Origin of the sequence: Pseudomonas sp. FR229a (genome assembly GCF_030209115.1) — a bacterium.
In the GTDB taxonomy this organism is placed as follows: domain Bacteria; phylum Pseudomonadota; class Gammaproteobacteria; order Pseudomonadales; family Pseudomonadaceae; genus Aquipseudomonas; species Aquipseudomonas moraviensis_A.
In genome coordinates this window covers 115,084-172,754 of the sequence record NZ_JARVSP010000032.1, presented here as the reverse complement: position 1 = coordinate 172,754, position 57,671 = coordinate 115,084, and the positions used below count along the sequence as shown (strand labels likewise).

Sequence of the window (57,671 nt, the reverse complement as noted above, 5' to 3'; positions counted from 1 at the left end):
CGCCTGCCCAACCAGCCCGCAACTGATTTGCCAGTTGTACAGCGTATTGCTGTTGCAGATCGTCGTGGCGCTTGGCCTCAATCAGCAGCGTACGCTCCGAGCCGTACAGCACCACATCCGGTTCGACACGTCGGTCATCCAGCCACCATGATGGCCAGAACTCGAAATTCTCCAAGGTGCCAATTGGTCTGTCTGGCCCTAATAATTGGACAAAGAAGCTATCACGAACAGATTCGGGAAGATAAATCAGGCGTTCGAATATGGTGGCGGTAAGGATGTCTTCCGCCCCAGTGGCATCTCCCAGGTTTGAATGCTTACCTTCAACGCCGCTACCTCGGCGCTTGCCGTTCAATATTGCAGCGAGCATGGTGCCAGTGTCATGCCGTGGAGTGCAGGTCAGACCGCGCAGTTTTTGGGAAAGGCATGGGACGTCACTCCTGCGGACGCCATGCATGTTCTGGAGTCGAATTCTCGTCGGCTTCTTGGCCTGATTCGGGGACAGGGCCGACCCGAGCCTTAAAGCCCGTACAGGTTAGCCAGGTGGGCGGTGAATTGAGGATGGATGCATGGAGCAACTGAACCGAGCCAAACGTTACCTCAAAAGGATCGAGAGGCTGTATGCAGGGGTATTTTCATCGATGGCACATGATGAGGAAGAATACTTCGATGATGTCCTATCGTTTTTCATCCACTGTTATCACGTCAGGGACTGGGCACTCCACCAAGCAGGGGCAGTCTTGCGAGCTCGGGAGATCGACGCGTTCATCGACCTGAACGAGCCCCTCAGAATTTGTACAGATCTCGCAAACGGTTCCAAGCACTGCAAGCTCATGCGCACACCGCGCTCCGGCCACCAGCCAACCATCTCACAACCACAGAAACTTTACTCCACGTGGTTTATAGGCGATGGCGGTGGAGAGGTACTCCAATGCAGCTACCGCGTCGAGAGCAATGGCAAGTCATTCGACGTTCGAGAGCTTGCCTGCGAATGCATCACCTTATGGGAAATGTTCCTGAATTGCCCAAGACTGACGGATTAATCCAAACCGCTCGTTGGCCGAGAAGGTGTGAGTCGGGGATGTAGGCGAGGACGAACAAAGCTCTAGAAACTGTCCACAACGCGCCGCTCTCGTTGATCAATCACGACCACTCCGAGCTCGATGGTTTCCATCTCTTCTGGGATAACAACCAGCCCTCGCGAGGGCTCGCCCGGCGTCAGGTCATCGCAGGTCGCTTCAAGGTCAAATAGAGATAACGGTACTGGCTGAGACTGAGCTGAATATTCTGAGGCTGGTGGTTGGACATGGCACGGTGCTCGGGCGGTCGGTTGTCTTCAGGCTATCGAGTTACTGGCCCCTGTGGCAATTCCAGCGCTCATGGGCAGGCGGGCTCAGAGCCTCAGCAGGGTTGATCGTCGCAGACTTACAGTGACGACAGCAGCCTCTGGAGCTGACCGTGCTCCCAGGTGCTGAGCAACTCCAGAGGATCGGTACCGAAACGCTGAGAGGAGTCGAAGGTGTATTCGCGACCATCCGGGCTGTAGCAGCTATTGCAGTAGTCCAGCTTGTTACTGTCGTTGGAGAAGGTCAGAACCCAGCCATTGGCCTCGACCGTCATGAGCCCGGTCTGCGTTTGAGTCCAGCCCAGATTACCCAAACGCTGCATCACTTGCTGTCCCAGCGCAATATCACGCAGAACCTGATACACCTCTCTCGGTGTGAGTGGCTGTGAATGCACGCGCGTTCTCCCTGAATAGGGCGTTAATTGTCCCTCATTCCTTACATCCAAGCCACTCATACGTTTCTACATAGAGGCCACGTTCTATGAGGAAGATAACTGGGCCTTTGGATTCAATGTCAGCCAACTCGACTGGTGATGAGGTCTTCCAGGCAGATCACCAACGAGCTGGTGCTCGGCCGGAGCAAAGCGATTGAAATAAGGAGGCGAGCTGTTCCCCCGCATCTTGGTATCCGTACGCACGCGGCGCAGCAAAACTGCTCCGACTGTAACGGAAAAGCGCAGTCGTCAGCGTTTTAACGAGCATTTAACCGACTGCATGTCGGCGCGCAGGTCTGACCGCCGCACTGAACCGGCGCCCGATCCATGACACGCCTTCAGACGGCCAGTGCCGGGCAGGGGGCTTTAGAGACAGAGGGTAGGGCGGCTGCCCTGCAAGGCACCGACATCAACCGGTTTCAGGACACCATTGAGAAAGTGCACGAAGTTGAGTTGAAATCAAAAAAGCTTAAGGGCATTGATACATCACCGTTCATCAGTGAGGTACAACAATGCGTGGAAGTTACAGCAGCAGCTCGTCTGCCGGGATCTTGATCTTTTTGGCCGTGGTTTTGTGTTTCTGTGCCGTGGTCACCTTGGCTGCCCAGGTACATCCAGACATCGCCACGACCGGCGCTGTCGTGGGGAGGGTGGGTCTGGCCTGGTTCTTAGGATACTGCCTCGGCCAAGGGCTACTGGGCGTCGGCCTCAGCTACAGCTGGCCAGTGTGCCTGGGGCTCTCCTGGATCGCACTCATGCCTGCGTTCAGCGTTTGGCTTGACGAGGATACCTACGCCTGGCTCGAGCCTTTTTGGTCTCAATGTGCAAGTGTAGTAGCAGTAGCGCTTCTCGCGTTTCGCATCAGATCATTCGTAGCGTAAGTCGGATCGGGGCGTGACCATGAAGACCTCAGACTGAGGTCGAGGCGCGCCCTGCGATCGATGGCATCATTCATTCTTCTGGTGCACTCGACAGGTTCGAGAAGTACTAAATGAACCTTCTGACAAACCAATGCTCTTTTATCCTTCTCAGCAACCCCTAGCGCCGGATTTACTTGATTCACCCCCATATTCTGCATGATATCGCTGCACCGCCGCCTCCATTTCTCCAACGTACCTTTTAAAATCGGCGACGGCATACTCCAAAAAACGTTCGTCCATCAGGACGTCGTCAATAAAGTTGACCGACACCCCCTCAGTTCTTCGAATAGCTGACAATACCCTTTTTTCCGAAGGGCTCTTTTTACCAATGCGCGTGCTTATCTCCCTGTAGCCCTTAGCAGTGCCGTCGCTGTGAGCCATTACGTTCCTGATAACAGTCAGATGATCCAGGTCTGTGATGTCTTTGCCACCAATGACTTTTTTGAGCATAGAGTGGGCCTTTTCTAGTGGCCCCATACCCTTGAGCTCCCCCTCAAACCCAGTGAGTTCAAGCATAAACTCTAGGCATTGACTCATACGGTGTTCGAACAACCCAAACATCGTAAGAAATGCTGAGCGTCGCGTGAGTTGGGTGATCACAAACTTGTGCGTCGATAGCACTTCTTCATGGTCATAACCGATAGAAGAGCCGCATGAGTAGAACGTCCGTTGCCGCATGTAGCTTTCACCGTACTGATCGTACGTTTCTTCTTCGTGCTCATGCTCCTTTATCGAATCGTCGGCTTCCTTGAGTGCAAGCGCTACATTTTTTTCTGCCTGCTCTGCGAGCATTCGCATGACAGAGATGGACTCGCTGAGGGCCCACATTTGAACACTGAAATTAAAGTCGAGCTTGGCCAAATTGCCTCCCTGCAGGCTCATTTTGAAGACACACGATTTCTCGGCAGATCTGATATCTGCTCAGCGTACATAATCCCTCCACGTCTCGATATCCCAGCTGGCGCCCACATAGACATCTGCGCATCAAGTGCACGCCATGGATCTCGGAGGGCAGGGCTCTTAGCTTCAGCTGTCAGGGGACTGATCTGACCCCCGCATGGCTTCCAACAGCGCTTCAAGCGCATCGAACAAGCGTTGATCTTCACGGGCATCCCCGGTTTCCGGCCTGTACGTTTGGCAATGCCGCATCAAAGCATCAAAATCGTTGCGGTTGAGGTCAAACTCAATAAACATCTAAACCCTCCAGGTGCTCGCTTCAGCGATCGCCGGTATAAGTATTTACCGCGACTTCCTTTCAGGCGAAATCTCGCGGGTGACGGTTAGGGAAGGGCAGTAGTTGGATACATGCTTGGAAATGGCTGTGTGGGCGCGGGCTACTGAGCACTATGGTGCTGATCTGGAACACATACTGGACTCAGCCCTTTCGAGCTACAAAAGAGCCCCGGGGCTTGAGTCGCCATCGCGCCTTTATACGCAAGACCTCGGTATCGAGGGACTGGAGGCGCTGCACAGAGCGTTGATTCGAGGCCGGGCTAGCCGCTTTCACGTGCTCAACCCTGGCATTGAAATTCGCCAATCCCTGCGATTACATCTGGTTCATAGCTTGCGTCGCCGTCTTCTCGATGATGGCCAGGCTTCAGAAGAAATGCGCGATCAGCACTTTGCTATCGACTTAGGCCTGTAGCTTGATGCGCACCAGTTAGTTGATCCGATACCCACCATTGCCGATCTATGCGCGGAAATTCGTGCGCACCGTATCAGCTGTCATGCCGATGCGGTGACTGCAGCAGCACGCCCCGACGATCGACTGCACACGACATCGACCGTAAGCAGTGAAACCAGGAGATAAGCTTGGATATCCCAGTTCCGTTCAACCTCGTCGTCAAGGCTGCAGAGTGGATTTGGCAGCGAGTTACCAAAGCCTTGCTGTACAAAACCTATGCTGCGTCACATGAAAAATGGGCTATTCGCCACCGGCTAGGGGCGCGATGGGATCCCTTGGGCAAGCACTTGGAGTATTCGGTGCGCCTTGCACTGCCTACAGATCCAGAGCCACGGATCTCGCGTTTGGCGCTGCGCGCAACTGGAGAAAGCCTTGCGAAAGTTGACTTGTATTTCGAAGCAATTGGGGCAGGCATTCGATATCAGGAGAAAGTATCGGTATGCGATGTGGACACTCGCCCAATCGTCTGGAACCTCACGAATGTCCCCGTCCAGGCATTCGTGGGCGGTGAGGAGTATGGCATTGCATTTTCGGTAGAGGAGATCCAGCTGCGGCAGTGTGTCATCCAGCGATCAACTGGTGCTGAATTACCTGCCCAGGACTCCGTAACGTCTTGCATGACCCAGAGCTGGCTCCTGAGCGATGAGTGGAGACTTCGCTGGGGAAATCGCTGGAATTGCAATGCGATCAAATTTGCCAAGAGCGAGATCGCGCTTTATTGGCGATTCAGGTTTGGCCTACCTGCGTACCGCGTTTACACACCCTGCGCTTCCTCAGAACGGAAATTGAGTATTCGCCCTGTATTGCAGGCGCTGGGACGGCTCATGGCCCTGCCAACCTTTGTGAGGGCCCAATTCTGGCTAGCTATTTGGTCTGGGCTCTGGGTAATGGACGAGGATGACAGAATTTGCTTCCGGTGGCGTGACAGTAGGATAGAGAGCGAGGCGCAGGACGGTTGAGTCTGCCTTTTGAAGCCGCTGTTCGCACACAGCAAGGCAATCAGGTTCTTCGGGAAATTGGTCGCGCCTCGCCAGACTATCGTCTGCTGATGCTGATCATGATGGAAAAACTCACTGCGACTCGAAAACAGCTAGAGGTGGCGCTAGGGTGATCACGCCTAGTGTTCTTTTGATGGGCCGGATAGCATCTCATCATTGGAGGCTGGAACGCTCTAGGCTGACCTCGCCAACCGTGATGACTCGCGCTGAAGTGTTGTGTCAGTGCTCTGCACGCCCGCTCTGGGTGATTTTTGAGGAAGATGGGTAAGATGGATCCCTACAAGCGCGCTCATTATGTCAGCAGGCTAGCCAGTGAAATTGGCGCGATAGGCCAATCCTTCGAGGCTTTCGGGGGGCTAGTGCTGACATTGGCATTGAATGTGCCGGTCAACACTCAAGGAATCAATCCCAGAGGCTTCCCCGTTGCAGGCGTGGTTGATGGAGTATCACCAGATGGCTTACAAGCTGCTGAGTACTCCGCGCTCGAAAAGTACTTCTCGCCGCCCATGGTCAAAGCTCAGTCGGACGTGCGCCATGCATTGAGCAAAGCACCACATGCTAGAGAAATCTACTTGCTCGCTGGCGCCAACAAAGCACCTCAAATCTCGCAGTCTTTTGAAATCAGTGTGCTGGGCTGGCCTGAGATGGCCGGCCGCTCCCTCAAGGTACTTGGTGCGGGCGAGATCGCCGCTGTGATCATCGATCACGCCCTGGACAATGAGGAGGCCGTACTCAAGCTAAGTCATTACCTTCCGTCTCTAGCGAGGCTCTCCGAAGAAGAGGCCGCGCAGGCTCTGGTGCCTCAGCCAGACCCACTGCGCATCCTCAGGCCAGAGGTTGACGGCTTGCTAGATGGCCTCTTTGTTGCGTGCAAGTGTGTGGTTTTAGCTGGCTTGGGAGGCAGTGGTAAATCCGATGCCGCCGCCGCTTATGCTCACCGTAACAGGCACCAATACCAGACCGTGCTTTGGCTTTCGGGAGGCGATATCAGAAAGGTTGAGGATCTCCATGCTGTGTCAATCACACGAATGGGAGAAGCGCGCAACGTGGCTGGCCTACTCAAAAGCCGTCCATGCTTGGTGATCATAGATGATGCAAACGATGCGCTTGATCCAAAATCCCTTTCACCATTGTGCGGCCCCGATTCCCGCGTGCTGTTGACACGCAGGGCGGTTACAGCCGATGCACACGAAATACCGCTGATGTCCAAATCCAATGCGCACCAATTGTTTAGCCGCGACGTGACAGGATGTCCCTCACGGACATGGGACAAGATATGGCAGTCAGTAGGAGGACATCCTCTTACCATCAGCCTGCTCAACGCAGCGGTTCGCGAAGGTACGACCTGGGACGAGATCGAGCAGGACTGCCAAATGCCTGGCGCGCTCGAATCCGATGGTCTTGCCTTGGCAGAACGGCTTCTAGGTCGGCTACGGAGTGCCTCTGAACAGGGGCTTGCGATCTTTGAGTGGGCAGGCGCTTCACAAGTGGACGCCAAGCTTGTGATGGCACTTTCATCTCCCGCGCTGGTGAGGACATTACGTAAGTATGGCCTCACTGCTCCGAGCCGACCGGGGCTTCTGAGGCTGCACGATATTGTGTATGCAAGCCTCTCAGGTCAACAGTGGTGGACACAGTCCAATCGAGACCTGATCACCAATAAGTTCGACGACTACATGAGTGCGGCGGCACTTCGCACCGATCTTGCGTTTTGGTCAGCAGCACTCAGCCTCAGCGCCAAGATCGAGCGACTGGTTGAGGGAGGCGACTGCCGACCTGCTTTCATCTACACCATGCTCTCTGTATGGGCACCTTCGAAGGTGCGACCAGAACTATTGGGTGATCCGTTGGTAGATGCAGAACTACTCAGTAACGGCGCCAAGCAACCGTCACCCATAGCCACGATGGCCTTGATCGAAACTGTCGAGAAGCTCTATCTTCACGATAAGAACACTTCGCTGAGCCATGCGCAGCAGATGCTTGATCAGCGGTTCAAGGTCTTTGACAGGCTGGCCATGGCGAAAGGGCTGACCCTCAAGCAACAATCCGAAATCCAGCATCACAAGGCAAAAGCGCTGGTTCGGCTGAACCGCGTTACTGAAGCACTGGCCATTTTCGATGTAGTGAGGGCTGGGCCTCATCCTCTGCCGGAAACTGAAATCCAGATCATGCGCCTTCTCAAAAGAGGTGATGTTGCTGATCAGGAGCGCGCGGCCGATATCGCCAAGAAGATTTTGACTGCTGCAGGAGCCAGTGAACTGGTCTCACATTCAGTATTTTTTGCAGCGGTTGAGTTGGCTACCTGGTTGCGCCGGTCTGACTTGATCATGCCGCTTGAGTCTCTCATCACAACGATGCTCGTTGAAGCTGCAGAGCTGGGCATCTCCCAGGCTCTTCAGACGATGTCTTCTGTATCCAGATTCCTCTCCCGGGAAGCCCCGGAATTCCTAAGCAGGCTGGTGACAGCGATGCCTGCCCACGTGATCGATGATCTGCCCCTACCGCAGGACAGATTTGCCTGGGCCGATATTCTGTTTGAGGTATCACGCATCGCTGCCGCATCTGCGGAATCAAAAAGGACAGAATCGCTGCGCCTGTTCGAGTCACTCCCGCCTCAGAGCTTCCACAGCCAACGCCATGCTGAACTGCTGCTTCTGATGCGAAAGCCTGGCGAAGCCAAAGCTATGCTAACGCTGCGTCACGATCTGGCTACCGGCCCCTTTGCCCAACGACTCATGGCGCTCGCCGAATACCAATTGGAAAATTTCAACGCTGCTCTGGAGTGGATTGATCGAGCATTCAGTAATCTGGCACCTAACCAATCGAAGTACCTCTACGAGTTCCATGAGCATCGCTTCGATATTTTGGTCAGCACGCCTGGTGCGTCTCCGGTGCCCGAAATGGAAGCAGCGATCGCGTCATGTGCCACTGGGAAAGAGCGTGAGCGCTTGAACAAGCGTTTGGCCGATTACCTGAACAGCACCGGTTGATTCCGGACGTCCCCCAGACCGCACCGATGCACCTTGTTGGCCTGTCTGTGCTCTGAAACTTTCAGTTTTAGAGCCAGCCAATGGCTCATCCACTGCCCTCCCGAACAGCCGTAATCAAAAACGGCCTTTCCTCAGCTTCTATGTCATGGTTGCTATCACCGTCTCACGGCTTCCGACCGATGGGTGACAGCCGGAGTCACGCATCGTGAATTGCGCTGAAGCCAACCGCAATGCCATTTTGGGGTCAGGTCTGAGGAAGACATGGTCGCCGTAGGATCAATCCGACGCCGATTGATCAGCCATACAAGGTCGCCGTGACGCCAGACAGACTGCCCGCGCTTCACACTCACGAAGAATATAGGGGCATGATGCGAGATCTCGACACTGCAGGCCATTGGATGCGGGGACAGTTTGCGCTGAAGCGTGCAAGCCCGAGCGCTGCCGCTCTGAAGCAGTCCACCGCCGGTGCTTCCCAAATGGCAGCAGACGCTTGCCAAGCAATCGACGATAATCTCAGCTCGACCCAGCCACATGGCCGGCGTGAGGCATAGCTAAAGCGGAGCGCACTTTCTCATGAGCACTTTGTCCCCTGATCAACACGAGCGTTACCTGGAAGTGCTCGAAGCAGCAGAGAGCCTGTATGGCGGCGATATTGATGCGGCAATGCGCTGGATGTCTCACCCAGTCAAGGCCTTTGATGGCAAAGCTCCTGCCGACATGGTCACAACCAGGCTCGAGACCGACACGGTGATTGAGTTCATCAGGCGTTTAGAGCATGGGATTGTCGCCTGAACGCTTTGGGCACCTTGATTGCGGCGGCATCTTAGAAGAACTCGATATTTCAGGTAGCATGATGGGGCCTCTGCGGGCCCGGCCGGGACTGCCCCTGAACTGTTTAGGACTTACATATGAACGGGCATTCGGACGCCTTCATTCAGCTCGATCGTACATTCTCCAAAATCCTACTCGCTTCTGATGCCACTGATGACACCGACCTAGGTGGCCGCCATGGCGGCCAAGGTAAGCTCTCCTGGCCTGACCTCCTCATCCACAATCGAGTGATTCTGTTGTCTGAGGCCGGTTCAGGAAAAAGTGCTGAAATCCGAAATGTCGCATCTGAGCTCCGCAGCCAGGGCAAATTTGCATTCTTTCTTCGCATTGAGAACGTGATCCCGGACTTTGAGGACGCTTTTGAGGTGGGGACGCATGAAGAGTTCGAGACCTGGATCGAGTCAAGATCTGAGGGCTGGCTGCTCATGGATTCGGTCGACGAGGCTCGGCTGAATGATCCGAAAGATTTTGAGCGGGCGGTTAAAAAGCTTGGTCGCCTGACCCGCAACATTGCATCCCAAATGCACGTGCTCATCACCGGACGAAGTACAGCATGGCGCGCAAGAACGGATCTAGCGCTTTGCGAGACGGCTTTTGCATTCGAAACAGCCGCTCGGCAAGAAATTTCCACAACTGATGACGGCTCTGGAAACGTTGCGCAGACGGTACCAAGCCAGGAGCAACCGGATACGGCGTTCCTCCTAGTGACGCTAGATGATATTCATGGGGAGCAGGTTGATCGCTTCCTCACAGCTGTTGGCGTCCAAGACATCAAAGCATTTCGCGCAGCAGTAGAGCGCAAGGACGCATGGTCGCTGACCACACGCCCTCTGGACTTCCTGGAACTCGTCGACTTCTGGCTTGAGCACAACCAAATAGGCTCCCGCCTGGAGCTGATGCAAAGCAGCATTGATCGCCGCCTCGAAGAGCGAGACCAAGATCGGGCGGAACAAAAGCCCATTGCCCCCGATAGACTCAGGGAGGGTGTTCGTCTGATAGCAGCAGCCAGTACCTTGGGGCAGACTTCAGCAATCCGCGTTCCAGATGGTGACGCCAATAAATCTGGAATTCCAATTCGCGCCGTCCTCACGGGTTGGAACGACACAGAATCAGCGGCATTGCTGAGCCGGCCAATCTTCGAGCCTGGCATCTACGGAACGGTTCGTTTTCACCATCGAACAGTCCGCGAATACCTAACAGCCGAATGGCTCCACGCGCTGATCCGTAGTGCAGCCTCGCGGGTCAAGATTGAAAACTTGTTCTTCCGAACGCAATACGGGCTGGAGGTCATCAATCCGTCCATGCGGCCCGTTCTCCCATGGCTGGCATTATTAGACACGCGGATCTGTACACGTCTGGAGAATCTCGCGCCAGAGGTATTTTTTGAGGGGGGCGATCCAGGAAAACTACCCCTGAGCACGCGCCGTAGAGTGCTGCGCAAAGCGTGCGAGCACTTGGCCGAGCCGGCCCATAGCTGGACGGTGACCGACTATTCGGCCGTGCAGCGGTTTGCGCACCACGATCTCACTAATGACATTAAAGAACTGCTCGCAGACTACGGTGCCAACGATGACATCGCTTGGTTCCTGTTGAGAATGGTCTGGCAGGGCGAGGTGATCGGTGCGCTTCCAGAGACCAAGCATTTTGCCCTCAACTCTGTGCATAAACACACCCGGGTGGCGGCGATACGTGCCGTGATCGACCTCGGTACGATGCAGGATCTCGCCGACATCCGCGCAGGGCTGTTGGCAGGAGATTCGCTGGTGAGCCGGGATTGCTTAGCTGAGGTGCTTGATGACTTACCGCTGGACGATATCTGGCTTCCATGGCTGCTGAAAGCGCTTGAGCGATCCGAGGATAAAGAGCGTTACAGTGGAAGGGACAATCTAACTACCAAGCTCGCATCATTGGCAGCCGAATCGCCACTGGAAAGTCTTCCCAGCTTCATTCGCGGTATCAATGCACTGTTGAACACGCCTCCCGTTGAGTCGCAGGGTTTCGGCACTATTTCCATACGGTACGGCTGGCTTGCAGAGATCGCAGGTATAGCGGTTCTCCGTCTGCTTCAGGTATGCGAGCCGTCTGCGTTCGACGAGTCAGTTCTCGCGGTTCTGAGCATACTCGCCCAGGTGCATAGTCACGACGAGCGATCCGGTCGTGAGATTGGCGAAGAGTTGAGAAAGCTCGTGCCCACGTGGCCTGAACTCGATTACCGGCTTTTCTGGTTCGACGTTGCCTTGGCTCGGAATGGGCGGGTGCATGTCGAACCGGTTGTAAACGTTTGGCAGCTGATTGGCTTCCAGCCGTTTTGGTCGCTGAATAGGGAAAACTTTGACGTCGCCTGTGACCAGATCTTCAGTTTGACTGAACCTAACGACCGCCAGATGGCACTCAGCATGGCGTTCGACATCTATGTGGCGCATGGCGCCCCAGCTCCTTGGGCGGATCGCCTCCAACAGGCAACGGAGACCAATGTCGAACTCCGCGAGAAGCTTGAATTGTTGCTGCATCCACCGGAGCGACAAGTGGAAGAATGGGAATTAAAACACGCTCAGTGGAAGCACGAGGCAGCCCAGCGAAAAATTGAGGAGGAAGATAACAGGCAAGCTGCGCGAGACTGGTTTGCGGCGAATGGGGCGCTGATTAACAGTCCTCAGGCCGGCGTCATGAACCATAACCAGGGATATCTGATGGATCGGATGCGCGAAGCCTCTATGTCTACGAACACTTGGAGCAACGGGGACTGGCAGGCACTTATTCCCGAATTTGGCACGACCGTGGCGCAAACATTTCGTGAAGGTGCTGTGGGGTTCTGGCGGGGATATCAACCGATTATGCCTTCCGAGGGGGCTCCCCCAAATTCAACGCCGTATCAGGTGATATTTGGACTGATCGGTCTCGCCATTGAGGCTCAAGAAGAGCCTGCTAGTTTCCTACAAATGTCTAGTGCCGAGGCACAACTCGCATTCCGGTACGGTCTGCTTGAGCTAAATGGATTCCCGGACTGGCTTATCAAGCTTGCCAACGTTCATCCGTTGCCATTTCAAGAAATTATCTTACGCGAAGTCGAGTTTGAGTTGTCTGCGGAGGATACGAATTCGAGCGCGAACAACATTCTGCGAAAAGCCCGCTCGGGTGATGAGTTGATACGTACGCTAGTGGCAGGCCCGCTTGTAACTCGGATGCAGAAACCCATCAAAACGCTTGCAGCACTGCAGTGTGCATTGGGCGTCGTCCAGGATTCCTCGGTAGATGATCAGACCTTGGCCGGTCTCGCAGCTAAACGTGCCGTAGAAGAACACAACCTGGACATGGCACCTAGCTGGTATGCCGTGTGGGTTGGAACCGAGCCGGGGATAGCCATTCCAGCGCTAACGGCGCGCATCAACTCGCTGCCATCTGATGAAGAACAGGCGGAGTTTGCCATGCGCTGCCTGACGTCCATTGTGGGAAGCCACAGCGTGAGCCGGAGCCGGCAGAACTATAAAACGGTACAGCATACAAAGTCTCTGTACCTGTTGACTCACACTCATGTACGACTCGAAGATGATATCGACCGCGCAGGCAAAGGGGTGTACTCACCAGGCTTAAGGGACGACGCCCAAAGCGCGCGTGATGGACTTCTCGCGTTCATTCGCGAGACGCCGGGAAAGGAAGCGTTTCTCGCCCTGGAGGAAATCGCTCGCTCACATCCCGCCGAGCGTTTACGCCCATGGACAGCATACTTTGCTCAGCAAAAGGCTACCGCTGATTCGCAGACGCTACCTTGGGAGCCAGCCAAGGTCATCGAATTCCACGAGTCGCTGGAAAGCACTCCGTCCACCCATCGTGAACTTTGGAATCTGGCGATAGATCGTCTGCTCGACCTGAAGCACGATTTAGAGGATAGCGACTCGAGCATTGCGGAGCTTTTGCTGCCTATTAGCCAGGAAACGTCTATCCGCAAATTCATAGGTGACTGGTTGCGGGCGCGCGCGGCAGGACGCTACGTTATCCCGCAGGAGGAACAGCTGGCCGACGACAAACGCCCTGATTATCGGTTCGAAAACAGTCAGGTTTATGCACCGGTACCTGTTGAGCTGAAGCTGTCGCAAAACTGGAGTGGTACAGAGCACTTCGAGCGGTTCGAGAGCCAGCTTTGTGGGGACTATCTGCGCGACATCAGCTCAAGCTGCGGCATTTTTTTGCTTGTGAGCAATGGTGCCCAGGCCACCTGGGTGACACCTAACAAGGGCCGACAACGGTTTGAGGGTCTGGTCACAGCACTGCAAGAGTACTGGCTGACTATTGCTCCGAAATTCCCCAACGTAGAGGACATCAAGGTTATCGGTATTGACCTCACCAAGAGAGGGGGGACGGCAGCGTTGAAAGCCATAGAGGCCAACCGAGCTCAAGTGGAAGCTAGCCGTGTGGGCGGTGGACTAAAGCCTTGAGCTAAACGGGCCTTCAAAGTCCCTCTAGAGGAAGGAGGGCGGTTGGCTCATGTGCTTGGAACCGCATCAGTTGGTGAATTCTGGTCGTGTAGCTCTTACTCATCATCTCGCGCTTCATAGCCAACGCGGCATCGATCGGCATCCCGAAGCGCTTGGTCAGGCCCACGAGGCCATCGAGTGTTATCACCAGGCTGTGCTTTTGAATCCAACGATTAGGTTAGAGCGGATGTGCGATACGCTGGCGGTGCATGACCCATCGGTGATGGCCGGATATAATCGAATGTCGGCCCCTTAGCGCCATCGTCCTGTCACTCGGTGTCCAGTATGCCTCGACTGAGCAAAGTAGGGATGCTCAGCGTCGGGGTGCGATAGGAGCGCCAGACTGACCTGTCGCCTTGTACGGGCCTGGTGCAGATTAACGCTAGCCCCGCTGAGACTGTTCGAGTAGGTCAAGCAAGGTGATCGGGATACCCGCCGAAGGCGCGCGCAGCCTAATTCCCTGCTTTCTGTCGACCTGGGCTTCTGCACACCGGAAGTATACGGTCGGGCTGTTCAACTCACCTTCCAGGGATTGATTCCTTGCCGCGTCAGGCCGTCAAAGAACCAGAGATCCAACGCTGCATCTTTGCCTCATACCCACCATCGCAAAAGTCCAGGTTAGGCCAATAGTTCTGGTACACCTCATAATCGAGCGCCACTGCGTCCTCGCGGTTCTGGGCATTTAAAACGCTCCAGGCTCGATACATCCGATGCGTCCAATCAGTCTCCATCACCAATTGACGTGACGTGTCCCATGACCAGCCGTCTTTCATCAGCACTGTCACGAAGAATTCCGTCGCTGCATTCGCACAGCTGGCATCGTGGGCAATCATCCTGTCCAGGATCGAATAGGAGATCCCGATCGCCTGGAAGATGGATTCTCCTTGGCTGTCCAGTTTCTTACCGTATGGCGCAGAATCCAAGTCTTGAGACTGCGGTGGAGTGAAGGCGAAAACTGTTGCGGTTGGGAAGCTCATGGGTACTGCCTTTATAGTTGTTGTTTTATTTCATGATGCCTATGGAGCAAGCGTCGCTGCAACATACTGAAAATATCTGCCTTCGCGCTCGACATGTGTCCGGCTGTCCCAATCAGCTTCCACAGTGCGACGCTCGCGCGAGTAGGGCGATCAACCACCTTGTGAGTCGAGCGTCGCTGTGAGGGCCCTCAGGAAGACTCGAACGTCCTTGTCGTTTAGCTCGTTGTAGGCTGTCTTGCAGTTCGCATCGCTGTGCTCTATGTCGACGTAACTGTCAGGTCGGCTTGGCATAGCAAAGATGGCGGTTTTGTCCGCGCTCTCTCCTCGAGCAGCTTGCGTACGAATCCTCAAGTTGAACGCTTCAAGCAGATCCGTTCTCTCCCGACCCGCGCCTCCTGCTGGGCTGAGCGCTCGAAACAGAGCAGAGACGTAGCTCAGATAGATTTCTGCGTGGCCGTTAACGAATATTGAATCGGGCCTCTCACCCCATCGAGTATTTTCGAAAGCATGGCCTACGAACTCGCCGTAAGCGTGAAGCTGCCCATTTTTCGAGTAGACATGAGCATAGCTATCACCCAGAGCGTGAATTAGAAACCCAGTCTGCCAATCAGGCTGCCCAGAGGTGAACGATTGATGCACGAGTGCCTCAAGCTTTTTTCTTCGAATGGCAACGGCCTGAGCATTGCCGCCATTTGTCAGCGTCCTTATTGGCGCCAACGCGGGTGCCACGGACGGTGACTGCGGCGCGTGCGAGTCTGAGCCTTGGCGTTTGCGAATCATCCTGGCAGGTTGAAGTGCCAAGCGGTCAGCCGTTCCATGACGAGAAGCGTAGACTGGATATGCGCGTGTGGCGAACGTTCGGCGGTCTACTAGAGTGGTTGTTGTTGGCGTGAACGCAGTGACAGAACTGGCGGGCTGGAGAGATTGGGATTCTGGTATTCAGGTCTGCAGGATTCGGACGCTGGAACCCCTGAAAGCTCGAAAGGTGCGAAGGAAGGGAATGCAAGGCCTTGATTTGGGTTGATTCTGGTAATTCAAGGCAAATCCCGGTTTTCAGCCACAGGTGACACTGAAGCCTGAGGCTATACGCATACATGATTTAACATAATATACATTACACGTAACAAGATGTTACGAGGTTGTCGTGGTTGCCACGGGGAATTGAAATCCACCGCCACGTTAACACCCGCTAAACCTCTACCTCCGATATTGCCGTAGATTCCCCATCCGATCATTCGACTGAAAAATCCCGCTACGCACCGTAACGGGATTTCTGATCTGGTTTGAAATGCCCCGATTCGACTTCTGGAGAATTTACTCACCACTTGTCGACTTCGTAGGCTTGATCGTTTTCTCAATAATTGTATGTTTCGCGATAACACGCTGATCCGCTGGTTTGTTGATCAAATCATTTCGTCGGGCCACTTGCGCGGGTGTCAATTGTTTCAACTGCTCTGGAGTCAGGCTCAAGAGTTGGTCATCGCTGAACGTTGTCATGGCGTTTTTCTCCTTGGTGGAATGTGCTCATTACGCAGCGACTATCCTTTGCCCCTCAGAACAATTTTAAAACTGTAAGAAATAACAGTTTTTTAGGCCCGTTTGCGTTATCGCTCATAACGAAAGGACCTGATGATGTGCGACAGGTTGCGCTGGATTCATTATCTTCTACGTTATCGGGAGGCTTTTTTGATAGCTCAACTAAACGGTCATTTAGTGTAGTTAACGTATTATCGGCGAAGTTCGATGCATTTCCCCTGCTCCACTAGAAATCCACGGTTGCCGACAGCAGATACGTCCTCGGCGTCGACAGCGTCAATCCCGGCTCACTGTCATCCGAGGCTCCCGCCGAGCTCCAGTAGCGTTTATCCAGCACGTTTTCGACATTGGCGCGCAAGGTAACGGTCTTCTCGTCGAGCTTGAAAGCATAGCGTGTGCCTACGTCGAACCGTTCCCACGAGTCGATTTCCTTGTCGTTGGATTGGTCCAGGTACTGCGAACTCGAATAGATTCCGCGACTGGTCAACGTCAAGCCCTGCACCGTTGGCACGTCCCACTCCGCGCCAAGGTTGACGTTGTATTTCGGTGTCGCCGGTGCGCGGTTGCCGTCGAATGTGCCGTTGGTGGTGTGAGTCAATTCGCTATCGATGTACATCACTCCACCGAGCAATCTGAAGCCTTTGAGCGGTTCGCCGAATACGCTGAGTTCCACGCCATTGTTCTCGCGCTTGCCGTTCGGGCCGAAGACACGCGTGGTGGCGTTGGTTTCGTAGGCGGGTTGTTTGATGCGGAACACTGCTGCGGTCAGCGCATATGAGCCCGCGTCGTATTTGGCGCCGACTTCGATCTGGCGGCTGATGAATGGCGGGAAGATTTCGTCCTCGTTGATCGATGTCGATGGTGCGATCTTGCCCTGGCTGAGGCCTTCCATGTAGTTGGCGTACAGCGAGAGTTTGTCGGTTGCCTTGAACAGAATGCCGCCCGATGGCGATACCTTTTCTTCATCGTAAGCCGTGTCGCCCTTGAGGCTGTCGCTCCAGTCATCGACTTTGACCCGCTGCCAACGCGCCCCCAGGGTCAGCAACAGGCGATCGTCGAGGAAACCGAGAGTGTCGGACAACGCCACGCCGCTGAAGCGGTTCTCGGTGTAGACCTTGGCGTCATTGCGGGTCGGCGTGCCGGGTCTGGCGATTTCCACCGGGTCGTAGAGGTTGCTGCGCCCGGCCGCGTAACGGGCGCCGCCGTTTTCGAAGTCCATATAAAAGTAGTTGGCCGCCAGATTCACTTCATGGCTGACCGGCCCGGTCTGGAACCAGTTACGAACGCCAGCGGTCGCCGTGCGGACGTTTTCGTCGCGAGTGAAATCTCGCGGCTGGACGCTGAAATCACCGGCGTCGTTAGTCACCGAGACGGCATGGCGCAAGAAGTCGTGATTGCTTTTGCGCGCGCCGACGCCGCCATACAGCATGACCGAATCACTGACATCGAACTCCCCATTCACCGTACCGAAGGTGTCTTTGGTGCGCGCCTTGCTCCAGGGTTGCGCATAGTTGTCGCGCACATCATTGGCGTTCGGCACCTTGGCATTGGCGGCGACTTGCACGCGTTCCTGCGGTGCGTCGGTGTCGCGTTCGGTGTGGCCGATATCGGTGGAAAGCCGCAAGCGTTCGCCACGGTAATCCAGGCCGAATACCACCATGTCGCGATCGACACTCTGGTGATCCCATTCCGTATCGCCGGACTGTTTGACGCCGTTGAAGCGCACGCCGAACTGATTGTCTTCGCCAAAGCGCCGCCCGACATCTACCGCGCCACCGATCTGGTTGTTCGAGGCGTAGTTGGCCGTCAGCGAGGTTATCGGCTTGTCGGTGGCGCGTTTCGGCACGACGTTGATCCCCCCTCCTACACTGCCCCGTGGCGAAATCCCGTTGATCAATTGGCTCGGGCCCTTGAGGATGTCGACGCGATCGGCCATTTCCATGTCGATGGTGTACGTCGGCAAGATTCCGTAGAGGCCGTTATAGGAAACGTCGCTGTTGAACAGGCTGAAGCCACGAATGGTGAATTGCTCGTAGCGTCCCCCGGCCGGGTTGGTCGCGCGTACCGAAGGGTCGCTGCCGATCAGGTCGCCGAGCGTGCGCGCCTGCTGGTTCTTCACCGTTTCGCTGGTGTAGGTGGTCATGCTGAACGGGGTTTCCATGAAATCCCTGGAGCCCAACAGCCCTTGCGAGCCTCGCCGTGCAACCTGGCCGCCGGCAAACACGTCGGCCTCGGTTGACCCGCTCGCGCCGAGAATAGATGTAGGCGCAAGCTGCAAGGTGCTGCCTTCTGCCGCGGGAACCAGCGTATAAGCCTGATCGCCGACCGGTTGCAGTTGCAGCCCCGAGCCCTGCAACAATCGGCTGAACCCCTCCTCCACGCAATATTCACCGGCCAAACCATTGCTGTTGCGGCCGCTGACCAGCGCCGGGTCCACCGATAGATTGACTCCGGCCAGACCGGCGAACCGCGTCAGCGCCGCACTCAGACTACCGGCCGGGACCTGATAACTGCGGCGGCTGCCGTCGTCGGCCCAGCTCGATTGGATCAACACAGGGCTGGCACTCAGGCTCAGCAACAGACTCAACTGCAACAACGGACGCAAACGACCTGGGAATACTGCGGGCATTGGAAGAAGCTCTCGATTTGGTTCACTTGCCTGGAATGACCAGCGAGGCGAAAAAAAGGGACAGGCTTCAGCCAGTTTTTTCTGCACGCGGCACCAGCGACACCCAGAATCGCGTTCGCGTGTGCACGTCGACGGGCAAACTTGCCGCCAGCAGTGACAGCACTTGATCAGTGTCATCGAGGCGGAAACTGCCGGTGATGCGCAGCGATTCCAGCGCCGGATCCCAGCGCAGTACGCCCGGGCGGTAGCGGCTCAACTCGCGCAGGAAATCACCCAGCGGCTGGTTTTGCGCCATCATCACGCCGTCGCGCCACCCGGGCATCAACGTATCGAATGCCGTCACCGCGCCGGCACCAGACGCTTGCAGGCTGACTTGTTGGCCCTGCTTCAATACCATCGTCGGGCCGTGCAACGGCTGCAATTGCATCGAGCCGCGCAGCACGCAGACCTGGCAGTCGCGAGCATTCAGGCGCACCGAGATGTCGCCGTGACTGACGATCATTCGCCCGTAAGGTGCGTTGACGATAAAGGCTGAATCTCCCGCCACGTTGAGCGCCATCTCGCCACGCATCAGCGTCAACTGACGGGCAGGCAAATCGACGTTTACCGCACTGTCGGTGTTGAGCTGCAATGACGAATCCTGCGCCAACTGCACTGTGCGCCGCTCACCGGTGCTGGTGTGCAGATCGGCGCGCCAGACCTCCAGCGGCAGCTCGCGGCCGATCAACCACGCCGCCGGCACCAGTGCCGCCACGCCCAAGGCACGCTTGAGCGCCGCGCGCCGCGCCGGATCCGGCCGATCCAGCGTGGCCATGGCCAGCGCCGGCGGTAAGCCTGCAAAGCGCTGACGCAATTGTTGAATTTTCTGCCACGCGTTTTCGTGGCGACTGTCGCTGCTGCGCCAATGCTGCAACCGGGCGTGATCTTCATCGCTGGCTCCGCCGGATTCGAGCAATGCCAACCACTGCGCCGCCGCCCGCGCCACTTCGCGCGCTTCATCGCTGGGGGCAACGCGCGTCACAGTTCCACCAGCAAGCAATGCTCATAAGCCTGGGCCATGTAACGTTTCACCGTACGTTCCGAGACGTGCAAGCGCTCGGCAATCTCGCGGTAGCCGAGCCCCTCGAGCTGGCTCCACAAAAAAGCCCGACGCACCGCACGCGGCAAGCCGTCGAGCAGTTCATCCAGTGCCTGCAAGGTTTCCAGCAGTAACCAGCGCTGTTCCGGCGACGGCGCGCACGCTTCCGGCAATTGCGCCAAGGCGTCGAGGTAGGCTTTTTCCAGATGGCGTCGCGTGTAGAAATTGCTCAGCAGTCGTTTGCCGACGGTGAGCAAATACGCGCGGGGCTCGCGCAATTCGGCCAGTGGCGGCGCGTTGCACAAGACGCGCACAAAGGTGTCCTGACTGAGATCCGCCGCATCCCACGCATTGCCCATGCGCCGGCGCAGCCAGGTTTCCAGCCAGCCGCGATGTTCACGGTACAACTGCTGCAGGCTCTGCTCCGCCGGTGACGTGGCTTCAATCATCTCAAGAGACCCTGCGCGAAGGTAAATTCAAATGAGACTGATTCTATTTAACTTCGCCAAGGACACAAAGCCTTTTTCTGCTCAGCGCTTGAGCGTCTCGCTCGGCAGCTCTTTGAACAGCGCGCGGTAACTACTGGAAAACCGCCCCAGATGCCAGAACGACCAGCGCATTGCCACTTCGGCAACCGTGGTTTCCGCGGGCCGACGTTTGAGCAGTTCCCGGTGCGCGCTGTTCAACCGCCGCAGGCGCAACCAGTGACTCGGGGTCATTCCGGTGTAGGCCTTGAACGCCTGTTGCAACTGGCGCAGCGGTACGCCGGCAACGTGAGAAAGTTCGAGCAGATTGACCGTGTCTTCCGGCGAATCAGCCGCCCACTCCCCTACTCGCTGCATGATCTTGCGTTCCTCGTTGCGCCGCTGCAATCCGCCACGATCGAGACTGGTTTGAGCGTTGTCGAGGATGAACAGGCAGTCTTCCAGAAGCTGTTCAGTCAGGCGATCTTTATCAAGTGGATCAGCGGCTTGCGCCAACTTCGTGAGAATCGAGCTTAACCAGCTGCTGAACAGAGCGTTCTGTCCGCTGTTAAGCGGCGCCATGAACAAGCCTTCGAGTTTTGCCACCTGCAAACCGTGCTCTTGAACGAAATCCGGCCCAAATACCACGGCAATTTCCCGGTAGTTCTCAGGGGTGATCCAGATGTTGCGGCTCTCTTCGTTGAGCAGATACAGCGCGTTATCGCTGCGATCGAAACAGAACGCCAAGGCACCGGATGGCGCACTGAAATTCTGCTCGACCCGAGTGTTCATCTGCTCTTCGTAGACCTCGACGCCTTGCAGATCCAGATAGCGAATCTGCCCGGCGAAATGCCCCGGCGACATCTGCTGGTAATGCTGGACCCAGCCCGGTGTGGCGCGGATTTGTTCGGCCACGTCGGCGGTGTTGAACGCTTGTACCTGGAGCGGATTGCACATTGTCATGGGGTGACCTTGCGCACTCTTTTGGTGCGCTTTGGTGCTGCTGAAAGTGGATAGATGGAATCGCAAGCCGCGCCCAAGATAGTCGTCAACGCGCCACAGGGGAAGGGGCGGAAGATGAAACCCGCCCTCCCCGGCGTCTACAAAACCAATAACGAGGTCTTTATGAACGCCCCTTTCGATCAGCTGTTCACCTGGCTGAAAGATCACAAGATTACCGAAGTCGAATGCGTGGTCAGCGACCTGACCGGCATCGCCCGCGGCAAGATTGCACCGACCAACAAGTTCCTGCATGAGCGCGGCATGCGCCTGCCGGAGAGCGTGCTGCTGCAAACGGTAACCGGGGATTTTGTCGACGACGACATCTACTACGACCTGCTCGATCCGGCTGATATCGACATGGTCTGCAAGCCCGTGGCTGACGCGGTCTACGTGATTCCTTGGGCGATCGAGCCGACCGCTATCGTCATCCACGATACCTTCGACAAGTTCGGCAACCCGATCGAACTGTCGCCGCGCAACGTGCTGAAGAAAGTCCTGCAGCTCTACACCGACAAGGGCTGGAAGCCGATCGTTGCGCCGGAAATGGAGTTCTACCTGACCCAGCGCTGCGAAGATCCGGACCTGCCGCTCAAGGCACCGCTGGGCCGTTCGGGCCGCGCTGAAAGTGGCCGGCAGTCGTTCTCCATCGACGCCGCCAACGAATTCGATCCGCTGTTCGAAGACGTCTACGACTGGTGCGAACTGCAAGGCCTGGACCTCGACACGCTAATCCATGAAGACGGCCCGGCGCAGATGGAAATCAACTTCCGCCATGGCGATGCCCTGGATCTGGCTGACCAGATCACCGTGTTCAAACGCACCCTGCGTGAAGCGGCGCTCAAGCACAACGTCACCGCGACGTTCATGGCCAAACCGATCGGCGACGAGCCCGGCAGCGCCATGCACCTGCATCAGAGCGTGGTCGAGATCGCCACCGGCAAGCCGATCTTTGCCGATGCCGAGGGCAACATGAGCGAGCTGTTCCGTCATCACATCGGTGGCCTGCAGAAGTACATCCCGAAAGTCCTGCCGATGTTCGCGCCGAACGTCAATTCGTTCCGGCGCTTCCTGCCGGACACCTCGGCGCCGGTCAACGTCGAATGGGGTGAAGAGAACCGCACGGTGGGCCTGCGTGTGCCTACGTCGGGGCCAGAGTCGATGCGCGTGGAGAACCGCTTGCCCGGCGCCGACGCCAACCCGTATCTGGCGATTGCCGCAAGCCTGCTGTGCGGCTACATCGGCATGGTCGAAAAGATCGAGCCGAGCGCGGCGGTCGAGGGCCGCGCCTACGAACGGCGCAATCTGCGTCTGCCGATCACCATCGAAGAAGCCCTGACGCAAATGGAAGAGAGTCCGAAGGTGGCCGAATACCTGGGCAGCAAATTCGTCCGCGGATATGTCGCGGTGAAGCGCGCCGAGCACGAAAACTTCAAGCGCGTGATCAGCTCGTGGGAGCGCGAGTTCCTGTTGCTGAGCGTCTGAAATCCTCGCTGTCTGTCCTAACGCCATCGCGAGCAGGCTCACTCCCGCATTTGAAATGCGTTCCCATGTAGGAGTGAGTCTGCTCGCGAGAGCGGTTATCCAGGCAATAGAGAACCACCTGAAAAAACCAACAACTGAAAAGGTGTCGATATGCGTCCATTGAAATCCCTATTCCCGGTAGCGCTGAGCGTGCTGTTCAGCGCCACAGCCCACGCCGAGCCTCAGGTCAGCGTCTACAACTGGACCGACTACATAGGCGAAACCACCCTCGCCGACTTCCAGAGCAAAACCGGGATCAAGGTGATCTACGACGTCTTCGACTCCAACGAAACCCTCGAAGGCAAACTCCTCGCCGGGCGTACCGGATACGACGTGGTAGTGCCGTCCAATCATTTTCTCGCTCGGCAGGTAAAGGCCGGCGCGTTCATGAAGCTCGATCGCTCTCAGTTGCCAAACTGGAACAACCTTGACCCGAAACTGCTTGAATTGCTTGAAAAAAACGATCCAGGCAATGAGCATTCCGTTCCCTATCTGTGGGGCACCAACGGCATCGGTTACAACGTCGACAAGGTCAAGCAAGTGCTCGGCATTGACCACATCGATTCCTGGGCCGTGCTGTTCGAACCCGAGAATCTGAAGAAGCTCAGCCAGTGCGGCGTGTCGATGATGGACTCCGCCGACGAAGTGTTCCCCGCCATTCTCAATTACATGGGCATGGACCCACGCAGCGAAAATCCCGAGGACTATAAAAAGGCCGAAGCCAAGCTGCTGAGCATCCGCCCGTACATCACCTATTTCCATTCTTCCAAATACGTCTCGGACCTGGCCAATGGCGACATCTGCGTCGCCTTCGGTTATTCCGGCGATGTGTTCCAGGCCGCCAACCGCGCCAAGGAAGCGAAGAACGGCGTCAATATCGCCTACGCCATTCCCAAGGAAGGCGCCAACCTCTGGTTCGATCTGCTGGCGATTCCCGCCGATGCGAGCAACGCCAAAGAGGCCCACGCCTTCATCAATTACCTGCTCGATCCGCAAGTGATCGCCAAGGTAAGCGCCACCGTCGGCTACGCCAACCCGAACCCGGCGGCCAAGCCCTTCATGGATCAGGAACTGGTCAACAATCCCGAGGTTTATCCGCCGCAATCGGTGCTCGATAAACTTTACATTTCCTCGACCCCGCCCCAAGCGATCATGCGCCTGATGACCCGGTCGTGGAGCAAAGTGAAGTCGAACAAATGAATCAGCACAGCCCACAACACGCTCGTTCCTGGTACGCCGCATCTGCTCGGGCGACCGAGCCCTACCCTGCGCTCGACGGTGATCTGCTTGCCGATGTCTGCGTCATCGGCGGCGGCTTCACGGGCGTCAACACGGCGATTGAACTGGCGCAGCGCGGTCTGTCGGTAGTGTTGCTCGAGGCGCGGCGGATCGGCTGGGGCGCCAGCGGGCGCAATGGCGGTCAATTGATTCGCGGGATCGGCCATGAAGTCGAGGGGTTCGCCCGCTACGTAGGCCAGGACGGCGTGCGTTATCTGCAGCGCGCCGGCATCGATTCGGTGGAGTTGGTGCGCCAGCGCGTCACTGCAAACGCCATCGACTGCGATTTGCGCTGGGGTTTTTGCGAACTGGCCAACACTGCTGCGCAATTCGCTGCGTTCAGGCAGGAACAGGCCAGCCTCGACGAGCTCGGCTACGCCCACGAGACCAGGCTGGTCGGCCCTGAGCAGATCCGTCAGCAAGTGGTTGACGCTGGTGTGTACGCCGGTGGATTGATCGACATGGGCTCGGGCCATTTGCATCCGCTGGATCTGGTGCAAGGCGAAGCGCGTCTCGCCGCGTCGCTGGGCGTGCGCATTTTCGAGCAGAGTCCGGTGCTGGAAATTCTCCATGGCCCGACCGTCGAGGTGCGTTGCGCCACGGGTTCAGTGCGCGCCGGCAGCCTGGTGCTGGGTTGCAACGCGCATCTGGATGAACTGGAACCGAAACTCAGCGGCAAAGTGCTGCCCGCCGGCAGTTACATCATCGCCACCGAGCCGTTGGGCGAAACCCGCGCCGCGCGGTTGATTCCGCAGAACCTGGCGCTGTGTGACCAGAAGGTCGGACTGGATTATTACCGACTCTCGGCTGATCGACGCTTGCTGTTCGGCGGCGCTTGCCATTATTCCGGCCGCGATCCGGCGGACATCGCCGCGTATATGCGACCGAAAATGCTCAAGGTGTTCCCGCAACTGGCCGACGCACGCATCGACTACCAATGGGGCGGCAAGATTGGCATCACCGCCAACCGCTTCCCCCAGGTTGGCCGGCTCAAACAGCATCCGAACGTGTTCTATGCGCAGGGCTACTCCGGTCATGGCCTCAACGTCACGCACTGGTGCGCGAAACTGTTGGGCGAAGCCATTCACGCCGGACACAGCCAAGGCATGGACGTCTTCAGCAGCGTGCCGCACATGACCTTTCCCGGCGGCCCGGCCCTGCGCTCACCGTTGCTGGCATTGGGCATGTTCTGGTATCGCCTGCGCGAAATGCTCGGTTAACAGGCGCTTACATATTCCTGAAGTTAAAACGGCTGGGGATTTGCTCTATCGCAAGGCACTTCTATATTGATGAAGTGCTTTTGCGTTCCTGACGCTCAGTGCCCGATCAATTAAGGAGGACATGGATGAAGTCGTCAGCCAGCGACGAGCCGCGAGCACCCGGTCAGGCGCCGATCAAGACCCGCCGTTTCGGCATTTCGCTGGTATGGATCGTGCCGATCGTGGCGGTGCTGGTGGGCATTTCGCTGGTGATCCACAACATCCTCCAGGAAGGCCCGACGATTACCGTCACCTTCAAGACCGGCGATGGCCTGACCGCCAACAAGACCGAAGTCAGGTACCGCAACGTGGTCATCGGCCACGTCTCCGAGGTCGAACTGGCCGACGATCATAGAAACGTCAACGCCACGATCAAACTGGCCAAGCAGGCCGAAGCCTTCACCCGCGAGGATTCGCAATTCTGGGTGGTGCGCCCGCGCATCGGCGCTGGCGGTGTCTCGGGCATCGATACGCTGCTGTCGGGCGATTACATCGGCGCCGACATCGGCCAGGCCAACACTCGGGCAAAAACCTTCAAAGGCCTGGAGAACCCACCGCCGATCACCTACGGCGAACCGGGCAAGCGCTTTACCCTGCACACCGCTGACCTTGGCTCGCTGGACATCGGCTCCCCGGTCTACTACCGCAAGATTCCTGTTGGCCAAGTCGTTTCCTACGCACTGGACCCGGACGGCAAAGGCGTCAATATCGAAGTCTTCGTGCATTCGCCCAACGATGCCTACGTCACCGAAAACACCCGGTTCTGGAACGCCAGCGGCATCGACATCAATGTCGGTGCCAACGGTTTTGCGGTGAAAACCGAGTCGCTGTCGACCCTGCTGGTCGGCGGCATCGCTTTCCGCGCCCCGGACTACAGCCCCAACGACACGCCGGCGGGCGAAGACAAGAATTTCGAACTGTTCGCCAACCAGGCCGCCGCCCTCGCCCCGCCCGACGGCAAGGCGCAGTATCTGGCGCTGCGCTTTGATCAGGCCTTGCGCGGGCTCAAGGTCGATGCGCCAGTGGAGTTCCTTGGCATCGAAATCGGTCGGGTGGTGGCAGTCAATCTCGACTTCGACGAGGTCAAGCGCACCTTTCCGGTGAATGTCGGCATCGTCATTTATCCGCAGCGACTGGGCCGCGCCCACGCGAAAATTCTCAAGACCTACCATGGCGACGAAAACGACGAGGCCACCGGCGCGCGTCTGATCGCCACTTTCGTCGAAAATGGTCTGCGCGCCCAGGCCCGCAACGGCAACCTGCTCACCGGTCAGTTGTATATTTCCCTGGATTTCTACCCCAAGGCACCCAAAGTCGCATTCGACCCTGCGGCGCGGCCAGTGACCATTCCAACAGTCCCGGGTAGCCTTGAACAGTTACAGGAAAAACTCGAAGCGATGGTCAACAAGATCAACGCGCTGCCGGTCGAGCGCATCGCCAGCAACCTCGACGGCAATCTGGTCGAGCTGCGCAAAAGCCTGAAGCAGTTCAACGCCAAGACCCTGCCGGGCGTGCAGAGCACCCTCGCCGATGTCAGCAAAACCCTGCAGTCCGCCAGTTCGACCCTGGCCGAGGATTCACCGCAGCGCGAGCAACTCACCGAGACCCTCGACGAACTCGGGCGCATGTCACGTTCGTTGCGTGAGCTGTCGGATTACCTTGGCCGCCATCCTGAGTCGCTGATTCGTGGACGTCCCGACAACGCCGCGCCGCTGGACCTCAAAGGACCGCCACGCAATTGAGCACAGGAGCTGCATCCATGGCTTTACCGTTGAAGATCACCCTGCTCGCTGCGTTCGCCTTGCTGACCGCGTGCCGTAGCGACCCGATCAGCTTTCACACGCTGACCCCGGCGCAACCGGGCGTCAGTCGCAACGGCGCCGACATCGCCATCGAAAGCATCAGCGTGCCGCCGCAGGTCGATCGCGCGCAGATTGTCATCCGCCAAGGCAACAGCGGCGTCGCTATCCTGGATACAGATTGGTGGAGCGCCACCCTTGCCGATGAGTTACGCGGTGCGCTGGCCGATCAATTGAGCAGTGCCGTCGGCCAGCAACGAGCTTCCGTGCGCGTCGACGTGCAGCGCTTCGATTCGATTCCTGGTCAGTACGCCCTGATTGACGTGAAATGGCGAGTGCGCCCGCTCGGTGCGACGGATGCCGCGCTGCTGACCTGTCGCTCGGTCTTGCAGACGTCTTCAGGGCCGAGCATCGAAGAACTGGTGACCGCGCAACAGAACAACGTCAAACGCCTCGCTGGGCAAATCACGCAGGCGGCCACCGGCTCGCGCTGCCCGCCGCAAAACTGACTCGGCTTACAAATCGAAGCGATCGACCGCCCGCCGCCGCTCGTTGTCATCGCGTACGTCGTAGTTGGCGGTCGTCTGGATATTGCTGTGATGCGCCAGTTTCTGCGCGATCGACAGGTCGTGCTCCTCGATCACCCGAGTAATGAACGAGCGCCGGAAATCGTGGGGCATGATCTTCACCCCGACCTGCGTTCCCCGCTGGCGGGCAATGTAGTAAATCGCGTGTTTGGTGATGCGCTCGCGGGTGATGTGGCTGCCCCGACGAATGCGGTTGAACAGAAACGCATCGTCGCTCTCGCCTTCCTTGAGCTGTGAGCGACGCAGTTCCAGCCAGGCGTCGAGCTTGGCAAACGCCCAGGCTGGCGCGTACTTGATCAGCTGTTTGTTGCCTTTGCCGGTCACGGTCAGGCTGCGTTCGTGGAAGTCGACCTGACTCAGATCCAGATCCACCGATTCCGACTTGCGCATGCCGGTGCCGTACAGCAGCGCAATCACCGCCGCATCACGCAGGCCCTGCGGGCGCGGGTCGGCAGCGCAGACTTCCATCAGTTCGTGAATCAACGTGCGCTTGAGATTGCGGCCCTGGGACAACCGCGTGCCGGCAATGCCTTTGACCGAACGCATTTTCAGCAGGTGATCCTGGCTGATCAGGCTCATGCGCCAGGCTTCGTTCATCACCCCGCGCACGGCGTTCACATACAGGGACGAAGTGTTCGGTGCGTAACCGTCGGCACGCAACGCGGCGACCAGCGCCACCACGTCCTCCGGTTGCAAACCGTGCCACGGGATCTCTTCGATATCGACGTCTTCGAAACCGAGGCGGTCGGCGGCGTCTTGCAGTACATAACGCATGGTCAACTGGCTGGAAGGCGCCAGTCGCGCCAGGTAAACGGTCAGTGGATTACTGGTGGACGGTGCGGGTTGGGTACTCGACAAATCACTCAAACGAAACGGCCTTGAAATAAAAAACGATTCAACAAAAACAATAAATGCATGAAATGAAACGCAAAAAACGGCATGACTCAATCAAAGGGGTTGCCGCGAAAGGCCGACAACCTGCCGTTCGAGGCCGCAAAAGTCAATCGGGCATTCCCCGAACGGTCCGTTTGCGGGCTCATCCGCACGGTAGGCGAACTGAAACATCGCGCTCTTATCTTCAATGCATGGAACTGCAGGCAGGAGTGCGGCATGAAGATCACGGTGTTTGGCAGTGGTTATGTCGGTCTGGTGCAAGCGGCGGTGCTGGCCGAGGTGGGGCACGAGGTCGTGTGCATGGATGTCGACGCGCAGAAAATCGAGCAGCTGCGCGAGGGGCACGTCAGTATTTTCGAGCCGGGCCTGGCAAACCTGGTGCGTGAAGGGCTGGATGCCAATCGCCTGCAATTCACCACCGATGAACGACGCGCCGTGTTGCATGGGCGGGTAGCGTTTATCGCGGTGGGGACGCCGTCACGCGAGGACGGTTCGGCGGACCTGCGCTATGTGCTGTCGGTCGGCGACGCGATTGCCCGGCATCGTGAGCAGCCATTGATCGTGGTGGAGAAATCCACGGTGCCGGTGGGCACGGGCGATGCCTTGCGCAGCCACATCGAGAAGGCGCTGATCAAGATCGGCCGTTTGCTGCAGTTCGATATCGTCTCCAACCCGGAGTTTCTCAAGGAAGGCTCTGCCGTCGCCGATTGCCGGCGGCCGGACCGTATCGTCATCGGCTGCGAAGGCGCTGAGGTGCGCGACGTGATGCGCGATCTGTACGCGCCGTTCAATCGCAACCATGAGCGCATCCTGTTCATGGATCTGCGCAGCGCCGAGCTGACCAAATACGCCGCCAATTGCATGCTGGCGACCAAGATCAGCTTCATCAACCAGATCGCCGAACTCGCCGAGCATCTGGGTGCGGACATTGAAGCGGTGCGCCAGGGCATCGGTGCCGATATGCGGATCGGCTATCACTTCATTTACCCGGGTTGCGGCTACGGCGGATCGTGTTTTCCCAAGGACATGCGCGCGCTGATTCACAGTGCCGAGCAGGCGCACTGCTCCAGTGATCTGCTGCAAGCGGTCGAGGCGATCAACCAGCGCCAGAAGCACAAGCTGTTCGAGCGCATCAATGCCTTCTACCGGGGCGATTTGCGCGGCAAGATCTTTGCCCTGTGGGGCCTGGCGTTCAAGCCCAACACTGATGACATGCGTGACGCGCCGAGTCGGGTGCTGCTCGAGGGCTTATGGGCTGCCGGTGCCAGCGTGCGTGCGTTCGATCCGGAGGCCATGCTGGAAACGCAGAAGCTCTATCCGAACGAGTCAAAACTGATGTTGATGGGCACGCCGGAATCGGTACTGGCCGGCGCCGATGCGTTGATCATCTGCACCGAATGGCAACAGTTCAAAGCCCCGGATTTCGAGCTGATCAAACAGCGTCTGCACAGCCCGGTGATTTTCGACGGCCGCAACCTGTACGACGCCGAACGCCTGGCGCGCAACGGGTTTCAGTATTTCCCGATGGGGCGCGGCGAATCGTGCAGGTTGCCGATCACGTTGCGGCAGAGAGCGGCGGCTTCGGATGTGGCTTGAGCTGCCCCGGTGGGAGTCAGTGGTAATTGTGAGGTGCACAGACCCTGTGGGAGCGAGCCTGCTCGTCAGCGACATCGGAGGTGACTGATCCGCCGCCTTCGCGAGCAGGCTCGCTCCCACATTGGATTAGCGGTGGTCAGTGATAATCGTGTGTACACACCCCCTTTAGGAGTGAGCCTGCTCGCGATAGCGGTGTACCATTCGACACATTCAGAGGCTGACCCACCGCCATCGCGAGCAGGCTCACTCCTACAAGGGGGCGATGGTGGATCAGCTTTTTGCCCCAGGCTTCCCGAATAAGGACATTCCCCTTCCGTGGCCATCTATTCGCCGTTCATTCGCCGGCTGATGATCAGCTCGCTGACCGTGGTGGTCAGTCGTGCTCTGGTCAGTCCGCTGCTGACGCTGTTCCTCAGCAACAAGCTCGGGCTCAACCCGCAGGATGTCGGCCTGCTGCTGGGCATTGCCGTGTTCAGCGCCACGCTGCTGTCGCTGTACGGCGGCTACATCATCGACAAGCTGGACAAGCGCCAGTTGCTGATCCTGAGCATGCTCTCCAGCGGAATCGGCCTGATCCTGTTGACCTTCGCGCAGAACCTGTATCTGGTGACCGTGGTGCTGATCATCAGCGAAACCGCGTCGGCGCTGTTCCTCATCGGTAGCAAGGCGATCCTCAGCGAACAGCTGCCGGTGGGCCAGCGGGTCAAGGCTTTTTCCCTCAATTACACGCTGACCAACATCGGCTACGCCGTCGGCCCGATGCTCGGCGTGGTGATTGCCGGAGTGCAGCCGTCCGCGCCTTTCATCGTTGCCGGCGCAATTGCCATTGGCAGTATTTTTCTCCTGCTCGGCGCGACCAGGGATGCCCGTCCGATCGCTGCTGGCAGCGCGCCGCAAAGTTTCCTCAACACCCTGGTGATCCTGAAAAACGACCGCACGATGGTGTTGTCCACCCTCGGCTGTCTGCTCAGCACATTGGTGCACGGGCGCTTCACCCTTTACCTGTCGCAATACCTGCTGGTCACCCATAACCAGCAACAGATGCTCGACACCATGGCCGCCCTGCTCGCGTGCAACGCAATCACGGTGATCCTGCTGCAGTACCAGGTCGGTCGCTGGCTCAGCCGCGAACACCTGCGTCACTGGATTGCCGGTGGCACCGCGCTGTTCATCGCCGGGTTGATCGGTTTCAGCATGGCGGACAGCCTGCTCGGCTGGTGCGTGGCAATGTTCATCTTCACCTTGGGCGAGATGATCATTTACCCGGCCGACTTCCTGTTCGTCGACACCCTCGCCCCGGAGGCGCTGCGTGGCAGCTACTACGGCGCGCAGAACCTCGCCGCCCTTGGTGGCGGCGCGAGCCCGGTCATCTGCGGGTTTCTGCTGATGCACACACCTGCGCCGAGCATGTTCTATGCGCTGAGCGGATTGGCGGCACTGGGCGGTTATCTATGCTTCATCAGCGCGCGTCGCACTGCTTCAATGCAAAAATAGTGCACTAAAAGTGCATTTATATGAATTTGTCAGCATCGAGTTTGATCGGCAAACTACGCGCGTTCCTCCCCCAATGTTGGAACCTTCGAGGGCTTTCCGGATATGCCGGACAAGTCCTTTTTTTTGTCCCGGTTTTTGCAAAGGATCAGTTCTACATGCTTGCTCGCTGGTTGCCCGCCGCCATCAACACCCGCCCCACAGAATGGAGCCGTGCCGCCATCGGCATGAGCCTGGGCACGCTGGTCAGCGTGTGGATGTGCGCGCAGGTTTTCGGGCATGACGTCGCGTTTCATCTGATCGGCCCGCTCGGCGCTTCGGCGGTGTTGCTGTTCGCGGTGTCCTCCGGCGCCCTCGCCCAGCCGTGGTCGATTCTCGGCGGCTACCTGTGTGCCGGCGTGGTCGCCTTGCTGGTGGCCCACGTGCTCGGCCGAACGCTGGGCAGCGCCTGCCTCGCCGCCGGCATGGCGGTGATCCTGATGTGCTGGCTGCGTTGCCTGCATCCACCGGCGGGCGCCTTGGCACTGACGCTGGTGCTGGCCGATCCGGCGACCATCGCCATGGACTGGAAAGCCATGGAGCCGGTGATGCTCGGTGCCCTGTGCATGCTCGCCAGCGCCTTGGCCTATAACAACCTGACCCGCATCCGCTACCCGAAACGCCCCGCCGATCCGGCCCCACCAGTGGTCCCGGTCGACAGCCAGGCGATCACCGCCGAAGACCTGAAACGGGCGCTGGCGGACATGGAAGCTTTCATCGACGTCACCCCCGAAGACCTCGAACGCCTGATCCACGCCAGCGAACTGCACGCCAAACGCCGCAGCATCAGCGAAACCTTCAGATAACCGCGCAATTTCGAGGCATGTAAAAACGCAGATTCCCCCTGCAGATATCCCCGTTGTACACGGCAAATTTGCACTGTTACGATCCGCTAACGCCCGCGCGCGGGCTTTTCGAATAAAGACAATAAAAGCAGGGAGTTACTGATGACAGCTCAGGCTTCATCCCGGCGGACCCCGTCCATGGATGCCATGCAAAACGATGTGCTGGCCGAGGTGCGCAACCACATCGGCCACCTGACCCTCAACCGCCCTGCGGGCCTCAATGCAATCACCCTCGACATGGTGCGTCTGCTGCAACAGCAGCTCGATGCCTGGGCGTCTGACGCTGAAGTGCACGCCGTGGTATTGCGCGGTGCCGGTGAAAAGGCCTTCTGCGCCGGCGGTGATATTCGTTCGCTGTACGACAGTTACAAGAGCGGCGACACGCTGCACGAAGATTTCTTCGTCGAGGAATACGCCCTCGACCTGACGATTCATCACTACCGCAAACCGGTGCTGGCCTTGATGGACGGTTTTGTCCTCGGCGGCGGCATGGGCCTGGTGCAAGGCGCCGATCTGCGCGTAGTCACCGAGAAGAGCCGTCTGGCGATGCCGGAAGTGGCCATCGGTTATTTCCCTGACGTCGGCGGCAGTTACTTCCTGCCGCGCATTCCCGGTGAGCTGGGGATTTATCTGGGCGTCAGCGGCGTGCAGATTCGCGCTGCCGACGCGCTGTACTGCGGCCTCGCCGACTGGTATCTGGACAGCAGCAAATTGGCCCTGCTCGATGAAAAGCTCGACCAGATGGAATGGCAGGACACGCCGCTCAAGTCGCTGCAGAACCTGCTCGCCAGACACGCCGTGCAAACCCTGCCCGATGCGCCGCTCGAAGCCTTGCGCCCGGCCATCGACCACTTCTTTGCGCTGCCCGACGTGCCGAGCATGATCGAGCAATTGCGCGCCGTCACCGTCGCCGACAGCCATGAATGGGCGCTGACCACGGCAGATCTGCTGGAAACCCGCTCGCCGCTGGCCATGGCCGTGACCCTGGAAATGCTCCGTCGTGGCAGGCACTTGAGCCTGGAGCACTGCTTTGCTCTGGAACTGCACCTGGACCGCCAGTGGTTTGCCCGGGGCGACCTGATCGAGGGCGTGCGCGCCCTGCTGATCGACAAGGACAAGTCACCGCGCTGGAACCCGCCGACCGTCGCCGGACTGGACGCTGCGCAGGTGGCGAGTTTCTTCCATGGTTTTGATGAGAGCGGGAGCTGAGCCATGCACGATCTCGAACTGACTGAAGAACAAGTGATGATCCGCGACATGGCCCGGGATTTTGCCCGCGGCGAGATTGCGCCCCATGCCCAGGCCTGGGAAAAGGCCGGCTGGATCGACGACGCCCTGGTGGCGAAAATGGGCGAGCTGGGCTTGCTCGGCATGGTCGTGCCTGAGGAATGGGGCGGTACTTACGTCGATTACGTCGCCTATGCACTGGCCGTCGAGGAAATCTCCGCCGGTGACGGCGCGACCGGCGCGTTCATGAGCATTCACAACTCGGTCGGCTGCGGCCCGGTGCTCAACTACGGCAGTGACGAACAGAAGCAGACCTGGCTGGCCGATCTGGCCAGCGGGCAAACCATCGGTTGCTTCTGCCTGACCGAACCCCAGGCCGGCTCCGAAGCGCACAACCTGCGTACCCGCGCCGAACTGCGCGACGGCCAATGGGTGATCAACGGCGCCAAGCAATTTGTCAGCAACGGCAAACGGGCGAAACTGGCGATCGTGTTTGCGGTGACTGATCCGGATCTCGGCAAAAAAGGCCTTTCGGCGTTTCTGGTACCGACCGATACGCCGGGTTTCATCGTCGATCGCACCGAACACAAAATGGGCATTCGCGCTTCCGACACCTGCGCGGTGACGCTGAACAACTGCAGCATCCCCGAGGCCAACCTGCTCGGCGAGCGTGGCAAAGGCCTGGCCATTGCCCTGTCCAACCTTGAAGGCGGACGCATCGGCATCGCGGCACAGGCATTGGGCATTGCCCGGGCGGCCTTTGAAGCGGCGCTGGCCTATTCGAAGGATCGCGTGCAATTCGACAAGCCAATCATCGAGCACCAGAGCATTGCCAATCTGCTCGCTGACATGCACATGCAGATCAATGCCGCGCGGTTGCTGATCCTGCATGCAGCGCGGCTGCGCACGGCGGGCAAACCGTGCTTGTCCGAGGCATCACAGGCCAAGCTGTTTGCCTCGGAAATGGCTGAGAAAGTGTGTTCTTCGGCGATTCAGATTCATGGCGGTTACGGCTATCTCGAGGATTATCCGGTCGAGAAGTATTACCGCGATGCGCGGATTACCCAGATTTATGAAGGGTCGAGCGAGATACAGCGGATGGTGATTGCGCGGGATCTGAAGAACTACCAGTTGTGATGGTGTCGCCCCCCTTCCCCTCACCCCAGCCCTCTCCCCAGGGAGAGGGAGCAGACCGAGTCGGTTACGGATTCAGCGACAACCTTTCAGGTCGGCATAATTCGCCAATATCGCCCGTTCAGTCCCCTCTCCCCAGGGAGAGGGAGCAGACCGAGTCGGTTACGGATTCAGCGACAACCTTTCAGGTCGGCGTAATTCGCCAATATCGCCCGTTCAGTCCCCTCTCCCCAGGGAGAGGGAGCAGACCGAGTCGGTTACGGATTCAGCGTCAACCTTTCAGGTCGGCGTAATTCGCCAATATCGCGCGGTCAGTCCCCTCTCCCTCCGGGAGAGGGCTAGGGTGAGGGGCTTTTGAAGGTTTCACACATTATTCCTGCCCCGAACGCCGAATCGCCCTGACCCCCAACGCCGCCAGATCACTTTCCCCCTCGCCCAACGCCACCGCATCCAGCAAGTTATCGCGCAACACGCTGGCCACCGGCAACGGCACATGATTCGGCTCGCCGGCCTTCAGCGCCAGGCCAACATCCTTCAAACCCAGACGCAAGGTAAACCCAGCCCCCTCAGTCTCCCGCGCGGCAATCTTCGGTCCGTAGACCTTATAGGCCGGTGCCGCGAACAGCGTGTTGGTAATGAACTCGACGAAATCGCTATTGCCCACGCCATAACTCTGGGTCAACGCCATTGCTTCGCCGGTGGCTTCGATGGCGCTGATCAGCATCATGTTGGTGGCGATCTTGAGGATGGCGGCGTTGACCGGGTCTTCACCCATCGGCCAGGTTTTCTGCCCCATCACATCCAGCAGTGGCTGAACCCGGGCAAGCGCGGTGGCCGGACCGCCGACGGCGATGTTGAGCTTGCCGGCCTCGGCCAGATCGTTGCGTCCAAATACCGGGGCGGCAATCAGTTGGGCGCCGACGCTGTCATGCAGCGCTGCCAGCTCCTTGATGAACTCGACCGACAGCGTGGCCATGCTCAGGTGAATCAGCCCCGGCTTGCTTGAGGCCAATGCGCCGCTGTCGATCAGCACCGAGCGCGTCACCGCGTCGTCGGCGAGCATGCTGATCACCACTTCAGCATCGAAGGCTTCGCCGGGATCGCCTGCGGCCGTTGCGCCCTGGCTGACCAGTTGTTCGACGGCAGGATGGCTGCGGTTCCACACCCGCACTTCATGGCCGGCCTTGAGCAGGTTGGCAGCCATGCCCTTGCCCATGGAACCCAGCCCGATAAATCCGATACGCATGTTGACCTCCGCTCTTGATGTGCAAGAAGGTCAACAGACTAGCGCTAGTGAGTGGGCCTTTAAAAGCTTCGCGAGCAGGCTCGCTCCCACAGGAGTCTCCATAGTCCAATGTGGGAGCGAGCCTGCTCGCGAAAGCACCAGCCCGGACAGCCAATCACTTGCCCTGGAATGCAGCCTCACGCTTGGCAATAAACGCCGCCATCCCTTCCTTCTGATCCTGCGTCGCAAACGCCGCATGGAACACCCGGCGCTCGAAACGCACGCCCTCCGTCAGGTTGACCTCGAACGCACGGTTGACGCTCTCCTTGATCATCATCGCAATCGGCAGCGATTTGCCGGCGATCACTGCTGCGACTTTCAGCGCCTCATCAAGCAGTTCATCACTCGGCACGATTCGCGCGACGATGCCGCAGCGCTCGGCTTCCACCGCGTCGATCATGCGCCCGCTCAGGCACATTTCCATGGCCTTGGCCTTGCCCACCGCGCGGGTCAGGCGCTGGGTGCCGCCCATGCCTGGCAGCACGCCGAGGTTGATCTCCGGCTGGCCGAATCTGGCATTGTCGCCAGCCAGAATGAAGTCGCACATCAGCGCCAGTTCGCAGCCACCGCCGAGGGCAAAACCGTTGACCGCGGCGATGATTGGCTTGCGCCGGTTGGCGACGCGATCGCTGTCGCTGAACAGATCGTCCATGTAGATCTGCGGATAGGTCAGCTCGGCCATTTCCTTGATGTCGGCGCCGGCGGCAAAGGCTTTTTTCGAGCCGGTGAGGACGATGCAGCCGATGTGCGCATCGGCTTCGAGCGCATCGAGGGCGTGGTTCACTTCGCTGACCAGTTGCGCGTTCAGCGCGTTCAGCGCCTGCGGCCGGTTGAGGGTGATCAGGCCGACGCGGTCGCGGGTTTCCAGCAGAATCGTTTCGTAAGTCATGAAGAAAATTCCTTGTCAGAGATTGCGCGAAATAACCATGCGCTGAATGTCGCTGGTGCCTTCGTAGATCTGGCAGACGCGCACGTCGCGGTAGATGCGTTCCAGCGGGAAGTCGTTGAGGTAACCGTAACCGCCGAGGGTTTGCAAGGCCATGGAGCAGACCTTCTCGGCCATTTCCGAGGCGAACAGCTTGGCCATCGACGCCTCGACCAGCGCCGGCTGGCCGCTGTCACGCAAGGCCGCTGCGTAATGCACCATTTGCCGGGCGACGGCAATTTGCGTGGCCATGTCCGCCAGGCGAAACGCCACGGCCTGATGCTCGATGATCGGCTTGCCGAAGGTGTCACGCTCGCGGGCGTAATCACGGGCGGCCTCGAAGGCGGCACGGGCCATGCCGACGGCTTGCGAGGCGATGCCGACGCGGCCGCCTTCGAGGTTGGCCAGGGCGATCCTGTAGCCCTCGCCCTCCTCGCCGAGGCGGTTGGCGACCGGCACTTTCACATCTTCGAAGAGGATCTGGCAGGTGTCGGAGGCGTGTTGGCCGAGCTTGTCTTCGACCCGCGCAACCTTGTAGCCAGGCGAGTCGGTCGGCACGATAAACGCGCTGATCCCACGTTTGCCGGCGCTCGGGTCGGTCACGGCAAACACGATCACGACACCGGCGTTCTGCCCGGAGGTGATGAATTGTTTGCAGCCATTCAACACGTAGTGATCGCCTTCCAGCCGCGCACGGGTCTTCAGGCTGCTGGCGTCGGAACCGGCCTGCGGTTCGGTCAATGCAAAGGCACCGAGCATGGCGCCGCTGGCCAGCGGTTTGAGGAAGCGCTCGCGCTGGTCGTCATTGCCGAACTTGAGAATCGGCACGCAGCCGACCGAGTTGTGCACGCTCATGATCGTTGAGCAGGCACCGTCGCCGGCGGCGATTTCCTCCAGGGCCATGGCGTAGGCCAGATAGCCTGTGTCACAACCGCCCCACTGCTCCGGTACGAGCATGCCGAAGAAGCCCAGGCCGGCCATCTCGGCGATGGCTTCCCTGGGAAAACGGTGCTCGCGATCCCACTCGGCAGCGAACGGTTTGAGCCGCTCCTCGGCAAACTGCCGGGCCATGTCGCGGATCTGATGTTGGTCTTCGTTGGGGATCATGGTGATTCCTTCAAATCTGGGTACGACATAGAACTCTGTGGGAGCGAGCCTGCTCGCGAAAGCGGTGTGTCAGTCACGCATGTGCCGGCTGAAACGACGTTTTCGCGAGCAGGCTCGCTCCCACAGTTGATCGGGGATGCCTTCAGTAAACGCATTCCACAGCCATGGCCGTGGCTTCGCCGCCGCCAATGCAGATGGCTGCAATCCCGCGTTTGAGCTGTTTCTGCCGCAGTGCCGCCAGCAGCGTCACCAGAATCCGCGCGCCCGAGGCGCCGATCGGGTGGCCCAGCGCACAGGCGCCGCCATGCACGTTGAGCTTGTCGTGGGGGATCTCCAGATGCGTCATCGCCGCCATGCCGACCACCGCGAACGCTTCATTGACTTCAAACAGATCCACCTGATCCAGTGCCCAGCCGGTTTTCTTCACCAGTTTCTTGATCGCGCCAATCGGTGCGGTGGGAAACAGGCCCGGGGTGTCGGCAAACGCCGAATGGCCGTGAATCACCGCCAGCGGTTTGAGGCCCAGTTGCTGCGCGTGGGACTGGCGCATCAGTACCAGCGCCGCGGCGCCGTCGGAAATCGAGCTGGAGTTGGCCGCCGTGACCGTGCCGCCTTCGCGGAACGCCGGTTTCAGCGAGGCGACTTTGTCGAGTTTGGCTTTTGGCGGTTGCTCGTCGTTACTGATCACCACCTGTTCTTTGCCGACGGTGACGGTCAGCGGGACGATTTCGTCGTGGAAGCTGCCGTCCTTGATCGCCTGTTGTGCGCGGGTGGTCGAGGCGATGGCGAAAGCGTCCTGAGCTTCGCGGCTGAAGCCGTTGGTCTCGGCGCAATCCTCGGCGAAGGTGCCCATCAGCCGGCCCTTGTCGTAGGCGTCTTCGAGGCCGTCGAGGAACATCGAATCGAGCACGCGGCCATGGCCCATGCGATAACCGGCGCGGGCACGATCGAGCAGGTATGGCGAGTTGGACATGCTTTCCATGCCACCGGCAATCACCACATCGGCACTGCCAGCGAGCAGCATGTCGTGGGCCATGATGGTGGTCTGCATGCCCGAGCCGCACATCTTGTTGACCGTGGTGCAGCGCGTCGATTTATCCAGCCCGGCGCCCAGCGCAGCCTGGCGTGCCGGCGCTTGGCCGAGGCCGGCCGGCAGTACGCAGCCGAACAGCACTTCATCAACCGCGTCACTGGCGACACCGGCGCGTTCGACCGCCGCCTTGATTGCCGCCGCGCCAAGTTGCGGTGCGCTGAGGCTTTTCAGTTCGCCCTGAAAACCGCCCATCGGTGTGCGGACGGCGCTGACGATAACAATCGGATCGTTGGACATAGTCATGACGGATACCTCTTTACTTGGCGGCCATACGCAAGGCGCCGTCGAGACGGATCACCTCGCCGTTGAGCATGCTGTTTTCAATGATGTGGCGTACCAGCGCGGCATATTCGGCGGGCTTGCCCAGACGCGGCGGAAACGGCACGCCGGCGGCCAATGAGTCGCGCACTTCCGGGGTCATGCCGGCCATCATCGGCGTTTCGAAGATGCCCGGTGCGATGGTCATCACGCGAATGCCGAAGCGCGCCAGTTCGCGGGCGGCGGGCAGGGTCAGGCTGGCGATCGCACCTTTCGACGCCGAGTACGCAGCCTGGCCGATCTGGCCATCGAATGCTGCGACCGAGGCAGTGTTGATGATCACCCCCCGCTCGCCGTCAGCATTGGCTTCGCTCTCGGCAATGGCCGCCGCGGCCAGACGCAGCATATTGAAGCTGCCGATCAGGTTGACGTTGATCACTTGGGCAAAACTGCTAAGGGCGTGCGGGCCGTTCTTGCCGAGGATCTTCTCGCCGCGAACGATGCCGGCGCAGTTGATCAGGCCGTTGAGGCTGCCAAATGCGGCGATGGTCGCCTGCACAGCAGCTTCGGCGGCGGCTTCGTTGCTGATATCGGCGACGACGCTCTGCGCACCGAGGCGCTGGGCCTGAGCGGCGACGGCTTCGGCGTTCATGTCGACCAGCATGACTTTTGCGCCGGCACTGACCAGCAATTCAGCGCTGGCAGCACCGAGGCCTGACGCGCCGCCGGTGACGATAAAAACCTTGTTCTCGATCTGCATGACAGTGTTTCCTTGGATTCAAGCTGAAACGTTGTGCGCCGCGGCCTCTTGAGCCTTGGCGATTTCCTGGTTGCGCAAGATAAAGCGCTGCAATTTGCCACTCGGGGTCTTGGGCAATTCGCTGACAAATTCGATTTCACGCGGGTACGAATGCGCGGCCAGACGCTTGCGCACATGTTGGCGCAGCTCTTCGGCCAACTCCGGCGCGGCGCGGTACTGCGCACTCAGCACGACGAAGGCTTTGACCAGTTCGGTACGTTCCGGATCGGGTTTGCCGACGACCGCCGCTTCGACCACGGCCGGGTGTTCGATCAGCGCACTTTCCACATCGAACGGGCCGACGCGGTAGCCCGAGGTGGTGATCACGTCATCGCTGCGGCCGACGAAGCTGATGCTGCCGTCGGGGTTCCATTCGACGGTGTCGCCGCTCAGGTAGTAGTCGCCGACGAAGGCCTTGGTCGGCGCGCCTTCGTAGCCGCCGAACCAGCACATCGGCGACTGCGGGCGGTCAATGGCGAGAATGCCGGGCTGGCCGACGCCCAGCTCGTTGTACTGCTCATCGAGCACGACGATGCGGTGGCCGGGCGAAGCGAAACCGGCAGCGCCAACATGGACGGGGTGCTCGAGGCCGTGATGGTTGCACAGCACCATGCCCAGTTCGGTCTGGCCGTAGTGGTCGTGGATGACCACGTCGAGGTTGTCGGCGAACCAGCGGATCACTTCCGGATTCAGCGGTTCACCGGCGCTGCTGACGATGCGCAGCTTGCCCTTGATCGATCTGGCGAACTCCTCTCCCCCGGCAATCAGCAGGCGATAGGCAGTGGGCGAGCCGGTGAGGTTGCTGATGGCGTATTTGTTGATCACCCGGCAGGTGCTTTCGAGGGTGAACGGGCCATCGTAGAAGGTGATCGGGTGACCCAGCGCCAACGGCCCGGTCACACCGAAATAAATGCCATAGGCCCAGCCCGGATCAGCGACGTTCCAGAACGCATCTTCAGGACGCAGGTCCACCGCATCGCGGGTGTAGCTCTGGAACGCGACGATCGCTTTGAGCGGCACCGACAGCGCTTTCGCCGGACCCGTAGTGCCTGAAGTGAACATCAGCAGGAACGGGTCTTCGCCGGTCAGCAGCACCGGTGCGCAGACATTGGAATAGTTGCTCAGCTCGGCCCAGAAACTGAAATCACCACGGACAATGCCCTGACCTTTCACGCCGCCAACCGTGACGATGGTCGGGCACTCGCCGACCTCATTGAGCTTTGGCCGATTGACCGCATCGGTCACCACAACTTTCGCCCCGGAACTGTTCAGGCGATGTTCAAGGGCTTTGGGGCCGAACGCGGTGAACAGCGGCTGATACACCGCGCCGATGCGCCAGGTGGCAAGAACGGTGACCAGTAATTCGACGTTGCGTGGCAGCAGCCCGGCGACTTTATCGCCCTTTTGCACGCCTTGGGCGAGGAGGAAATTGGCAAAACGCGCGGCTTTGTCTTGCAGGTCAGTGAAGGTGTAAGTCGCACTTGAACCGTCGCGACCTTCCCAGAACAAGGCAATGCGACCGGGCAAGGCGTGGCGGTCGCAACACTCGACGCAGGCGTTGAGTGCCGCCAGCGTGCCGCTGAGCGACGCATTGACGATGTGCTGGTAATCGAACTGTTCGGTGGCAGACAAGTAATCGCGCATTGCCAGAATCCCTCGGTGTTTTTATTAGGCTGGGAACCGTAAACAACACAGGGATAGTCGCGCCGCGCGGGACCTGGGGCAATGGTCAAAATTATCAAAGTGGCTGACTGGTTTGGCCAAGGGATTAGCGCCGCATCCCCTGTAGGAGCTGACGAGCGCAACGAGGCTGCGATCTGTCGATCTTGATTTTCACCATCCAGATCAAGATCAAAAGATCGCAGCCTTCGGCAGCTCCTACAGGGGAACGCATTTCAAAGTGTGGGAGCGAGCCTGCTCGCGAAGGCGTCGGGTCAGACGACCTCATTCAGGATCAGCGTGCGGTAATGCCCCGGGTTCGAGCCGGACCACTTGCGAAACGCCTTGTAGAACGAGCTGGCATCAGCAAAGCCCAGTCGGGTGGCGATCTCGACAAAACTGATCGAAGGCTCTGCCAGCCAGGTGATTGCCAGTTCCTTGCGCACACTGTCCTTGAGCCCCTGATAGGTCTGCCCTTCCTCGGCCAGGCGCCGGCGCAACGTCGAGGCGGACATGCACAATTGCTGGGCCAGCGCTTCGGTTTCCGGCCACTGCTCGGCGGGCAGTTGCCGCAGATCCTGCTTGATCCGGCTCGCCAGGCTGTCCGGGTCGCGGTACTTGACCAGAATGTTCGCCGGCGCCTGGGCGAGAAAGCGCTTCAGCTCTTCGGCGCTGCGCTTGATCGGCAGGTCGAGGCAGTCGGCGGAAAAAATCATTCGCGTACGCGGACGTTCGAAACGCAGGTTCTCCGAAAACATCACCCGGTAGTCGTCGGTGAAATCCGGTTCGGCGCAGCGCAGTTCGATCGCCAGAATCGGAATCCGCCGCCCGGCCAGCCAGCACGCTACGCCGTGCACGATCATCCAGTAAGTGAAATAGGTGAACGCACGACGTGGGTCGGCATCGTCTTCGAGCAGGACGATTTCGGCCAGGCTCTGCTGATGCACCAGTTGCGCCGGCAGGCGTTCGAGCATCAACGAAAGGAAATTCAGGCCAGTGTCCAGCGCTGCCGCCAGCGTCGGTTGCGCCATGGCGCTGCGACACAGGAACGCCAGGCTGCCGGACTTGAGCTTGCGCGGGTCCATGCCGAAGAACTCGTCATCACCGCGCCGGGCCAACAGGCGCCAGAGTTTGGCGTATTGCGAGGCCGGCACCCTGCCCGCGTCGGATGCCAACAGAGCCGGAGCAATGCCGACCTTGCTCAACGCCTCATCCGTGGCCGCGCCCGGCGCACAACTCTGCAGCAGTGCTTCGCGCACCAGTGGAATGGCAATGGTGTCTTTGTCCGCCATGGAGCGAGGTGAGCCTTGTTGTTTTTTGGGTGATGGGCATCTTAACCCAGCCTCTCTGACCCAACACAAATCCCTTGTAGGAGTGAGCCTGCTCGCGATAGCGGTGTATCAGTCACATCTCCTTGGCTGACAGACCGCTATCGCGAGCAGGCTCACTCCTACAGGGTTGCGTGTTTCGTTCAGCTGAGGTTCAGCTAAATGTCAATGAATGCCATTTGGGAATGAGTGTCATTATGTTACAACTTAGCCACCTAACTAAATTGCTGTGGCTACCAAATGCTCGTTCCCTTTTTGATCATGTTGCGCGAAGGCATCGAGGCCGCGCTCATCGTCGGCATCATTGCCAGTTACCTGCAACAGACCGGCCGCGGTCAATGGATGCCCGCCGTATGGATCGGCGTTTTCCTCGCTGCCGCCCTCGCCCTGCTGGTCGGTGGTGGCCTGGAACTGGTCAGTGCCGAATTCCCGCAGAAGCAGCAGGAGCTGTTCGAGGGCGTGGTTGGCCTGGTCGCGGTGGGCATTCTCAGTTCGATGGTGTTCTGGATGCGCAAGGTCGCGCGGTCGATCAAGCATTCGCTGCAAGCCTCACTGGATCAGGCGCTGACGGCCTCCCGGCATCAGGTGATTGCGCTGATCGCCATGGTCTTTTTCGCTGTCGCTCGCGAAGGCCTGGAAACGGTGTTTTTCCTGCTTGCGGTGTTCCAGCAGAGCGAGGGCCCGGGCGCGCCGATTGGCGCCCTGCTCGGCCTGATCCTGGCGGTGATCGTCGGTTTCCTCATCTACAGCGGCAGCATGCGCCTGAATCTGTCGGCGTTCTTCAAGTGGACCGGTTTGTTCATCCTCGTGGTCGCCGCCGGGATCCTCGCCAACTCGGTGCAGGCGCTGCATGAAGCCGGGTTGTGGAATCACCTGCAAACGGTGCTGTTCGACGTCAGCGCGACGCTGCCGATGGACGGCCCGCTGGGCTCGGTGCTGGCCGGCATGTTCGGTTATCAGGATGCGCCGACCGTCAGCACCCTCGGCGCTTACCTGATTTATCTGCTGCTGGCGCTGGTGATGTTTTTTATGCCCGCGCCGCGCCAAGCGCCGTCAACGACTTCCGTTTCCAGCCAATAAGGCCACCCATGTCTGACAATCAAATCCCTCAGGCCTCGCCGCCGCGTGCCTTGCGTTGGGCGCTGGCCGGCTCGGTAGTGCTGATGATCGGCGCCGGCGGGCTGTTCTGGTACGCCTCGAACATCGCCGCCGCCAATCGTCAGCACAACCACGGCGAAATCGTCGTCAACATCCACCCGCACAGTTGCGAGCCGAATGCGCTGACCGTGCCGGCCGGCCGCGCCAGTTTCCGCATCGTCAACCGCTCCGAGCGTGCGGTCGAGTGGGAAATTCTCGACGGCGTGCTGGTGGTCGAAGAGCGGGAAAACATCGCACCGGGCCTGAGCCAGGTGATCAACGCCAACCTGCAACCGGGCGACTACGCGATCACCTGCGGCTTGCTCAGCAACCCGCGCGGCACCTTGCACGTGACGCCGACGGCCGCTTCCGACGCCGCCGCCAAGGCCAAACCGTCGATGGTGGCTTTCGTCGGGCCGTTGTCGGAATTTCGCGTGTATCTGGCCGTTCAGGGCAGTGCCTTGATCGAAGCGGTGACAGCCCTGGATCAGGCTCTAGCCAGTGGCGATCTTGCTCAGGCGCAAGCCGCGTACCTGCCGGCGCGTGCTGCTTATCAGCGTCTGGCGCCGGCGGCGCAGCGTCTGGCCGAGCTGGACAATCACATCAATGCCCGCGCCGATTATTTCGAAAAGCGCGAGCAGGATCCGGGCTTTGTCGGTTTCCATCGACTCGAATATGCCCTGTTTCAGCAGCGCACACTCGACGACGTTGCGCCGATTGCCCAGCGCCTGCTCGCTGACGTCACCACGCTCAAGCAGCAGTTGCTCGCGCAGTCGCTGCCGCCGGAGCAACTGGTGAGTATCGTCGTGCGCAACCTCAACAGCCTCGCCGACGTGCGCGCTGGCAGCGGCGAAGAAGAACGCTACAGCCACAGCGATCTCAACGGTTTCGCCGCCAACGGGCAAACCGCGCACAAAGTCGTCGACCTGTTGCGGCCGATGCTGAGCAAATCCGCAGCAGACGTGTTGGCGAAAGTCGACCAGGCGTTGGGCGACTTTGACAGCCAGCTCGACGCACTGAAATCCGCCGACGGCTACGTCAGTTACGACGCCGTGACCTCCGCGCAACGCCAGCAGATCGCCGCCAAAGCCAAGGCTCTGGCCACGGCACTGGATGGCATCGACCCCGCCCTCGGCCTTTCCGGCCTGTAAGCAGAAGACCACCCGATGAACGATTCAGAACCTCTCAACCTGCAACGGCGCCGCGTGCTGATGGGCATGGGCGCCGCCGGTGTCGCCCTCGCCGGATCAGCCCTGAGCTGCCCGGCCATGGCCGCAGCGCCCGCGCAAGTCACCGAAGCGCCGAGCAGCGACAAGACCGAAGACCGCCACGATTTCCACGGCGTGCACCAGACCGGCATCGTCACCCCGCGCCCGGCCTCGGGCATGCTGGTGGCGTTCGATGTGCTGGCGACCGATCGCGAAGATCTCGAGCGACTGTTCCGCACGCTGAACGAACGCATCGCGTTTTTGATGAAGGGCGGCCCGGTGGCGCAGATTGATCCGAAACTGCCGCCGCCGGATTCCGGCATCCTCGGCCCGGTGGTCACCCCGGACAACCTGACAATCACCGTGTCCGTCGGTGATTCGCTGTTCGACGAGCGCTTCGGTCTGGCAGCGGCCAAACCCAAGCGCCTGCAACGCATGGTCGGTTTCCCCAACGATGCGCTGGATGCCGATTGCTGCCATGGCGACCTGAGCCTGCAGTTCTGCGCCAACACCGCCGACACCAACATTCACGCCCTGCGCGACATCGTCAAGAACCTCCCCGATCTGCTGCTGGTGCGCTGGAAACAAGAAGGCAGCGTACCGCCGCAAGCCCCGGCCAAACCCGGCGTACCGGCGCAGTCGGCGCGCAACTTCCTGGGTTTTCGCGATGGCTCGGCCAACCCCGATTCCAACGACGCCAAGGCCATGGACTGCATCGTCTGGGTGCAACCGGGCAGTGATGAGCCAGCGTGGGCTGCCCATGGCAGTTATCAAGCGGTGCGCATCATCCGCAACTTTGTCGAACGCTGGGATCGCACGCCTTTGCAGGAGCAGGAAAGCATTCTCGGCCGGGTCAAGAGCAGCGGCGCGCCCATCGGTGGCCACACGGAAAGCGAAGTGCCGGATTACAGCAAGGATCCGGCCGGCAAGCTGACCAGACTCGACGCGCACATTCGGCTGGCCAATCCGCGCACCGCCGCGACCCAGGCCAACCTGATCCTGCGCCGGCCGTTCAACTATTCCAACGGCGTCAACAAGAACGGTCAGCTCGACATGGGCCTGCTGTTCATCTGCTACCAGGCCGATCTGGAACAAGGCTTTATCACCGTGCAGACCCGCCTCAACGGCGAACCGCTCGAGGAATATCTCAAACCGGTCGGCGGCGGTTACTTCTTCACCCTGCCCGGCGTTACCGGCGATGACGACTTCATCGGTCGCTCGTTACTGGCTGCCACTTCCCACAACAAAAGCGCATGACACCCAACCGACACTGGAGCCGCCCCATGAAAAAGACGCCACTCGCGTTACTGCTGACCCTTGGTTTGCTCAACACCCCGCTGTCGGCGTTCGCCGCGACTGCGCCGCTGGATCTGGTGGGGCCGGTGTCGGACTACAAGATTTACGTCACCGAGAAGCTCGATGAGCTGGCCAGCCACACTCAGCAGTTCACCGACGCGGTGAAGAAAGGCGATCTCGCCACCGCGCAGAAGCTCTACGCGCCGACGCGGGTTTATTACGAGTCGATAGAGCCGATTGCAGAACTGTTCAGCGATCTCGATGCGTCCATCGATTCGCGCGTCGATGATCACGAGAAAGGTGTGAAGGCTGAAGATTTCACCGGTTTCCACCGGATCGAATATTCGCTGTTCGCGGAGAAATCCACCCAGGGTCTGGATGCATTGGCCGACGGTTTGAACAAGGACGTGCAGGACCTGCAAACCCGTGTCGCCGGCCTGACCTTCCCGCCGGAGAAAGTCGTCGGCGGCGCTGCTGCGCTACTGGAAGAAGTCGCGGCGACGAAGATTTCCGGCGAGGAAGATCGCTACAGCCACACTGACCTGTACGACTTCCAGGGCAATATCGACGGCGCGAAGAAGATAGTCGATCTGTTCCGTTCGCAGGTCGAACAGCAGGACAAGGCATTTGTAGCGAAAGTCGACAAGAACTTCGCCACGGTCGACAAGATCCTCGCCAAGTACAAGACCGCGGATGGCGGCTTTGAAACCTACGACAAAGTGAAGGACAACGACCGCAAGGCGCTGGTCGGGCCGGTGAACACGCTGGCGGAGGATTTGTCGATGATGCGCGGGAAGCTGGGTCTGAACTGAATCTTCAGCGCCTGTCAGGGCCCTATCGCGAGCAGGCTCACTCCTACAATTGGAATGCGTTCCCCTGTAGGAGTGAGCCTGCTCGCGATAGCGGTTTTCGCCACACTACAAATACCAAACCCTAGAGAATCCGATAGAGCAACCGCTCAATCCTCACCCGACTCACCCGCTTGAGAAACTTCGCCACTCCTGCCGGGTAATCCGGCAGTGTCTCCAGGGTCTGGAAGCTGTCGATCCGCGTGGTATGGCGGAATATGTTCTCCAGCTCTTTCGCCCGTGGCTCCAGCCATTCGCCTTGCGGGTCGTCGATCAGCAGCGCGTTTTCCAGATCCAGACGGAACGCCCGCGGATTGAGGTTGTTGCCGGTCAGCAAGGTGTAGCGCTGATCGATCCACATGCCCTTGAGGTGATAAGTGTTGTCACCATCGCGCCACAAATGCAGGTTCAGCTGGCCGCTGTCGATGCTGTGCTGATGGCGTTTGGCGAAGCGGCGCAGGCTGATCTCGTACAGATACGGCAGCGCGGCGATCACCTTGAACGGCTCGCTCGGCGGAATGTAGAAGTCATTGGCGGTCTTGTCGCCGACCACGATATCGATCTTCACGCCGCGGGCCAGTGCACGGTTGATCTCGCGGATCACACCCAGCGGCAGGTTGAAGTACGGCGTGCAGATGGTCAGCTGCTTTTGTGCGCTGGCGATCAGTTCGAGGATCGCCCGGTTCAGCGGATTGTTCTTGCCGACGCCGAGCAGTGGCGTGACCGACAGCCCTTCTCTGCTGGTGCTGCCGGCGCCGGTATCGTAGGTCGCGTACTTGAGGCGACTGCGCAGGTCGCCGATGTCGTTGCGCAGGCTGCGCGTGCTCGGCAGGTTCGGCAGGTCGAGGCGATGCACGGCTTTCGATTCGATCAGGCCATGCTTGACCAGATGATGCATCGAATCCGCGAGCTCGCGACTGTGCAGCACGTGGTAACGGTCGAAGCGGTATTTGTCGAGTTTGTGCAGGTAGACATTGTTCAGACTGGCGCCGCTGTAGACCACGTTGTCATCGATGACGAAGCCTTTGAGGTGCAGCACGCCGAACAGTTCGCGGGTCTGCACCGGCACGCCGTAGATCGGCACTTCGCTCTGATGCGTGCGGGTCATGTCCTGATACCAGGCGGCGTTGCCAGGCTGCTTGCCCGCGCCGATCAGACCGCGCTGGGCGCGCAACCAGTCAACCACCACGGCAATTTCCAGCTCGGGACGCTTGAGTTTGGCAGCGTGCAGGGCATCGAGGATTTCCTGGCCGGCTTCGTCCTGCTGCAAATACAGCGCGACGATGTAGATGCGCTGGGTCGCTGCGGCGATTTGCTCGAGCAGGCAGCGTCGGAATTCGGCAGCACTGGACAGAATGCTCACCGCCTCGGCGGTCAGCGCGAAGCTGCGCAGTTTGGGCAGCAGAGAACGTTTGAAAAGCAACGGCATAAGGCTCGCAAGGTTCGATTCCGAAGAGTTTGAGAGCTTACACCATCGTCTGCGCCGGGTCTTGTCAGTGTCGGTTGAAATGCATTCCCCTGTGGGAGCGAGCCTGCTCGCGAAAGCCATTTCACAGACGCAACACATATCCGCTTGACCAAGGAGAACAACCGTTCTACTGTTCGCCACATGAACGAATCAATCAGCAACGAAACACGCGACATCATTCTGGATGTCACCGAAAAGTTGATCTACAAAAGTGGCATCGCTGCCACCAGCATGGATCTCCTGGTGAAAACCGCCGGCGTCTCCAGAAAAAGCATCTACCGTTACTTTGCCGACAAGGACGCGCTGGTGGTCGCGGCCCTTCAGCGACGCGACATACGCTGGATGAGCTGGTTCAGAAACGCTGTCGACCAAGCTGCAACCCCGGCCGAGCGCCTGCTCAACCTGTTTACCGTGCTCAAGGGCTGGTTCGACTCGGATGGCTTTCGCGGCTGCGCCTTTATCAACACCAGCGGCGAAACCGGCGATCCACAGGACCCGGTGCGGCTGGTGGCCAAAGAACACAAACAGAAGCTGCTCGACTACGTGTGCGAGCTGTGTACCGAATATGGCGCCGAGGATCCGCAACTGCTGGCCAGACAGTTGCTGGTTCTGATTGAAGGCGCCATTACCGTAGCGCTTGTGATGGGTGATCACAGTGCCGCCGATAATGCGCAATGGATGGCGCGAAAGTTATTGGGCCTGTAACGCTTAACAAGCCGGACTTGTTGTTCATACATTAAATGAATCAGGAGATTGAACATGTCGACTGCAGCCCAGGTACGTCCGCCATTGCCCCCGTTCAACCACGCTTCAGCCATCGAAAAAGTGCGCCTTGCCGAAGATGGCTGGAACACCCGCGATCCGGAAAAGGTTTCGCTCGCCTACACCCTCGATACCAAATGGCGCAATCGCGCCGAGTTCGCCAACAACCGCGAAGAGGCCAAGGCATTCCTCACCCGCAAGTGGGCGAAGGAACTGGATTATCGTTTGATCAAAGAACTCTGGGCCTACTCCGATACCCGTATCGCCGTGCGTTATGCCTATGAATGGCACGACGATTCCGGCAACTGGTTCCGTTCGTACGGCAACGAAAACTGGGAGTTCGATGACAACGGCCTGATGTTCCAGCGCTACGCCTGCATCAATGACATGCCGATCAAGGAAAGCGAACGCAAATTCCACTGGCCGCTGGGCCGCCGGCCGGATGATCATCCGGGGCTGAGTGAACTCGGCCTCTAAAGCCTACCCCGATTCAATGTTGGAGTGAGCCTGCTCGCGATAGCGGTATGTCTGTGACGTCTTCACGTCTGACAAACCGCCATCGCGACCAGGCTCACTCCTACAATGGTTTTGCGGTGAATATTGATTGTGAGTACGGCACCGCATCTGTGGGAGCGAGCCTGCTCGCGAATAGGCCCTGCGGCTCGCCGCAACAGTTGGATACAGGTAACATGACTGCCCTCCCCGCAGCTCACGTTCTGCGCCTTGCCGAATAAGCCGACTCCATGCCTTTCGAACTCAGCGTTGACCTCACCACTTTGGCCATTCTGGCTGCCGTTGCCTTCCTTGCCGGTTTCATCGATGCCATCGCGGGTGGTGGCGGTCTGTTGACCACGCCGGCGCTGCTGACGGCGGGCCTGCCGCCGCATCTGGTGCTGGGCACCAACAAGCTGAGTTCGACCTTCGGCTCGGCAACCGCCAGCTTCACTTTCTACAGACGCAAACTGTTTCATCCGCGACAGTGGACCCACGCAATAGTCGGCACTCTGGTCGGCGCGCTCACGGGTGCGGTGGTTGCCCATTACCTGCCGGCCGAATGGCTGAACAAAATGCTGCCGGTGATCGTCTTCGCTTGTGGTGTGTATCTGTTGTTTGGTGGCACGCCGAAAGCGCCGCTGGACAGCGACGCACCAATCAAAAAGAAATGGCAGTCGACCCAGGGCTTCAGCCTCGGCTTCTACGATGGCGTGGCCGGTCCCGGCACGGGCGCGTTCTGGACAGTGAGCAGTCTGCTGCTGTACCCGATCGATCTGGTCAAGGCCAGCGGCGTAGCACGGAGCATGAACTTTGTCAGCAACATCGCGGCGCTGTCGGTGTTCATTTTCTCCGGTCAGGTCGACTGGATCATCGGCCTGTGCATGGGCCTGTCGGTGATGGTCGGGGCCTTTTTTGGCGCACGCACGGCAATCAGCGGCGGCGCCAAATTCATTCGTCCGGTATTCATCACCGTGGTGCTTGGCCTGACCGTGCGCCTAGCCTGGCAACACTGGTTCAGCGTGGCCTAAGCGCCGCGCCACGTAGACATCGATCAAGTAACGGGCTATCGAACGTGACGCCGGCAACGGCGGCAGTTCATGCACGTGGAACCACTGGGCGTCTTCGATCTCGTCTTCCTGACAGACAATCTCGCCACCGGCGTATTCGGCATGGAAGCCGAGCATCATCGAATGCGGGAACGGCCAGCACTGGCTGCCGATGTACTGGATGTTCTTCACTTCGATCTGCACTTCTTCGCGCACTTCACGAATCAGACAATCCTCAGCCGACTCCCCCGGCTCGGCGAAACCGGCCAAGGTGCTGTAAACCCCCGTGACGAAGCGCGGCGAGCGCGCCAAGAGGATTTCGTCGCCACGGGTGATCAGCACGATCATGCTCGGTGAAATGCGCGGATAGCTGCGCAGATCGCACGGCTGGCAATACATCGCCCGCTCGCGCGGCACCTGCGTCATCGGCTGGCCGCAGTTGCCGCAGAAGCGATGCTCGCGCGCCCAAGTGCCGATCTGCGCGGCATAACCGAGGACTTTGTACAGCGTGTGATCGCCCTCGAGCATGAACGCTCGCAGGCCTTTCCAGCCGCAACCCGGTACATCGCTGACACTGCGCAACTCCAGCAGATACACCGGTTCGCCGTCGAGATGACCAATGCCGTGCTCGGCAAGGACCACAAGGTCCTGGCGCTTGAGCCATTCGCGCGGGAACAGCGCGCCGTTGTCATCGAACAGAAAGCCTTCCGGGCTGCGCGCCACGGCCCAGCCGCCGGGTTGATCGGTGTCGAGTACTGCAGTGGTCCAGCGAGAGATCATGGTTAACTCAATCCAGAAATTCGGGTTTCTGTTTGCTCATGTGGGCGGCCATGGCCACGCGCAGATCGGTGGATTGCAACATGGCGGCGTTCCAGGTGGCAACGTATTCGAGACCGTCGTCAATGCGATGGTCGCGCATGTAGCTGATCATTTCCTTGGTGCCGGTCACGGCAATCGGCGACTTGGCAGCGATGTCGCGGGCAATCTCGAACACGCCTTCGAGCAACGTGTCCTTGTCGCTGTAGACGCGATTGACCAGGCCCATGCTGCGCGCTTCCTCGGCGCCAAAGGTGCGACCGGTGTAAGCCAGTTCGCGCAGCATGCCGTCTCCGATGATTCGCGGCAACCGTTGCAACGTGCCGACGTCAGCGGCCATGCCGATATCGATTTCCTTGATCGAGAACTGCGCGTCCTCAGCGGCGTAACGCATATCGCAAGCGGCAATCAGATCGATCGCCCCACCCAGGCAGTAGCCCTGAATGGCGGCCAGCACCGGTTTGCGGCAATTGTCGACGGCGTTGAACGAAGCCTGCAGGTTGAGGATCTTGCGCCGCAGCAGGCGTGCATTGCGGCCCACGTCCTTGCCCAGTTCATTGGCGACGCCAGCCAGCATCATCAGGTCGATGCCGGAAGAAAAATGTTTGCCGTTGCCACTCAACACCACCACACGCACTTCGTCGGTGTCGTCGATCCATTGGAGAATCTCGATGATCTCGCTCCAGAACGCCGCGTTCATCGCGTTGATCTTTTCCGGGCGATTGATCTGCACATGGGCGATGTTATCGGCCAGTTCGACGCTGAAGGCGGAGTATTGAGTCATGGCAGTGATCCTTTACCGGGCTGGAAAATAAGGCCCGAACTATAACAAGGCAATGGGGTGGCGGTTCGGCCAAATGCGGGACTGCTCGACGTCGGCGCAAAATGCGCGGGCCCTATCGCGAGCAGGCTCGCTCCCACAGGGATACTGCATTTCAATGTGAGAGCGAGCCTGCTCGCGAAGGCGTCGGATCACTCACCGCACGCAATCATTTCAGCCCCAGCCTGTACAACGAGCCATTCTCGTCGTCTGTCAGCACATACAAATAGCCATCCGGTCCCTGGCGCACATCGCGGATGCGTTGGTTCAACTCACCCAGCAGACGCTCCTCATGCACGACCTTGTCGCCATCGAATTGCAGGCGAATCAGTTCCTGGGACACCAATGCGCCAATAAACGCGTTGTGCTGCCAAGGCTTGAAGCGATCGGCATCGTAAAACGCCATGCCCGTAACACCGGGCGACTTCTCCCAGACGTGATGCGGCGCGACCGTGCCTTCGGCAGTTTTACCCTTCGCCTCGGGAATCGGCTGCATCGAGTAATTGATACCGTGGGTCGCCAACGGCCAGCCGTAGTTTTTACCGCGCTCGATGATGTTCACTTCATCGCCGCCACGGGGCCCGTGTTCGTTCTCCCATAACGTACCGGTCCACGGATTGAGCGCCGCGCCCTGAGGGTTGCGCAGCCCGTACGACCAGATTTCCGGCCGAACCCCGGATTGGCCAACGAACGGGTTATCGTCCGGCACCTTGCCGTCGGGGAAGATGCGTACGACCTTGCCCTGCAGCTTGTCGAGATCCTGCGCGGTCGGGCGATCATTGTTTTCACCCAGAGTGATAAACAGATACCCGTCGCGATCGAACACTAGGCGCGAACCGAAATGGTTGCTCACCGACAATTTCGGTTCCTGACGAAAGATCACGTTGAAGTCCTTCAAGGTCTTCAGGTCATCGGAAAGTCGTCCGCGCCCTACCGCGGTGCCGGCCTTGCCGCCCTCGCCACCGCCCTCTGCGTAGGACAGGTAGACCATGCGGTCCTGCTTGAAGTCCGGCGACAGCACCACATCGAGCAGACCGCCCTGCCCTTTGGCCCAGACTTGTGGCACGCCGCTGATCGGCTCCGACAATTTGCCGTCCTTGCTCACGACGCGCAGACGGCCCGGCCGTTCGGTGACCAGCATGCCTTTCTGATCAGGCAGGAACGCCAGCGCCCACGGATGTTCCAGGCCCTGGGCAATGGTGCTGACTTCAAGGATGCCCTGTTCGCTTTTCAGCTCTTTGGGCGAGGCGGCGAACGCCGGGGCACTGATCAGCGCGGCGGCGCAGCAGGTGGCTAGAAGGGTTTTACGCAACATGCACGATTCCTTATGTTCGTGTGAAGGGCTGACAGAACCTCAGTCCTGCCGGTCAACGGTTGCTGCCGTGCCCCGTGAGGGCGGGTTGGGAATGAAGGTCGGCGGATTGCTCGGTACCGAGCGAATCGGCTGGCCGTTGCCGATGCCGCGATTTTCCACGGTCGGCTGACGCGGTACCGGAACGGTATTCGGCCCGCGAAGGGGTGGAGCGCTGGGCTGGGTGCCCTGCATGCTGTTGGGATTGGCCCGGCGGATCGGGCTGTTGTAGGGATTGTTGCTATTGCCGGTGGGGCTTTGCGCCAGCACGACGTCGGCATGAACCAGACCGCCACTGAGGGCCAGGACGGCGATGCCAATCAGAAACCGGTTCATGAGAAATGCCTCTCGATGTGCGTGGACTAGAGCCTTGGAGCCCACGCTACGCCGTGGGTTCGGATTTGTTAACCCTTGCGCCTTAAACAACATGTAACACGGCTTGACCGTAACTCTGTCAGCCCGCGCAATCACTGGAAACTTTCTCGCCGCGCCACGGGTCACCTGATCATCACTCGGAGGACAGGTCATGGCTCGGGCAATCTGGAAAGGCGCAATCAGTTTTGGACTGGTACACATCCCCGTGGCGCTGGTTTCAGCGACGTCGTCCCAAGGCGTGGACTTCGACTGGCTCGACAGCCGCAGCATGGACCCGGTGGGCTATAAACGCATCAACAAGGTCACCGGCAAGGAAGTCACCAAAGAAAATATTGTCAAAGGCGTGGCTTACGAAAAGGGCCGGTACGTGGTGCTCAGCGAGGAAGAGATCCGCTCCGCGCACCCCGTTTCGACGCAGACCATCGACATTTTTTCGTTCGTCGACGCCGAGCAGATTCCGCTGCAGAACATCGACACACCCTACTACCTGGCGCCGGACAAACGCGGCGGCAAGGTGTACGCGTTGCTGCGCGAAACCCTGAGCAAAACCAATAAGGTCGCCCTCGCCCGCGTCGTCCTGCACACGCGCCAATACCTGGCGGCGCTGATGCCGCTGGAGTCGGCGCTGGTTCTGGTCAAGCTGCGCTGGCCGCAGGAAGTACGCGGCCTCGATGAGCTGGCCCTGGGCAGTGAAGTGACCAAACCGCAACTGGCCAAGGGTGAGCTGGACATGGCCAAACGTCTGGTTGAAGACATGACCGCGGAGTGGACGCCGGAGGATTACAAGGACGAGTTCGAAGACAAGATCATGGCGCTGGTCGAGAAGAAAGCCCACGAAGGCAAGATCGAAGATGTCGAGACCGCCACTGGCGAAGAAGAGCGCAAGACGGCCGATGTTATCGACCTGACCGAGCTGCTTAAACGCAGTCTTGGTGGCAAGGCCCCGGCCAAGCCGAAGGCCAAATCTACCAGCAAGGCGGCGCCGGCGAAGAAGACTCGGAAGGCGTCTGGGGAATAATCGGTGAATCAGGAAGAAGTGATTTGAATGTCAGGGCCAATCGCGAGCAGGCTCGCTCCCACAGTGGTATTGGGTTGGATGAAGGAATTTGCGTCCACCCAAATCAAATGTGGGAGCGAGCCTGCTCGCGAAGAGGCCGGTACTGACACCGCAAATCTTCAGATCAGAATAAAGATCGCCAGCAACGCCGCAAAAATCGCCCACTTCTCCAGGTAATAGCGCGTGCGATTGCGCTTCTTCAGCTCTTTGCCGCGCAAGCGGATCTTGTAGATTTTGGTAAACAAGCGGTTGATGCCACCGGTCTTGTCCCCCGCATCATTCGGCGCGCCCGCCGCCGACATCACCGTGCGGCTGAACCAGCGATTGAACGCAGCGGCCCAGCGGTATTTCAACGGACGCTCGATATCACAGAACAGAATGATACGGTTCTGATCCGTGGTGTTTTCTGCGTAATGGATAAACGTCTCGTCGAACATCACCGCTTCGCCATCGCGCCAGTGATAGTTCTCACCGTCGACGTTGATGTAACAGCCAGGATCGTTCGGCGTATCCAGCCCCAGGTGATAGCGATAGGAACCCGCATACGGATCGCGATGGCGCACCAGCTTCGAGCCCGGCGGCAGCTCGGCAAACATGGCCGCCTTGATCGAGCCGATGCTTTGCACCAGTTCGGTGGTGCGCGGGCACAGCTTCATTGCCGACGGGTGACTGTCGCCGTACCACTTCAGATAAAAGCGCTTCCAGCCAGTCTTGAAGAAGGAGTTGAAGCCGACATCGTCATACTGGTTCGAGCGCTTGATCTCGCCGGCACGCAGCAGGTTCTGGCCTTCCTCGCGAATCTCTTGCCAATGGGCCTGCAACGGGCTCAGATCGGGAAAATCCGCCGGGTTCAGATACGGCTTGTTCGGCATTTTCGAAAAGAGGTACAGGAAGCAGTTGATCGGCGCGAGAAACGTCGAGTGGTCACTCAATTGCCGCCCCAGCTTGTGGCGCACGCGTCCACGCAGGTGAACGTAAGCAATGGAGATGACATAAACAGCGGCAATGATGAGTTTCACGGAAAAGGGTCACACGTCAAAAGTGAACAAACTGCGCGCGTGGCGGCCTGGGGCCCAGCGTCTTATGCAGCGGTCTTGATGCACAGGGCGCGTCCTTGGCCCGCGCCGTTTCCGGGCGCTCGGTGAAAGGGTGGCATTTTAGCCACACTTTGTAACCGATAGTGAACCCTCAACTGTGAAAAACTGTCTTGCCCTACTTTTGGGTAATGCCGGCGCGACTGCAAAAGCAGGCGAAACGGCCGTTGCTCATTTCGATGGAACCACGCTTCGCACGCGCTCCTCTATCGCTTACCAATAATGGAGGAACCCCCATGATCGCCCCAGAAACCGGTATGAAACCAGGTCAGCGCTATCGCATTGAGAGCGTCGAGCGCGCGCCGCAATTCTCTGGCTTTTTTCTCGATGGAAAGTATTACCTGGGACCTGAATTGCAGACCGCCGTCGGCTGGCTTGAAGGACAGACGTTCTTCTACGACCAGCTCGACCCGACCG

General features: G+C 59.0%; 51 protein-coding genes (2 of these 51 only partly in view). 26 read left to right on the top strand and 25 right to left on the bottom strand.

Features of this window, described 5'->3' with window-relative positions; translation table 11 throughout:
• Window positions 1-367, bottom strand: partial view of a hypothetical protein gene (locus QRN33_RS24265; protein WP_285410593.1) — the start only. The gene continues 449 nt to the left of window position 1, outside the view; 367 of the gene's 816 nt are visible here — the first part of the coding sequence; its start codon is at window positions 365-367; its stop codon lies beyond the left edge, outside the window.
• Between the two features lie 199 nt (window positions 368-566).
• On the opposite strand from QRN33_RS24265, the gene QRN33_RS24260 reads away from it, so the two are divergent.
• A complete protein-coding gene (locus QRN33_RS24260; RefSeq protein ID WP_192131643.1) occupies window positions 567-1,040 on the top strand; it encodes a hypothetical protein in 474 nt (157 codons plus the stop codon).
• A 382-nt stretch (window positions 1,041-1,422) separates the two neighbouring features.
• Here the strand turns inward: QRN33_RS24260 and QRN33_RS24255 are convergent, their stop codons facing one another.
• The gene (locus tag QRN33_RS24255) at window positions 1,423-1,737 is read right to left on the bottom strand and encodes a DUF7693 family protein (protein WP_192131645.1); all 315 of its coding nucleotides are present in this window, start codon (window positions 1,735-1,737) and stop codon (window positions 1,423-1,425) included.
• 366 nt (window positions 1,738-2,103) lie between these two features.
• Between QRN33_RS24255 and QRN33_RS24250 the strand changes: the two genes are divergently transcribed.
• Window positions 2,104-2,331, top strand: a complete 228-nt coding sequence (locus tag QRN33_RS24250; protein ID WP_285410592.1) for a hypothetical protein — start codon at window positions 2,104-2,106, stop codon at window positions 2,329-2,331.
• A 473-nt stretch (window positions 2,332-2,804) separates the two neighbouring features.
• Here QRN33_RS24250 and QRN33_RS24245 read toward each other — a convergent pair whose 3' ends face one another.
• Both QRN33_RS24245 and QRN33_RS24240 read right to left on the bottom strand, forming a co-directional pair.
• The gene (locus QRN33_RS24245) at window positions 2,805-3,557 is read right to left on the bottom strand and encodes a hypothetical protein (protein ID WP_285410591.1); all 753 of its coding nucleotides are present in this window, start codon (window positions 3,555-3,557) and stop codon (window positions 2,805-2,807) included.
• A gap of 165 nt (window positions 3,558-3,722) precedes the next feature.
• On the bottom strand, window positions 3,723-3,890 hold the full coding sequence (locus tag QRN33_RS24240; RefSeq protein WP_192131651.1) for a hypothetical protein: 168 nt from the start codon (window positions 3,888-3,890) through the stop codon (window positions 3,723-3,725).
• A gap of 618 nt (window positions 3,891-4,508) precedes the next feature.
• Between QRN33_RS24240 and QRN33_RS24235 the strand changes: the two genes are divergently transcribed.
• The 5 genes from QRN33_RS24235 (at window position 4,509) to hyoA (ending at window position 13,632) form a co-directional block, all read left to right on the top strand.
• The gene (locus QRN33_RS24235; protein ID WP_192131654.1) at window positions 4,509-5,339 is read left to right on the top strand and encodes a hypothetical protein; all 831 of its coding nucleotides are present in this window, start codon (window positions 4,509-4,511) and stop codon (window positions 5,337-5,339) included.
• Complete coding sequence (locus QRN33_RS24230) at window positions 5,336-5,491, top strand: hypothetical protein (protein ID WP_192131656.1); 156 nt, start codon at window positions 5,336-5,338, stop codon at window positions 5,489-5,491. Before QRN33_RS24235 ends, QRN33_RS24230 begins: the two co-directional genes overlap by 4 nt.
• A gap of 156 nt (window positions 5,492-5,647) precedes the next feature.
• A complete protein-coding gene (locus QRN33_RS24225) occupies window positions 5,648-8,368 on the top strand; it encodes an NB-ARC domain-containing protein (protein WP_285410587.1) in 2,721 nt (906 codons plus the stop codon).
• Between the two features lie 573 nt (window positions 8,369-8,941).
• On the top strand, window positions 8,942-9,160 hold the full coding sequence (locus tag QRN33_RS24220; RefSeq protein ID WP_060405780.1) for an MbcA/ParS/Xre antitoxin family protein: 219 nt from the start codon (window positions 8,942-8,944) through the stop codon (window positions 9,158-9,160).
• A gap of 116 nt (window positions 9,161-9,276) precedes the next feature.
• A complete protein-coding gene (hyoA, locus tag QRN33_RS24215) occupies window positions 9,277-13,632 on the top strand; it encodes an NACHT domain-containing antiphage protein HyoA (RefSeq protein WP_285410585.1) in 4,356 nt (1,451 codons plus the stop codon).
• 13 nt (window positions 13,633-13,645) lie between these two features.
• Here hyoA and QRN33_RS24210 read toward each other — a convergent pair whose 3' ends face one another.
• The 7 genes from QRN33_RS24210 to QRN33_RS24180 all read right to left on the bottom strand — a co-directional run bounded on the left by QRN33_RS24210 (window position 13,646) and on the right by QRN33_RS24180 (window position 21,318).
• On the bottom strand, window positions 13,646-13,774 hold the full coding sequence (locus QRN33_RS24210) for a DUF4113 domain-containing protein (RefSeq protein WP_285410672.1): 129 nt from the start codon (window positions 13,772-13,774) through the stop codon (window positions 13,646-13,648).
• A 445-nt stretch (window positions 13,775-14,219) separates the two neighbouring features.
• Entirely contained in the window at window positions 14,220-14,648 is a 429-nt protein-coding gene (locus tag QRN33_RS24205; RefSeq protein ID WP_285410583.1) for a hypothetical protein, read from the bottom strand.
• 1,314 nt (window positions 14,649-15,962) lie between these two features.
• On the bottom strand, window positions 15,963-16,145 hold the full coding sequence (locus QRN33_RS24200) for a hypothetical protein (protein WP_285410581.1): 183 nt from the start codon (window positions 16,143-16,145) through the stop codon (window positions 15,963-15,965).
• 265 nt (window positions 16,146-16,410) lie between these two features.
• Window positions 16,411-18,813 carry a TonB-dependent receptor gene (locus QRN33_RS24195; protein WP_285410579.1) on the bottom strand — a complete coding sequence of 801 codons (2,403 nt, stop codon included), beginning with the start codon at window positions 18,811-18,813 and terminating at the stop codon, window positions 16,411-16,413.
• A gap of 67 nt (window positions 18,814-18,880) precedes the next feature.
• Window positions 18,881-19,834, bottom strand: coding sequence for a FecR domain-containing protein (locus QRN33_RS24190; protein ID WP_285410577.1), 954 nt, complete (start codon window positions 19,832-19,834; stop codon window positions 18,881-18,883).
• The gene (locus QRN33_RS24185) at window positions 19,831-20,340 is read right to left on the bottom strand and encodes a sigma-70 family RNA polymerase sigma factor (protein ID WP_285410575.1); all 510 of its coding nucleotides are present in this window, start codon (window positions 20,338-20,340) and stop codon (window positions 19,831-19,833) included. Before QRN33_RS24185 ends, QRN33_RS24190 begins: the two co-directional genes overlap by 4 nt.
• 81 nt (window positions 20,341-20,421) lie before the next feature.
• The gene (locus QRN33_RS24180) at window positions 20,422-21,318 is read right to left on the bottom strand and encodes a helix-turn-helix domain-containing protein (protein ID WP_285410573.1); all 897 of its coding nucleotides are present in this window, start codon (window positions 21,316-21,318) and stop codon (window positions 20,422-20,424) included.
• A gap of 162 nt (window positions 21,319-21,480) precedes the next feature.
• On the opposite strand from QRN33_RS24180, the gene QRN33_RS24175 reads away from it, so the two are divergent.
• The 5 genes from QRN33_RS24175 (at window position 21,481) to QRN33_RS24155 (ending at window position 27,723) form a co-directional block, all read left to right on the top strand.
• The gene (locus QRN33_RS24175; RefSeq protein WP_258638082.1) at window positions 21,481-22,839 is read left to right on the top strand and encodes a glutamine synthetase family protein; all 1,359 of its coding nucleotides are present in this window, start codon (window positions 21,481-21,483) and stop codon (window positions 22,837-22,839) included.
• Between the two features lie 150 nt (window positions 22,840-22,989).
• Window positions 22,990-24,078: a polyamine ABC transporter substrate-binding protein gene (locus tag QRN33_RS24170; protein WP_252872786.1), complete on the top strand. Its 1,089-nt coding sequence runs from the start codon at window positions 22,990-22,992 to the stop codon at window positions 24,076-24,078.
• Window positions 24,075-25,376, top strand: a complete 1,302-nt coding sequence (locus QRN33_RS24165) for an NAD(P)/FAD-dependent oxidoreductase (RefSeq protein ID WP_285410568.1) — start codon at window positions 24,075-24,077, stop codon at window positions 25,374-25,376. Before QRN33_RS24170 ends, QRN33_RS24165 begins: the two co-directional genes overlap by 4 nt.
• A gap of 125 nt (window positions 25,377-25,501) precedes the next feature.
• Window positions 25,502-27,157 carry a PqiB family protein gene (locus QRN33_RS24160; protein ID WP_285410566.1) on the top strand — a complete coding sequence of 552 codons (1,656 nt, stop codon included), beginning with the start codon at window positions 25,502-25,504 and terminating at the stop codon, window positions 27,155-27,157.
• Window positions 27,158-27,174: 17 nt separating this feature from the next.
• A complete protein-coding gene (locus QRN33_RS24155) occupies window positions 27,175-27,723 on the top strand; it encodes a PqiC family protein (RefSeq protein ID WP_285410565.1) in 549 nt (182 codons plus the stop codon).
• Between the two features lie 6 nt (window positions 27,724-27,729).
• Here the strand turns inward: QRN33_RS24155 and QRN33_RS24150 are convergent, their stop codons facing one another.
• A complete protein-coding gene (locus QRN33_RS24150) occupies window positions 27,730-28,668 on the bottom strand; it encodes a site-specific integrase (RefSeq protein WP_309475230.1) in 939 nt (312 codons plus the stop codon).
• Between the two features lie 243 nt (window positions 28,669-28,911).
• On the opposite strand from QRN33_RS24150, the gene QRN33_RS24145 reads away from it, so the two are divergent.
• The 5 genes from QRN33_RS24145 (at window position 28,912) to QRN33_RS24125 (ending at window position 35,030) form a co-directional block, all read left to right on the top strand.
• Entirely contained in the window at window positions 28,912-30,291 is a 1,380-nt protein-coding gene (locus tag QRN33_RS24145; RefSeq protein ID WP_285410563.1) for a UDP-glucose dehydrogenase family protein, read from the top strand.
• Between the two features lie 315 nt (window positions 30,292-30,606).
• Entirely contained in the window at window positions 30,607-31,785 is a 1,179-nt protein-coding gene (locus QRN33_RS24140) for an MFS transporter (protein ID WP_285410561.1), read from the top strand.
• Between the two features lie 155 nt (window positions 31,786-31,940).
• Entirely contained in the window at window positions 31,941-32,627 is a 687-nt protein-coding gene (locus tag QRN33_RS24135) for an HPP family protein (protein WP_064362305.1), read from the top strand.
• 141 nt (window positions 32,628-32,768) lie between these two features.
• Entirely contained in the window at window positions 32,769-33,875 is a 1,107-nt protein-coding gene (locus QRN33_RS24130; protein WP_042609945.1) for an enoyl-CoA hydratase/isomerase family protein, read from the top strand.
• Between the two features lie 3 nt (window positions 33,876-33,878).
• Entirely contained in the window at window positions 33,879-35,030 is a 1,152-nt protein-coding gene (locus tag QRN33_RS24125) for an acyl-CoA dehydrogenase family protein (RefSeq protein ID WP_041480377.1), read from the top strand.
• Window positions 35,031-35,397: 367 nt separating this feature from the next.
• Here QRN33_RS24125 and QRN33_RS24120 read toward each other — a convergent pair whose 3' ends face one another.
• The 7 genes from QRN33_RS24120 to QRN33_RS24090 all read right to left on the bottom strand — a co-directional run bounded on the left by QRN33_RS24120 (window position 35,398) and on the right by QRN33_RS24090 (window position 43,445).
• A complete protein-coding gene (locus QRN33_RS24120; protein ID WP_123419665.1) occupies window positions 35,398-36,273 on the bottom strand; it encodes an NAD(P)-dependent oxidoreductase in 876 nt (291 codons plus the stop codon).
• 154 nt (window positions 36,274-36,427) lie between these two features.
• Complete coding sequence (locus QRN33_RS24115) at window positions 36,428-37,201, bottom strand: enoyl-CoA hydratase (RefSeq protein WP_116657340.1); 774 nt, start codon at window positions 37,199-37,201, stop codon at window positions 36,428-36,430.
• Between the two features lie 15 nt (window positions 37,202-37,216).
• Window positions 37,217-38,344 carry an acyl-CoA dehydrogenase gene (locus tag QRN33_RS24110; RefSeq protein WP_285410556.1) on the bottom strand — a complete coding sequence of 376 codons (1,128 nt, stop codon included), beginning with the start codon at window positions 38,342-38,344 and terminating at the stop codon, window positions 37,217-37,219.
• A 142-nt stretch (window positions 38,345-38,486) separates the two neighbouring features.
• The gene (locus QRN33_RS24105) at window positions 38,487-39,680 is read right to left on the bottom strand and encodes an acetyl-CoA C-acyltransferase (protein WP_285410554.1); all 1,194 of its coding nucleotides are present in this window, start codon (window positions 39,678-39,680) and stop codon (window positions 38,487-38,489) included.
• Between the two features lie 13 nt (window positions 39,681-39,693).
• Window positions 39,694-40,455 (bottom strand): SDR family NAD(P)-dependent oxidoreductase, encoded by a 762-nt coding sequence (locus QRN33_RS24100; RefSeq protein WP_039762936.1) that lies wholly within the window; start codon window positions 40,453-40,455, stop codon window positions 39,694-39,696.
• A gap of 18 nt (window positions 40,456-40,473) precedes the next feature.
• Complete coding sequence (locus QRN33_RS24095) at window positions 40,474-42,138, bottom strand: AMP-binding protein (RefSeq protein WP_285410551.1); 1,665 nt, start codon at window positions 42,136-42,138, stop codon at window positions 40,474-40,476.
• A 290-nt stretch (window positions 42,139-42,428) separates the two neighbouring features.
• Window positions 42,429-43,445: an AraC family transcriptional regulator gene (locus QRN33_RS24090; RefSeq protein WP_285410550.1), complete on the bottom strand. Its 1,017-nt coding sequence runs from the start codon at window positions 43,443-43,445 to the stop codon at window positions 42,429-42,431.
• A gap of 276 nt (window positions 43,446-43,721) precedes the next feature.
• On the opposite strand from QRN33_RS24090, the gene efeU reads away from it, so the two are divergent.
• The 4 genes from efeU to efeO (QRN33_RS24070) are packed head-to-tail and all read left to right on the top strand — an operon-like array spanning window position 43,722 to window position 47,934.
• The gene (gene efeU, locus QRN33_RS24085; protein WP_116659213.1) at window positions 43,722-44,561 is read left to right on the top strand and encodes an iron uptake transporter permease EfeU; all 840 of its coding nucleotides are present in this window, start codon (window positions 43,722-43,724) and stop codon (window positions 44,559-44,561) included.
• Between the two features lie 8 nt (window positions 44,562-44,569).
• Window positions 44,570-45,769, top strand: a complete 1,200-nt coding sequence (gene efeO / locus QRN33_RS24080) for an iron uptake system protein EfeO (protein WP_285410548.1) — start codon at window positions 44,570-44,572, stop codon at window positions 45,767-45,769.
• 15 nt (window positions 45,770-45,784) lie between these two features.
• Window positions 45,785-47,083 (top strand): iron uptake transporter deferrochelatase/peroxidase subunit, encoded by a 1,299-nt coding sequence (gene efeB, locus QRN33_RS24075; RefSeq protein ID WP_285410546.1) that lies wholly within the window; start codon window positions 45,785-45,787, stop codon window positions 47,081-47,083.
• Between the two features lie 26 nt (window positions 47,084-47,109).
• The gene (gene efeO, locus QRN33_RS24070; RefSeq protein ID WP_083352772.1) at window positions 47,110-47,934 is read left to right on the top strand and encodes an iron uptake system protein EfeO; all 825 of its coding nucleotides are present in this window, start codon (window positions 47,110-47,112) and stop codon (window positions 47,932-47,934) included.
• Window positions 47,935-48,055: 121 nt separating this feature from the next.
• Here efeO (QRN33_RS24070) and pssA read toward each other — a convergent pair whose 3' ends face one another.
• Window positions 48,056-49,399 carry a CDP-diacylglycerol--serine O-phosphatidyltransferase gene (pssA, locus tag QRN33_RS24065; protein ID WP_042609933.1) on the bottom strand — a complete coding sequence of 448 codons (1,344 nt, stop codon included), beginning with the start codon at window positions 49,397-49,399 and terminating at the stop codon, window positions 48,056-48,058.
• 180 nt (window positions 49,400-49,579) lie between these two features.
• Here pssA and QRN33_RS24060 point away from each other — a divergent pair, with 180 nt between their 5' ends.
• The 3 genes from QRN33_RS24060 (at window position 49,580) to QRN33_RS24050 (ending at window position 51,723) form a co-directional block, all read left to right on the top strand.
• Window positions 49,580-50,143, top strand: a complete 564-nt coding sequence (locus QRN33_RS24060; protein ID WP_285410544.1) for a TetR/AcrR family transcriptional regulator — start codon at window positions 49,580-49,582, stop codon at window positions 50,141-50,143.
• Between the two features lie 54 nt (window positions 50,144-50,197).
• The gene (locus QRN33_RS24055) at window positions 50,198-50,677 is read left to right on the top strand and encodes a nuclear transport factor 2 family protein (RefSeq protein ID WP_041480390.1); all 480 of its coding nucleotides are present in this window, start codon (window positions 50,198-50,200) and stop codon (window positions 50,675-50,677) included.
• Between the two features lie 266 nt (window positions 50,678-50,943).
• Entirely contained in the window at window positions 50,944-51,723 is a 780-nt protein-coding gene (locus QRN33_RS24050) for a TSUP family transporter (RefSeq protein ID WP_042609931.1), read from the top strand.
• Here the strand turns inward: QRN33_RS24050 and nudC are convergent.
• From nudC to QRN33_RS24030, 4 genes are all read right to left on the bottom strand, one after another.
• A complete protein-coding gene (gene nudC / locus QRN33_RS24045) occupies window positions 51,691-52,521 on the bottom strand; it encodes an NAD(+) diphosphatase (protein WP_285410541.1) in 831 nt (276 codons plus the stop codon). The genes QRN33_RS24050 and nudC overlap by 33 nt on opposite strands.
• Before the next feature lie 7 nt (window positions 52,522-52,528).
• A complete protein-coding gene (locus tag QRN33_RS24040; RefSeq protein WP_285410539.1) occupies window positions 52,529-53,341 on the bottom strand; it encodes a crotonase/enoyl-CoA hydratase family protein in 813 nt (270 codons plus the stop codon).
• 205 nt (window positions 53,342-53,546) lie between these two features.
• Window positions 53,547-54,692, bottom strand: coding sequence for a PQQ-dependent sugar dehydrogenase (locus QRN33_RS24035; RefSeq protein ID WP_285410537.1), 1,146 nt, complete (start codon window positions 54,690-54,692; stop codon window positions 53,547-53,549).
• 39 nt (window positions 54,693-54,731) lie between these two features.
• On the bottom strand, window positions 54,732-55,064 hold the full coding sequence (locus tag QRN33_RS24030) for a hypothetical protein (RefSeq protein WP_285410535.1): 333 nt from the start codon (window positions 55,062-55,064) through the stop codon (window positions 54,732-54,734).
• 190 nt (window positions 55,065-55,254) lie between these two features.
• On the opposite strand from QRN33_RS24030, the gene ku reads away from it, so the two are divergent.
• On the top strand, window positions 55,255-56,121 hold the full coding sequence (gene ku / locus QRN33_RS24025) for a non-homologous end joining protein Ku (protein ID WP_064362283.1): 867 nt from the start codon (window positions 55,255-55,257) through the stop codon (window positions 56,119-56,121).
• 158 nt (window positions 56,122-56,279) lie between these two features.
• On the opposite strand, the gene lpxO is transcribed toward ku, so the two are convergent.
• Window positions 56,280-57,179 carry a lipid A hydroxylase LpxO gene (lpxO, locus tag QRN33_RS24020; protein ID WP_065617311.1) on the bottom strand — a complete coding sequence of 300 codons (900 nt, stop codon included), beginning with the start codon at window positions 57,177-57,179 and terminating at the stop codon, window positions 56,280-56,282.
• A 311-nt stretch (window positions 57,180-57,490) separates the two neighbouring features.
• On the opposite strand from lpxO, the gene QRN33_RS24015 reads away from it, so the two are divergent.
• Window positions 57,491-57,671 carry the start of a short chain dehydrogenase gene (locus QRN33_RS24015; RefSeq protein ID WP_285410533.1) on the top strand. 254 nt of this gene lie beyond the right edge of the window, so only the first 181 of its 435 coding nucleotides appear in the window; it begins with the start codon at window positions 57,491-57,493; the stop codon falls past the right edge of the window.

Excerpts from the sequence above, each read along its gene's own strand:
- QRN33_RS24250 (WP_285410592.1), top strand. The coding sequence starts at position 2,104 with ATGACACGCCTTCAGACGGCCAGTGCCGGGCAGGGGGCTTTAGAGACA.
- QRN33_RS24105 (WP_285410554.1), bottom strand. The coding sequence starts at position 39,680 with ATGACTATGTCCAACGATCCGATTGTTATCGTCAGCGCCGTCCGCACA.
- QRN33_RS24200 (WP_285410581.1), bottom strand. The coding sequence starts at position 16,145 with ATGACAACGTTCAGCGATGACCAACTCTTGAGCCTGACTCCAGAGCAG.
- QRN33_RS24160 (WP_285410566.1), top strand. The coding sequence starts at position 25,502 with ATGAAGTCGTCAGCCAGCGACGAGCCGCGAGCACCCGGTCAGGCGCCG.
- QRN33_RS24130 (WP_042609945.1), top strand. The coding sequence starts at position 32,769 with ATGACAGCTCAGGCTTCATCCCGGCGGACCCCGTCCATGGATGCCATG.
- QRN33_RS24220 (WP_060405780.1), top strand. The coding sequence starts at position 8,942 with ATGAGCACTTTGTCCCCTGATCAACACGAGCGTTACCTGGAAGTGCTC.
- QRN33_RS24125 (WP_041480377.1), top strand. The coding sequence starts at position 33,879 with ATGCACGATCTCGAACTGACTGAAGAACAAGTGATGATCCGCGACATG.
- QRN33_RS24185 (WP_285410575.1), bottom strand. The coding sequence starts at position 20,340 with ATGATTGAAGCCACGTCACCGGCGGAGCAGAGCCTGCAGCAGTTGTAC.
- QRN33_RS24165 (WP_285410568.1), top strand. The coding sequence starts at position 24,075 with ATGAATCAGCACAGCCCACAACACGCTCGTTCCTGGTACGCCGCATCT.
- QRN33_RS24110 (WP_285410556.1), bottom strand. The coding sequence starts at position 38,344 with ATGATCCCCAACGAAGACCAACATCAGATCCGCGACATGGCCCGGCAG.
- efeO (WP_285410548.1), top strand. The coding sequence starts at position 44,570 with ATGTCTGACAATCAAATCCCTCAGGCCTCGCCGCCGCGTGCCTTGCGT.
- hyoA (WP_285410585.1), top strand. The coding sequence starts at position 9,277 with ATGAACGGGCATTCGGACGCCTTCATTCAGCTCGATCGTACATTCTCC.
- QRN33_RS24100 (WP_039762936.1), bottom strand. The coding sequence starts at position 40,455 with ATGCAGATCGAGAACAAGGTTTTTATCGTCACCGGCGGCGCGTCAGGC.
- QRN33_RS24095 (WP_285410551.1), bottom strand. The coding sequence starts at position 42,138 with ATGCGCGATTACTTGTCTGCCACCGAACAGTTCGATTACCAGCACATC.
- QRN33_RS24155 (WP_285410565.1), top strand. The coding sequence starts at position 27,175 with ATGGCTTTACCGTTGAAGATCACCCTGCTCGCTGCGTTCGCCTTGCTG.
- QRN33_RS24170 (WP_252872786.1), top strand. The coding sequence starts at position 22,990 with ATGCGTCCATTGAAATCCCTATTCCCGGTAGCGCTGAGCGTGCTGTTC.
- QRN33_RS24175 (WP_258638082.1), top strand. The coding sequence starts at position 21,481 with ATGAACGCCCCTTTCGATCAGCTGTTCACCTGGCTGAAAGATCACAAG.
- ku (WP_064362283.1), top strand. The coding sequence starts at position 55,255 with ATGGCTCGGGCAATCTGGAAAGGCGCAATCAGTTTTGGACTGGTACAC.
- QRN33_RS24210 (WP_285410672.1), bottom strand. The coding sequence starts at position 13,774 with ATGCCGATCGATGCCGCGTTGGCTATGAAGCGCGAGATGATGAGTAAG.
- QRN33_RS24145 (WP_285410563.1), top strand. The coding sequence starts at position 28,912 with ATGAAGATCACGGTGTTTGGCAGTGGTTATGTCGGTCTGGTGCAAGCG.
- QRN33_RS24050 (WP_042609931.1), top strand. The coding sequence starts at position 50,944 with ATGCCTTTCGAACTCAGCGTTGACCTCACCACTTTGGCCATTCTGGCT.
- efeU (WP_116659213.1), top strand. The coding sequence starts at position 43,722 with ATGCTCGTTCCCTTTTTGATCATGTTGCGCGAAGGCATCGAGGCCGCG.
- pssA (WP_042609933.1), bottom strand. The coding sequence starts at position 49,399 with ATGCCGTTGCTTTTCAAACGTTCTCTGCTGCCCAAACTGCGCAGCTTC.
- QRN33_RS24055 (WP_041480390.1), top strand. The coding sequence starts at position 50,198 with ATGTCGACTGCAGCCCAGGTACGTCCGCCATTGCCCCCGTTCAACCAC.
- QRN33_RS24030 (WP_285410535.1), bottom strand. The coding sequence starts at position 55,064 with ATGAACCGGTTTCTGATTGGCATCGCCGTCCTGGCCCTCAGTGGCGGT.
- QRN33_RS24180 (WP_285410573.1), bottom strand. The coding sequence starts at position 21,318 with ATGACAATGTGCAATCCGCTCCAGGTACAAGCGTTCAACACCGCCGAC.
- QRN33_RS24195 (WP_285410579.1), bottom strand. The coding sequence starts at position 18,813 with ATGCCCGCAGTATTCCCAGGTCGTTTGCGTCCGTTGTTGCAGTTGAGT.
- QRN33_RS24035 (WP_285410537.1), bottom strand. The coding sequence starts at position 54,692 with ATGTTGCGTAAAACCCTTCTAGCCACCTGCTGCGCCGCCGCGCTGATC.
- QRN33_RS24115 (WP_116657340.1), bottom strand. The coding sequence starts at position 37,201 with ATGACTTACGAAACGATTCTGCTGGAAACCCGCGACCGCGTCGGCCTG.
- QRN33_RS24240 (WP_192131651.1), bottom strand. The coding sequence starts at position 3,890 with ATGTTTATTGAGTTTGACCTCAACCGCAACGATTTTGATGCTTTGATG.
- QRN33_RS24225 (WP_285410587.1), top strand. The coding sequence starts at position 5,648 with ATGGATCCCTACAAGCGCGCTCATTATGTCAGCAGGCTAGCCAGTGAA.
- QRN33_RS24060 (WP_285410544.1), top strand. The coding sequence starts at position 49,580 with ATGAACGAATCAATCAGCAACGAAACACGCGACATCATTCTGGATGTC.
- QRN33_RS24090 (WP_285410550.1), bottom strand. The coding sequence starts at position 43,445 with ATGGCGGACAAAGACACCATTGCCATTCCACTGGTGCGCGAAGCACTG.
- efeB (WP_285410546.1), top strand. The coding sequence starts at position 45,785 with ATGAACGATTCAGAACCTCTCAACCTGCAACGGCGCCGCGTGCTGATG.
- QRN33_RS24120 (WP_123419665.1), bottom strand. The coding sequence starts at position 36,273 with ATGCGTATCGGATTTATCGGGCTGGGTTCCATGGGCAAGGGCATGGCT.
- nudC (WP_285410541.1), bottom strand. The coding sequence starts at position 52,521 with ATGATCTCTCGCTGGACCACTGCAGTACTCGACACCGATCAACCCGGC.
- QRN33_RS24135 (WP_064362305.1), top strand. The coding sequence starts at position 31,941 with ATGCTTGCTCGCTGGTTGCCCGCCGCCATCAACACCCGCCCCACAGAA.
- efeO (WP_083352772.1), top strand. The coding sequence starts at position 47,110 with ATGAAAAAGACGCCACTCGCGTTACTGCTGACCCTTGGTTTGCTCAAC.
- QRN33_RS24205 (WP_285410583.1), bottom strand. The coding sequence starts at position 14,648 with ATGAGCTTCCCAACCGCAACAGTTTTCGCCTTCACTCCACCGCAGTCT.
- QRN33_RS24260 (WP_192131643.1), top strand. The coding sequence starts at position 567 with ATGGAGCAACTGAACCGAGCCAAACGTTACCTCAAAAGGATCGAGAGG.
- QRN33_RS24040 (WP_285410539.1), bottom strand. The coding sequence starts at position 53,341 with ATGACTCAATACTCCGCCTTCAGCGTCGAACTGGCCGATAACATCGCC.